The sequence below is a fragment of the Streptomyces litmocidini genome (assembly GCF_014649755.1).
Lineage (GTDB): Bacteria > Actinomycetota > Actinomycetes > Streptomycetales > Streptomycetaceae > Streptomyces > Streptomyces litmocidini.
On record NZ_BMTQ01000014.1, the window covers coordinates 1 to 57,671 of the forward strand.

Annotated in this window: 42 protein-coding genes and 1 pseudogene (1 of these 43 running past the window's edge); 29 read left to right on the plus strand and 14 right to left on the minus strand. The window is 75.2% G+C overall.

Going from position 1 to position 57,671, the window contains the following annotated elements; translation table 11 throughout:
- Positions 1 to 170 precede the first annotated feature (170 nt).
- Positions 171 to 1,175 carry a proline racemase family protein gene (locus IE180_RS26350; RefSeq protein WP_190159455.1) on the plus strand — a complete coding sequence of 335 codons (1,005 nt, stop codon included), beginning with the start codon at positions 171 to 173 and terminating at the stop codon, positions 1,173 to 1,175.
- Positions 1,176 to 1,253: 78 nt separating this feature from the next.
- Positions 1,254 to 1,955, plus strand: coding sequence for a GntR family transcriptional regulator (locus IE180_RS26355; protein ID WP_190159456.1), 702 nt, complete (start codon positions 1,254 to 1,256; stop codon positions 1,953 to 1,955).
- A gap of 13 nt (positions 1,956 to 1,968) precedes the next feature.
- Here IE180_RS26355 and IE180_RS26360 read toward each other — a convergent pair whose 3' ends face one another.
- From IE180_RS26360 to IE180_RS26400, 9 genes are all read right to left on the minus strand, one after another.
- Entirely contained in the window at positions 1,969 to 3,471 is a 1,503-nt protein-coding gene (locus IE180_RS26360; RefSeq protein WP_190159457.1) for a long-chain-fatty-acid--CoA ligase, read from the minus strand.
- A complete protein-coding gene (locus tag IE180_RS26365; RefSeq protein ID WP_229860898.1) occupies positions 3,471 to 4,412 on the minus strand; it encodes a 4'-phosphopantetheinyl transferase family protein in 942 nt (313 codons plus the stop codon). The genes IE180_RS26360 and IE180_RS26365 overlap by 1 nt, the downstream gene beginning before the upstream one ends.
- On the minus strand, positions 4,409 to 5,620 hold the full coding sequence (locus tag IE180_RS26370) for an alpha/beta hydrolase family protein (RefSeq protein ID WP_190159458.1): 1,212 nt from the start codon (positions 5,618 to 5,620) through the stop codon (positions 4,409 to 4,411). Before IE180_RS26370 ends, IE180_RS26365 begins: the two co-directional genes overlap by 4 nt.
- A complete protein-coding gene (locus tag IE180_RS26375; protein ID WP_190159459.1) occupies positions 5,617 to 6,624 on the minus strand; it encodes a beta-ketoacyl-ACP synthase 3 in 1,008 nt (335 codons plus the stop codon). Before IE180_RS26375 ends, IE180_RS26370 begins: the two co-directional genes overlap by 4 nt.
- The gene (fabI, locus tag IE180_RS26380; RefSeq protein WP_190159460.1) at positions 6,621 to 7,514 is read right to left on the minus strand and encodes an enoyl-ACP reductase FabI; all 894 of its coding nucleotides are present in this window, start codon (positions 7,512 to 7,514) and stop codon (positions 6,621 to 6,623) included. The genes IE180_RS26375 and fabI overlap by 4 nt, the downstream gene beginning before the upstream one ends.
- Positions 7,514 to 8,758, minus strand: a complete 1,245-nt coding sequence (locus IE180_RS26385) for a beta-ketoacyl-[acyl-carrier-protein] synthase family protein (RefSeq protein ID WP_190159461.1) — start codon at positions 8,756 to 8,758, stop codon at positions 7,514 to 7,516. Before IE180_RS26385 ends, fabI begins: the two co-directional genes overlap by 1 nt.
- A complete protein-coding gene (locus IE180_RS26390) occupies positions 8,751 to 9,023 on the minus strand; it encodes an acyl carrier protein (protein ID WP_190159462.1) in 273 nt (90 codons plus the stop codon). Before IE180_RS26390 ends, IE180_RS26385 begins: the two co-directional genes overlap by 8 nt.
- 134 nt (positions 9,024 to 9,157) lie before the next feature.
- A complete protein-coding gene (locus tag IE180_RS26395) occupies positions 9,158 to 10,285 on the minus strand; it encodes a radical SAM protein (protein ID WP_190159463.1) in 1,128 nt (375 codons plus the stop codon).
- Positions 10,286 to 10,596: 311 nt separating this feature from the next.
- The gene (locus IE180_RS26400) at positions 10,597 to 11,316 is read right to left on the minus strand and encodes a Phenylacetic acid catabolic protein (RefSeq protein ID WP_177181612.1); all 720 of its coding nucleotides are present in this window, start codon (positions 11,314 to 11,316) and stop codon (positions 10,597 to 10,599) included.
- Positions 11,317 to 11,770: 454 nt separating this feature from the next.
- On the opposite strand from IE180_RS26400, the gene IE180_RS26405 reads away from it, so the two are divergent.
- The 6 genes from IE180_RS26405 to IE180_RS26430 all read left to right on the plus strand — a co-directional run bounded on the left by IE180_RS26405 (position 11,771) and on the right by IE180_RS26430 (position 16,748).
- On the plus strand, positions 11,771 to 13,000 hold the full coding sequence (locus tag IE180_RS26405) for an aminotransferase-like domain-containing protein (RefSeq protein ID WP_190159464.1): 1,230 nt from the start codon (positions 11,771 to 11,773) through the stop codon (positions 12,998 to 13,000).
- Positions 12,997 to 13,479 carry a PaaI family thioesterase gene (locus IE180_RS26410; RefSeq protein WP_190159465.1) on the plus strand — a complete coding sequence of 161 codons (483 nt, stop codon included), beginning with the start codon at positions 12,997 to 12,999 and terminating at the stop codon, positions 13,477 to 13,479. The genes IE180_RS26405 and IE180_RS26410 overlap by 4 nt, the downstream gene beginning before the upstream one ends.
- Before the next feature lie 84 nt (positions 13,480 to 13,563).
- Entirely contained in the window at positions 13,564 to 13,995 is a 432-nt protein-coding gene (locus IE180_RS26415) for a cell division protein SepF (protein WP_190159466.1), read from the plus strand.
- Between the two features lie 508 nt (positions 13,996 to 14,503).
- Positions 14,504 to 15,742 carry an AAA family ATPase gene (locus IE180_RS26420; RefSeq protein ID WP_373302825.1) on the plus strand — a complete coding sequence of 413 codons (1,239 nt, stop codon included), beginning with the start codon at positions 14,504 to 14,506 and terminating at the stop codon, positions 15,740 to 15,742.
- Positions 15,739 to 16,134, plus strand: a complete 396-nt coding sequence (locus tag IE180_RS26425) for a nucleotide pyrophosphohydrolase (RefSeq protein WP_190159467.1) — start codon at positions 15,739 to 15,741, stop codon at positions 16,132 to 16,134. Before IE180_RS26420 ends, IE180_RS26425 begins: the two co-directional genes overlap by 4 nt.
- 125 nt (positions 16,135 to 16,259) lie before the next feature.
- Positions 16,260 to 16,748: a DUF6099 family protein gene (locus IE180_RS26430; RefSeq protein WP_190159468.1), complete on the plus strand. Its 489-nt coding sequence runs from the start codon at positions 16,260 to 16,262 to the stop codon at positions 16,746 to 16,748.
- Positions 16,749 to 16,894: 146 nt separating this feature from the next.
- Here the strand turns inward: IE180_RS26430 and IE180_RS26435 are convergent, their stop codons facing one another.
- On the minus strand, positions 16,895 to 17,164 hold the full coding sequence (locus IE180_RS26435; protein WP_190159469.1) for a hypothetical protein: 270 nt from the start codon (positions 17,162 to 17,164) through the stop codon (positions 16,895 to 16,897).
- 375 nt (positions 17,165 to 17,539) lie between these two features.
- On the opposite strand from IE180_RS26435, the gene mmuM reads away from it, so the two are divergent.
- The 15 genes from mmuM (at position 17,540) to argF (ending at position 45,816) form a co-directional block, all read left to right on the plus strand.
- The gene (mmuM, locus tag IE180_RS26440) at positions 17,540 to 18,469 is read left to right on the plus strand and encodes a homocysteine S-methyltransferase (protein WP_190159470.1); all 930 of its coding nucleotides are present in this window, start codon (positions 17,540 to 17,542) and stop codon (positions 18,467 to 18,469) included.
- 147 nt (positions 18,470 to 18,616) lie between these two features.
- Positions 18,617 to 20,155 carry a 3' terminal RNA ribose 2'-O-methyltransferase Hen1 gene (locus tag IE180_RS26445; RefSeq protein ID WP_190159471.1) on the plus strand — a complete coding sequence of 513 codons (1,539 nt, stop codon included), beginning with the start codon at positions 18,617 to 18,619 and terminating at the stop codon, positions 20,153 to 20,155.
- Positions 20,152 to 22,680 carry a polynucleotide kinase-phosphatase gene (locus tag IE180_RS26450; protein ID WP_190159472.1) on the plus strand — a complete coding sequence of 843 codons (2,529 nt, stop codon included), beginning with the start codon at positions 20,152 to 20,154 and terminating at the stop codon, positions 22,678 to 22,680. The genes IE180_RS26445 and IE180_RS26450 overlap by 4 nt, the downstream gene beginning before the upstream one ends.
- A gap of 391 nt (positions 22,681 to 23,071) precedes the next feature.
- Positions 23,072 to 23,797, plus strand: coding sequence for a Crp/Fnr family transcriptional regulator (locus tag IE180_RS26455; protein ID WP_190159473.1), 726 nt, complete (start codon positions 23,072 to 23,074; stop codon positions 23,795 to 23,797).
- An 86-nt stretch (positions 23,798 to 23,883) separates the two neighbouring features.
- Positions 23,884 to 24,684: a nucleotidyl cyclase domain-containing protein gene (locus IE180_RS26460; protein WP_229860899.1), complete on the plus strand. Its 801-nt coding sequence runs from the start codon at positions 23,884 to 23,886 to the stop codon at positions 24,682 to 24,684.
- Positions 24,681 to 27,122 carry a hypothetical protein gene (locus tag IE180_RS26465; protein WP_268255490.1) on the plus strand — a complete coding sequence of 814 codons (2,442 nt, stop codon included), beginning with the start codon at positions 24,681 to 24,683 and terminating at the stop codon, positions 27,120 to 27,122. Before IE180_RS26460 ends, IE180_RS26465 begins: the two co-directional genes overlap by 4 nt.
- Positions 27,119 to 28,837, plus strand: a complete 1,719-nt coding sequence (locus IE180_RS26470; RefSeq protein WP_190159474.1) for a hypothetical protein — start codon at positions 27,119 to 27,121, stop codon at positions 28,835 to 28,837. The genes IE180_RS26465 and IE180_RS26470 overlap by 4 nt, the downstream gene beginning before the upstream one ends.
- Positions 28,834 to 29,424 (plus strand): Pycsar system effector family protein, encoded by a 591-nt coding sequence (locus tag IE180_RS26475; RefSeq protein WP_229860901.1) that lies wholly within the window; start codon positions 28,834 to 28,836, stop codon positions 29,422 to 29,424. The genes IE180_RS26470 and IE180_RS26475 overlap by 4 nt, the downstream gene beginning before the upstream one ends.
- Positions 29,421 to 31,859: a vWA domain-containing protein gene (locus tag IE180_RS26480; RefSeq protein ID WP_190159475.1), complete on the plus strand. Its 2,439-nt coding sequence runs from the start codon at positions 29,421 to 29,423 to the stop codon at positions 31,857 to 31,859. The genes IE180_RS26475 and IE180_RS26480 overlap by 4 nt, the downstream gene beginning before the upstream one ends.
- A 22-nt stretch (positions 31,860 to 31,881) precedes the next feature.
- Positions 31,882 to 35,739: a tubulin-like doman-containing protein gene (locus IE180_RS26485; protein ID WP_229860904.1), complete on the plus strand. Its 3,858-nt coding sequence runs from the start codon at positions 31,882 to 31,884 to the stop codon at positions 35,737 to 35,739.
- Positions 35,736 to 38,297: a hypothetical protein gene (locus IE180_RS26490; RefSeq protein WP_190159476.1), complete on the plus strand. Its 2,562-nt coding sequence runs from the start codon at positions 35,736 to 35,738 to the stop codon at positions 38,295 to 38,297. The genes IE180_RS26485 and IE180_RS26490 overlap by 4 nt, the downstream gene beginning before the upstream one ends.
- On the plus strand, positions 38,294 to 40,570 hold the full coding sequence (locus IE180_RS26495) for a hypothetical protein (RefSeq protein WP_229860905.1): 2,277 nt from the start codon (positions 38,294 to 38,296) through the stop codon (positions 40,568 to 40,570). Before IE180_RS26490 ends, IE180_RS26495 begins: the two co-directional genes overlap by 4 nt.
- Positions 40,567 to 43,275: a hypothetical protein gene (locus IE180_RS26500; protein WP_190159477.1), complete on the plus strand. Its 2,709-nt coding sequence runs from the start codon at positions 40,567 to 40,569 to the stop codon at positions 43,273 to 43,275. Before IE180_RS26495 ends, IE180_RS26500 begins: the two co-directional genes overlap by 4 nt.
- Positions 43,276 to 43,345: 70 nt before the next feature.
- Complete coding sequence (locus tag IE180_RS26505) at positions 43,346 to 44,578, plus strand: arginine deiminase (RefSeq protein ID WP_190159478.1); 1,233 nt, start codon at positions 43,346 to 43,348, stop codon at positions 44,576 to 44,578.
- 224 nt (positions 44,579 to 44,802) lie between these two features.
- Complete coding sequence (argF, locus tag IE180_RS26510) at positions 44,803 to 45,816, plus strand: ornithine carbamoyltransferase (RefSeq protein WP_190159479.1); 1,014 nt, start codon at positions 44,803 to 44,805, stop codon at positions 45,814 to 45,816.
- Positions 45,817 to 46,096: 280 nt separating this feature from the next.
- Here argF and IE180_RS26515 read toward each other — a convergent pair whose 3' ends face one another.
- The gene (locus IE180_RS26515; RefSeq protein WP_190159480.1) at positions 46,097 to 46,630 is read right to left on the minus strand and encodes an ATP-binding protein; all 534 of its coding nucleotides are present in this window, start codon (positions 46,628 to 46,630) and stop codon (positions 46,097 to 46,099) included.
- A gap of 256 nt (positions 46,631 to 46,886) precedes the next feature.
- Between IE180_RS26515 and IE180_RS26520 the strand changes: the two genes are divergently transcribed.
- The 3 genes and pseudogenes from IE180_RS26520 to IE180_RS37405 all read left to right on the plus strand — a co-directional run.
- Positions 46,887 to 47,714: an enoyl-CoA hydratase family protein gene (locus tag IE180_RS26520; protein WP_123455901.1), complete on the plus strand. Its 828-nt coding sequence runs from the start codon at positions 46,887 to 46,889 to the stop codon at positions 47,712 to 47,714.
- A 155-nt stretch (positions 47,715 to 47,869) separates the two neighbouring features.
- Complete coding sequence (locus IE180_RS26525; protein WP_229860923.1) at positions 47,870 to 50,053, plus strand: bifunctional salicylyl-CoA 5-hydroxylase/oxidoreductase; 2,184 nt, start codon at positions 47,870 to 47,872, stop codon at positions 50,051 to 50,053.
- Positions 50,054 to 50,282: 229 nt separating this feature from the next.
- A pseudogene (locus IE180_RS37405) lies at positions 50,283 to 50,519 on the plus strand (anthrone oxygenase family protein); the annotation flags it as partial.
- 105 nt (positions 50,520 to 50,624) lie between these two features.
- Here the strand turns inward: IE180_RS37405 and IE180_RS26535 are convergent.
- The 3 genes from IE180_RS26535 to IE180_RS26545 form a co-directional block, all read right to left on the minus strand.
- The gene (locus IE180_RS26535) at positions 50,625 to 51,830 is read right to left on the minus strand and encodes a low temperature requirement protein A (RefSeq protein ID WP_190159482.1); all 1,206 of its coding nucleotides are present in this window, start codon (positions 51,828 to 51,830) and stop codon (positions 50,625 to 50,627) included.
- 172 nt (positions 51,831 to 52,002) lie between these two features.
- Entirely contained in the window at positions 52,003 to 52,827 is an 825-nt protein-coding gene (locus tag IE180_RS26540; protein WP_190159483.1) for a PaaX family transcriptional regulator, read from the minus strand.
- A 37-nt stretch (positions 52,828 to 52,864) separates the two neighbouring features.
- Positions 52,865 to 54,487 carry an AMP-binding protein gene (locus IE180_RS26545; protein WP_190159598.1) on the minus strand — a complete coding sequence of 541 codons (1,623 nt, stop codon included), beginning with the start codon at positions 54,485 to 54,487 and terminating at the stop codon, positions 52,865 to 52,867.
- Positions 54,488 to 54,817: 330 nt separating this feature from the next.
- Between IE180_RS26545 and IE180_RS26550 the strand changes: the two genes are divergently transcribed.
- From IE180_RS26550 to IE180_RS26560, 3 genes are all read left to right on the plus strand, one after another.
- The gene (locus tag IE180_RS26550) at positions 54,818 to 56,029 is read left to right on the plus strand and encodes an acyl-CoA dehydrogenase family protein (RefSeq protein WP_229860907.1); all 1,212 of its coding nucleotides are present in this window, start codon (positions 54,818 to 54,820) and stop codon (positions 56,027 to 56,029) included.
- Positions 56,026 to 56,439 (plus strand): RidA family protein, encoded by a 414-nt coding sequence (locus tag IE180_RS26555; protein ID WP_190159484.1) that lies wholly within the window; start codon positions 56,026 to 56,028, stop codon positions 56,437 to 56,439. Before IE180_RS26550 ends, IE180_RS26555 begins: the two co-directional genes overlap by 4 nt.
- A 91-nt stretch (positions 56,440 to 56,530) precedes the next feature.
- On the plus strand, positions 56,531 to 57,671 hold the 5' portion of the coding sequence (locus IE180_RS26560) for an MFS transporter (RefSeq protein ID WP_190159485.1). The gene runs 413 nt beyond the window's last position; the window shows 1,141 of its 1,554 coding nt (coding positions 1–1,141); it begins with the start codon at positions 56,531 to 56,533; the stop codon falls past the right edge of the window.

Below are 57,671 nucleotides of genomic sequence, written 5' to 3' on the forward strand. Positions count from 1 at the left end.
CAGGCGATCAAACTCTCCATGGACCTCGCCGGCCGCCCCGGCGGCCCCACCCGGCCGCCGCGCCACCCGCTCGCGCCCGGACAGGAGGCCGTCGTCCGCGCCGCCACGGAGAAGGCCCTCGCCGAGGGCCACGCGTAGAGCCACCCACCCACCCACCGGAAGAGGACCCCATGCGCACCCGCCACGTCTACCACGCGGTGGACTCCCACACCGAAGGCATGCCCACCCGCGTCGTCACCGGCGGCTTCGGCATCGTCCCCGGCGCCACCATGGCCGAGAAGAGGCTCCACTTCGCCGAGCACCTCGACCACGTCCGCACCCTCCTCATGTACGAACCGCGCGGCCACGCGGCGATGAGCGGCGCCGTCCTCCAACCGCCCACCCGCCCCGACGCCGACTACGGCGTCCTCTACATCGAGGTGTCCGGTCTGCTGCCGATGTGCGGCCACGGCACCATCGGCGTCGCCACCGTCCTCGTCGAGACGGGCATGGTGCCGGTCGTCGAACCCGTCACCACCGTCCGACTCGACACCCCCGCCGGGCTCGTGAGCGTCGACGTCCGCGTCGAGGACGGCCGGGCCCGCTCCGTGACCCTCACCAACGTCCCCGCCTTCTCCGTCGGCCTCGACCTCAAGGCGGACGTGCCCGGACACGGGACGGTCACCTACGACCTCGCGTACGGAGGCAACTTCTACGCCTTCGTCGACCTCGACTCGCTGGGCCTGCCGTTCGACCGCGCCCACAAGGACGAACTGCTCGCCGCCGGACTCGCGATCATGGACGCCGTCAACGCCGGTCCCGACCGTCCCGTCCACCCCGAGAACCCGGCCTTCGCCGGAGTGAAGCACGTCTACCTGACCGCGCCCGGCTCCGACGCGACCCGCTCGCGCCACGCCATGGCCATCCACCCCGGCTGGTTCGACCGCTCCCCGTGCGGCACGGGCACCAGCGCCCGCATGGCCCAGCTCCACGCGCGCGGACTCCTCGCCCCGCACACCGACTTCGTCAACGAGTCCTTCATCGGCACCGAGTTCACCGGACGCATCGTCGGCGAGACCGTCGTGGGCGGGCTGCCCGCAGTCGTCCCCACCGTCACCGGCCGCGCCTGGATCACCGGCACGGCCCAGTACTTCCTCGACCCCGACGACCCGTTCCCCGCCGGATTCCTGCTCTGAGCCGCCCGCGGTCGCCCGGGACGGCGGGGAAACGTGACATTGTACGATGCTCCTCCGTGACTTCTCGGAGGACGCACGATGGGTGACCTGAAACAGTACGGCCTCGTCAGAGCCCAGGAACGGCTCCGCGACCAGGTCGGCCACGCCCTCCGCGCAGCCCTGATCGCCGGGGAACTGCGTCCCGGCCAGGTCTACTCGGCCCCCGGCCTCGCGAGCGACCTCGGCGTCTCCGCGACCCCGGTCCGCGAGGCCATGCTCGACCTGGCCCGCGAGGGCCTGGTCGAGCCCGTCCGCAACAAGGGCTTCCGCATCACCGAGGTCAGCGAGCGTGACCTCGACCAGTACACGGAGCTGCGGACCCTCATCGAGGTCCCCACCATCGGCCGGGTCACCCGCACCGCCCCCCGGGAACGGCTGGAGGAACTGCGCCCGGTCGCCGAGGAGATCGTCTCGCGCGCCCGCGAGCACGACCTCATCGGCTACCTGGAGGCGGACCGCCGCTTCCACCTCGCCCTGCTCGCCCTCTCCGGGAACGAGCGGCTCGTCGAGACCGTCGGCGACCTGCGCAAGCGCTCCCGGCTCTACGGACTGACCGGCCTCGACGAGGCCGGCAAGCTCGTCTCCTCCGCCGAGGAGCACCTCGAACTCCTCGACCTGATGATCGCCGGGGACGCGCCCGGCGCCGAGGCCTGCGCCCGTCGCCACCTCGGCCATGTGCGTTCCTTGTGGGCCGACCCCGAGGCGGGCGACGAACCGGAGGCCGGAGACGGCCCGTCCTGACCGGCAGGCCCCCTCACGCACCCTCCGGCGGGACGATCGCCCGCTTGAGGACCTTTCCCGTCGGCCCCTTCGGAAGGGCGTCCGCGAGCCAGATCCGGCGCGGGTACTTGTACGGGGCGAGCCGCTCCCGCACATGGGCGCGCAGCTCGGCGGGGGAGACCCGGCCGCCGGGCCGCAGGACGACCGCGGCGGCGACCTCCTGCCCGTGCACCGGGTGCGGGACGCCGAGGACGGCGGCCTCCGCCACGCACGGGTGGAGGTGGAGGACCTCCTCCACCTCCCTCGGATACACGTTGAACCCGCCCCGGATCACGACGTCCTTGAGGCGGTCGACCACCCGGAAGTCGCCGGTCGCGTCCCGGGTGCCGAGGTCACCGGTGTGCAGCCAGCCGTCCCGTACCGTCTCGGCGGTGGCCTCCGGACGGCGCCAGTAGCCCTTCATGACGTTGTGCCCCCGGACGACGAGCTCGCCGACCTCGCCGTCCGGGACCTCCTTGCCGTCCCGGTCCACCACCCGCATCTCCACCCCCTCGATCGGGATGCCGATCGTGCCGGGGGAGCGCGGCCGGTCGATCCGGTTCACGCAGGCCAGCGGAGACGACTCGGACAACCCGTACCCCTCCAGCACGGCACAGCCGAAGTCCGACTCGAACCCGGTCAGCACCGCCACCGGGAGGGGCGAGCCGCCGCACAGGCAGACCCGCAGCGAGGAGACGTCGTGGGCCGCGCGGTCCGGGTGCCGCAGCAGCAGCCCGTACATGGTGGGGACGCCGAGGAAGACCGTGACCCGGTCCCGGGCGACGAGCGCGAGCGCGCCCGCCGGGTCGAAGCGGGCCATGAGCGTCAGACAGGCACCCACCGACACCGCGCAGTTGAGTCCCATCACCTGCCCGAAGGAGTGGAAGAGGGGCAGACCGCCGAAGACCGTGTCCGAGGGGCCGAGCGCCAGGACCCGCACGCCTTCGTCGACGTTGCGCCGGATGTTGCGGTGGGTGAGCTCGGCGCCCTTCGGCGCCCCGGTCGTGCCGGAGGTGTAGAGCACGACCGCCGTGTCCTCCGGGGCACGGCAAGCGGGTGCCACGCGCGCGTGGCCGGCCAGCAGCGCCGTGAACGCGGCCGGTTCGACCGCCAGGTGCGGGGTGCCCGCCAGCCGGGCGCCCTCGGCCGCCTCCTCGCCGTCCCGGTGCCAGGACAGGAGCAGCGCGGCCTCGGCGTCCGCCAGACAGTGGCGGACCTCGCCCGCCCGCAGCAGCGGATTGAGCGGGACGACGATCGCGCCCGCCCGCAGGATGCCGTAGTAGAGCACGGCGAACAGCGTGCTGTTCGGCAGCATGAGGGCCACCCGGTCCCCGGGACCGACCCCGCGCGCGTGGAGCAGCGCGGCGGCGCGGTGGGCGAGGTCGTCGAGCGCGCCGTACGTCAGCGTCTCGGCGCCGAGACGCAGCGCGGCCCTGTCGGGGTGCACGGCCGCGCTCCGGGCGAGCAGCGCGGGAACGGTGCCGTCGTCGACGCTCATCAGCGGTACTCCTTCGGGGCCGTGCGGTGCGGAGGAAGCGGTACGGGGCGGGGGACGGCCACAGCGGTCAGCAGCAGGCCCCCGCGGACGAGCCAGCGCCCGGGCAGCACGCGCGGCAAGGGACACGGCCCCGCGGGCACCGGCACCAGAAGCCGCGCCCAGAAGCGACCGGAGGCCCGGGGAAGCCCCGCACGCACGCGTGCGGGGGGAGGCGGAGGGGCGCCGTGCGGGGGTGCGGGGAGACGCGGACGGTCGCCGTGCGCGGGTGCGGACGGACACGAGTGGCCGCCACGCGCGCGTGCGGGAGGCAGCGAGTGGTCGTCCCGCGCGCGTGCGGGAGGCCGCGGGCCCTCGGACGGGTCGAGCCGCCATGACACCTCGGCTTCCTCGAAGCCGAGCCAGGCGCCCCCGTATCCGCTCCAGGCCTTGTAGACGGACTCCTTCGCGCTGAACAGCAGCCGGTCCCAGGCGATGTCCGGCCGCCGGGCGGCCAGTTCGCGCAGCCGCGCCCGCTCCGGGCCGAAGACCACCTCCTCGCGGACCCCGGACGGCAGCGGCGCGTGCGGCTCGGCGTCGATGCCGAGGCCGAGGAAACCGGCGGCCGACGCCACCGCCGCGCCCCGGTACCCCGCGCAGTGCGTGATGCTGCCGACGGTGCCCGCGGGCCACGCCGGCGCTCCGCGCCGCCCCCGCAGGAGCGGGGCCGCCGCGACCCCGAGACCCGCGAGCGCCCGGTGGGCACAGAGCCGGGCCGTCGCGAACTCGCGCCGCCTGCCGGGCGCGGCACGCGCCATCAGGGCCTCCTCCTCGGCGAAGAGCCACGGGGGGCGGGGCCCGTCGTCCGTCCCGGGCCCGTCCACCGGCCCGGTTTCCTCGGCCCAGTGCACCCGCTCGGGCAGCAGCGCGCCGAGCAGGAGGAACTCCTCGCTCCGTACGCTCACGCCCGGGCACCCGACGGCGTGCTGCCACGGTCCGCGGCCGGTACCGGAGGCACGACGCGGGGCTCGGGCGTGTTCGGCGAGGCGGCGCCCTGCCGCCTGGCCGTGCCTGCCGTGCCTGCCGTGGCGGTGTCGGGTCCGGCCGTGTGCGGCGAGGCGGCGCCGGGTCCGGCCGTGCCTGCCGTGGCGGTGTCGGGTCCGGCCGTGTGCGGCGAGGCGGCGCCCTGCCGGCCGACCGTGCCCGCCCTGACGGTGCCGGGCCCTGCCGTGCGCGGCGAGGCGGCGCCGGATCCGGCCGCCCCCGCCGAGGCGACGCCGGAGCCGGCCGCGGTCACCGTCGGGAAATCCGCCCACGCCGCGATCCGGTCGACGAGTCCCGCGTTGTGCCGGATCCAGCGGAAGTGGTCGAGCCGCCGGCCGCCCGCGTCCGAGGCCCGGTAGCTCCAGCGCCGGACCCGGGCCGAGGCGAGCTTCCCGCACAGGTGGTCCACGGCCCGCGGCGGCGCCAGCGCGTCGCCCTCGACGTCGACGGCGAGCACGGGCAGGTCGACGCGCCCCAGCGCCGCCTCGTAGTCGGCGGCGGCGCCCCCGGCCCCGTACCGCCCGGTCCGCATCTGCCGCGCCCAGTCCCGCATCACGCCCACGGACTCGCGCCCGCCGAACCCGAACCGGTGCCCCGGCCAGTACCCGAGCAGCTCCGCTCCTGCCACGCACAGCAGGCTCCGCACGAGCCACCGCGCACCCGCCCGGAGGTCCGCCCCCGTGCCGAGCGCGCGCCACCACGCCGAACCGCTGGCCACCAGCACGACCCCCGCGAGGCGGGGCCGGAGCAGCCCGCAGTGCACCAGGCCGAGCTGGCCGCCGAGACTGTGGCCGAGCAGCAGCCTCGGCGCGTCGGGGAAGGCGCGCTCGACGGCGTCGAGGACCGCGCCGACGTCGTGCTCGACGAGCTCGCGGTAGCCGAAGCGGATCCCGCGCGCCGGGACCGGGGTGCTCTCGCCGTGGCCGCGCAGGTCCGTCGTCACCACGGTCGCACCCCGCCGGTGCAGCGCCCGCGCCAGCGGGGTGTAGTGGCGTGCCGCGGTGCCCATCGCGGGGAGGACGACCACGACCGGAGCGGTCGGATCGGGCCGCGCGTGGACCCGGACCACGAGCGTGGCGCCGTCCGGGGCGGTGAGCTCGGCGAGTACGGGGAAGGGGGAGGACCTCATCCCGCCTCCACGGGATCGGCCTCCGGTTCCGGCAGGCGCCAGCCGATCACCCCGGCGCCCCAGGTCACGCCCGCGCCGAACGCCGCCACCCCGAGCAGGCCCGTCGGGCCGAGGCGGCCCTCCCGCCAGGCCTGGTGGAGGGCGAGGGGGATGGAGGCGGAGGAGGTGTTGGCGACCCGGTCGACGTTCAGGTAGAGCCGTTCCGGCGCGACGCCGAGCTCCTTGCCCACCGCGCGCACGATGCGCGCGTTGGCCTGGTGGGCGACGAACAGGTCGACGTCGTCGGCGGTCAGCTCCCGCCGCGCGAGGACGTCCCGGGCCGCCTCGCTCATCCGCTCCACGGCCTGGACGAAGATCTCGGGCCCGTCCATCCGCAGCTTCCGGTCGTACCGGTCGGCGTAGAGCAGCGGAACCAGCTCCCCGTCCGAGCCGAGCCGGAACGCGGGCTCGACGAAGGGGCCCGTGCGCGTCCCGGCGGAGGAACCCGGGGCCGCGTCCGCCACGTCCGCCACGACCACCGCCCCGGCGCCGTCGCCGAGCAGCACCGCCGTCGAGCGGTCCTCGTGGTCGGTGATCCGGGTGAGCGCCTCGGCGCCGCAGACCAGCACGGTGGTCGCCCGGCCCGACTCGATCAGGGCGACGGCGTGGTCCAGGGCGTACACGAACCCGGCGCAGGCGGCGTGCAGATCGAACGCGGCGGCCCGGTCCGCGCTGAGCCGGGCGGCCACCTCCACGGCGAGTCCCGGCGTCGTCCGGTCGGGCGTCGTGGTCGCCACGACGACGTGTCCCACCTCGCGCGCGGTGCGACCCGACGAGGCGAGGGCCGTCCGGGAGGCGGCCAGGGCGAGGTCGGCCAGGTGCCCGTCCTCCGGCAGGAAGTGGCGCTGCCGGATCCCGGTCCGCTTGACGATCCACTCGTCGGACGAGCCGATGGCCTCGAAGTGACTGTTGGGCACGACCCGTTCGGGCAGCGCCGAGCCGACGCCGACGATCGCCGCGGTCATGAGCGGTCCTCCTTGCCGGCGCGGGGCGGGGCGCCGAGGCCCGGGGGCTCGCCGACGGCGCCGGCCCCCATGCGGACGGCGTGCATCCCGCCGTCCGCATGCACGATCTCCCCGGTGACGCTGGCCGCCAGATCCGAGAGGAGGAACAGGACGGGGCCGACGAGCCGGGCCGGATCGGCGCGGCTCCAGCCGAGCGGCGCCTCCTGCTCCCAGCGGTCGGCGATCCGGTCGAAGGTGCTGACGGCCCGCCCGGCCACGGTCTCGACCGGGCCGGCGGCGACGAGGTTGACGCGGATGCCGGAGTGCCCCAGGTAGAGCGCGAGGTAGCGGCAGACCGCACCGAGCGTGGCCTTGCCGACCCCCATCCAGTCGTATCCCGGCCAGGCCCCGGACGAGTCGAAGTCGAGCCCGACGACGCTGCCCCTGGCCGCGCCCGCGCCGCCGCCCTCGCGCAGCAGCGGGGCGAGCGCGGTGGTCAGCGAGTGCAGCGAGAACGCCGCCGTGCGCAGGGCGAGCGTCGCGTCCTCCACGGACGTGGTGAGGAAGTTGCCGCTGAGCGCGGACTGCGGGGCGGCGGCGATCGCGTGCAGGACGCCGTCGACCGCGCCCCAGCGGCGCTCCAGTTCCTTCGTGAGTGCGTCCAGGTCCTCGGGACGCGTCACGTCCAGTTCCAGGACGTCGGCCGGGTACGGCAGGCCCGAGGCCGCGGCCTCCGTGATCCGCCGGGTCCGCCCGAAGCCCGTGAGGAGGACCTCCGCGCCGGCCTCCTGGAGCGCCCGCGCGGTGTGCCAGGCGATCGAGTCGTCGTTGAGGACCCCGGTCACCAGATAGCGGCGCCCCGAGAAGCCGAGCGGGTCGGGGGTGCCGTGGGGGTCGCGGGACGCGCGCATCAGGACCGCCCTTCCACGGCCAGGACGAGGGCCGCGTTGTGTCCGCCGAAGCCGAAGGAGGTGGAGAGGCCGTACAGCACGCCCGTACGCGCGCGGGTGGTGAGCTTCCGCGCCGCCCGGACGAGGTCGAGCGGGCCGAGCGCCGGGTCGGGGTGGCGCAGCCCCGCCGTCGGGGGCGCCACGCCGTGCCGCAGCGCCTGGAGGGTGGCGACGGCCTCGACCGCGCCCGCCGCCCCGAAGAGGTGCCCGAGGGCGCCCTTGCCGGAGGAGAGCGGCAGCTCCGCGAGGACGTCGGCTCCGAGGGCCTGCCGCAGCGCCTCGCACTCCAGACGGTCGTTGAGGGCGGTGCCGGTCCCGTGGGCGTTGACGTACGCCAGCTCCCCGGGCGCCACCGAGGCCTCCCGCAGCGCGAGCGTGACCGCCCGGGCCGCGGGCCCGCCGTCGGGGGCGGGCGCGGTGACGTGATGGGCGTCGGAGGTCGCCGCGTACCCCCGTACGGCTCCGAGGGCCTCGGCCCCGCGCCGGGCGGCGCCCGCCGCGGTCTCCAGGACGAGGATCCCGGCGCCCTCGCCGATCACGAAGCCGTCGCGGTCCCGGTCGAAGGGGCGGGAGGAACCGCTCGGCGAGAGGGCGCCGGCGTTCGCGAAGGAGGCCGCCACCAGGTCCGAGGAGGAGGCCTCCGCCCCGCCGACCACGACGGCGTCGGCCGCTCCCGAGGCCAGGAGCCGCATCCCCGTGCCGACGGCCTGCGCGCCGCTGCTGCACGCGGACGCGACGCACAGGCTCTCGCCGCGGAAACCGTGCCGCATGGAGAGGTGGGCGGCGGCCGCGTTGGCCATCATCTGCGGGATCATCAGCGGCGAGACGAACCCGGCGCCCTCCTTCTCGTACACCTCCCGCTGCGCCTCGAAGGAGGCCGTGCCGCCGAGCCCGCAGCCGATGACGCAGGCGACGCGCTCGGGGAGCCAGGGGGAGGGGGCGCCCGCCCGGTGTCCGGCCCGGGTCAGGGCCTCCTCGGCCGCCACCAGGGCCAGCTGGGTGAACCGGTCGGTGCGGCGCACCAGGTTCCGCGGCAGGTGGTCACCGGCGGTGAAGTCCGCGTGCCGGACGGCCGGGTGGGAGCCCGCCGGCGCCGTGTCCCCGGCCACGGCGCGCTCGTGGAGCACGCCGGCGCCGACGCCGAGCGGGGTGACCGCGCCGAAGCCGGTGACGACGACCTCCCGCCCCCGCTGCGGATCACTCAACTCCGGCCTTCCGGTAGCACAGTTCGAGGATCTGGCCGACGGTCTCGATGCCGTCGAAGTCCTTCGTGCGGACCGGTACGCCGAGGTCCCGCTTGACGGACTGGGCGAGCTCGACCATGTCCAGCGAGTCGATCTCCAGGTCGTCGAGCGCGGCCCCCGGCAGGACGTCGCCCTCGTCGACGCCCAGTTCGACGAGGGCGTCGGTGATGAACTGCTCGATGGCGGCGCGGTCCGGCGTCGTGGACGTCGCGGATGTCTCGGACATGACTCTCCCGTGCGATGAGGGGGATCGAGGCTGTGCTCAGGGCTGGCATCGAGGCCGTGTTCGAGCCCGCGATCAGGGGCTGGGACCAGGGCTGTGACCAGGCCCGCGATCAGGGGCTGGGACCAGGGCCGCGATCAGGGCTGTGATCGGGGGGTGGCGAGCTTCGAGGCGTGGTACGGGGACCAGTGCCACTGGCGCCAGTAGCTCTCCGCGATGTCCACCCACTCCTCCAGGCGCGCGGCGCTGTCCAGGAAGCGGGAGGCGCTGACCACCAGCCAGCTGTAGACGGCCTGGCTGTCGCGGCAGCCGCCGCAGTCCCCGGACGTGCAGCAGAACTGCAGCGACTCGTAGTCGGCGCCCCAGGCGGCGAAGCCCGGGATGACCGGGTTGCCGTTGGCGACCCGCTCCTCGTGGTCGGGATGGTCGACGCTGAGGCTCGGGCAGACGTCGTACCCGAAGCGCGCCCCCCAGTGCGAGGTGCCGGTGATGAGGGCGCGGATGAAGTACGGGTGGCTGACCACGGCCTCGGGGTACGCCTCCTTGACCCGCAGGGCCTCTTCGAGGACGCGCCGCTCGTTCTCGATCCGGATCGGGTTGTCCGAGCCGTGCTCGCTGTAGAAGTTGAAGGTGACGATGTTGCCGTTCTCGGCGATCCTGCGCACGGTCGGTTCGAGGTACGGCAGCCCGGCCTCGGAGAGCGCGAAGATGAACAGGACGCGCGGGTCGTCCTTGTAGTGCGAGAGCGCCGTGTCGAACAGGCCGGTGAACTTCGAGCCGTTGACCCGGATGGCCCGCAGGTCGTCGTCGAGCGGCCCGCCGCCGAAGATGCTGACGGCCACGGCGATGTGCTCGAAGCCCTGCACGGGCATCGGACGCAGACCGTTGGTCGAGATCGTGATGTACGGCAGCTCCTCGACGAAGGCCTCCACCCGGCGCAGCACCAGGGTCGGCTCGCCGCCGATCAGCGTGGCCTGGTTGACCCCCTCGTCCCGCAGCCGACGGGCGAAGGAACGGATCCTGTCGACGTCGGAGAGCTCGCGCACGGCCGTGTCGAAGCCGCCCTCGAAGTACCAGCAGCCCTTGCAGCGGATGTTGCAGGTGTTGGTGAGGTGGACCTCGCACGAGCGCACCTCCCGGCCCAGCCGGCGCAGTCTGTGCAGGCGTTCGGCGAGGTCGGGGCGTTCGGCCAGGAGGGCGGCGGTGCGCTCCTTCGCCTCACGGCGGCCGAGCGGGCGCGGGGTGATGGTCAGGGGGGTGGCCATGGGCTGCGGACTCCTCGGTCGGACTGCTGCTCGATGTCTCTCGCGCTCGCGCTCTCTGGCCGTACGGGGGCTGGGCGGTGTACGGGGTACGGAATACGGGACAGGGGGTACGGGGTCCTGGTCGTACGGGAACCGGACGGCGTACGGGGAACGGGGTGGCGTACGGGGAGCCGGGCTCCGCCGGTACGGGGAGAGCCGGGCTCCGCCGGTACGGGGAGAGCCGGGCTCCGCCGGTACGGGGAGCCGGGCTCCGCCGGTACGGGGAGCCGGGCTCCGTGCGGGCGCCTCGTGCGGGCGCCTCGCCGTGCCGGCTACTCGGGGACCTTCAGGCCGAGGTTCTCGATCCGCGGGGTGACCTTCGCCCGCCAGATGTCGCGCGCCTCCCCGTTGGTGGTCTGCCGGAGACCGAAACGGACCGCGAGCTTCGACCTCTCCGAACGCGCGCTGCCGAAGATCCGGTTGAATCCCGGCCACAATCGGTCGAGACCCTGCTGGAGTTCCTCGCGGCCCTCCTCGGTGCGGGCGAGATTCCGGCAGACCCGCGCGCCGTGCGCGATGTGCACCTTCTCGTCGAGGATGATCGTGCGCACCGCCTCGGCCCACGGCTTGTAACTGCTCTGCGCGAATTCGGAGATCATCACCATCGCGGTCTCCTCGCCGATGTACGAGAAGATTCCGCGCTCCGCCCAGGTGGTGCAGGTGTGGAACTCGTGGCCGGCGAAGAGATCACGGTCCGCGAGTCGCTGCTGCTCCATGTACCCGGTGTCCACGCCGATGTCGGCCAGGATCCTCTTGCCGATCTTGTAATGGTCGTACTCCTCGACGGCGCGTTCGGCGCACACCTGCCGTTCCTCGGCGTTCGGCGCCAGCGGCAGGAACACCTGGATGTAGTCGTCGGCGCCGGACAGTTCACCCTCGGTGTTGACGATCATTCCCCGCACGGCGATCTCGCGGTAGTCCTCGGGCATGGCGAGGAATTCCTCGGGGGTGCGGACGACGACTGCCTCGTCGACGGGAACGGAAGATGCCATGGTGATCCACTCGCCTCGCTCGTTCGACTTCGACCCGAAAGACCGCTGACATCGCGGTGGTGGAGCGGTCGAACGCTATCCACGGCACAGCGGTCCATCAATGAGACCGGGTACCGGAATGGCCGATTTCCCCGAGTCGCCCCCGGCGTGCGGAGAACCCGATCAAGAACCGCGTGCGGCGCGTCGGACAGCCCGGAGGAAGATCGCCCCGCCCACCCTTTCCGGTGCCGACCAGGGAGAAAGGAAGGGGGAGCCCGATCTTCCGAATTCACTGCACGCGGCCGGATTTCCACGGCCCGCAGAGTGGCCGAATCGGACCCGGCACAAGCCCGGACCAAGCCCCTGGCAGGGCGGGAATTCGCTCCGTACGGGACCCGGAAGAGTGTCAACTCGGCCACGCCCGGCAGCAATCGAACGACCTGGACACCGCCTTGAATCTCTATATGCTGGCGCCATGCTTTCTGCCGCCTCCGCGCCCACGAACGCCACCCCCTCCGCCTCCTCGGCGCCCGCGCCGGCCACCGCCTCACGGCTGGCCGGCGTCGGCTCGTCGCCGGTACGGGAGATCCTGGCGCTCACGGCACGGCCCGAGGTGATCTCGTTCGCCGGCGGCCTGCCCGCCCCCGAGCTGTTCGACATCGACGGGATCCGCGCGGCGTACGACCGGGTCCTCACGGAGAACCCGCGGCACGTCCTCCAGTACTCGACCACCGAGGGCGACCCGGACCTCCGCGCCGCCGTCGCCGACCGGCTCACCGCGCGCGGACTGCCCACGGACGCCGACGACCTGCTCGTCACCACCGGCTCGCAGCAGGCCCTCACGCTCCTCACCACCGCCCTCGTCGAACCGGGCGGCGTCGTCCTCGTCGAGAACCCCTGCTACCTGGCCGCCCTGCAGACCTTCGGCTTCGCGGGCGCCCGCGTCGTCCCCGTCCCCACCGACGACCAGGGGATCATCCCCGAGGCGCTGGAGGAGATCGCGGCCCGCGAGAAGGCCACCCTCCTCTACGTCGTCCCCACCTTCCAGAACCCCACCGGCCGCACCCTCCCCGCCGAGCGCCGCCACGCCGTCGCCGAGGCCGCCGCGCGGCACGGGTTCTGGATCATCGAGGACGACCCGTACGGCGAACTGCGCTACGACGGCGAGCGCGTCCCCCCCATCGCCGCCGACCCCGTCGCGGCCGACCGCACCGTCCTGCTCGGCTCCTTCTCCAAGGTGATGGCCCCCGGCCTCCGGCTCGGCCACCTGCGCGCCCCCGCCGGGCTGCGGCGCGCCTGCGTGATCGCCAAGCAGGCCGCCGACCTGCACACCTCCACCATCGACCAGGCCGCGGCCGCGCGCTACCTGCGCGACAGCGACCTCGACGCGCACGTCGCGGTGATGCGCGCCGCCTACCAGGAGCGCCGGGACGCGATGCTCGACGGCCTGCCGGGCGCCCTGCCCGAGGGCAGCCGGTGGAACAGGCCGGAGGGCGGCATGTTCATCTGGGCGACCCTCCCCGCGGGCTTCGACGCCACCGCCCTCCTGAAGACGGCCGTCGGGCACGAGGTGGCGTACGTGCCGGGGGCGCCGTTCTTCTGCGGCGAGCCGGACCCGGGCGCGATGAGGCTGTCGTTCACGACGCACTCGGCCGACGAGATCGGGGAAGGGCTCCGCCGGCTGGCGAAGAGCTTCGTCCGATGACGAACGCCGGGAACCCCACGACCCGCGCGCAGGCGTCGTCTCCTGACGCCGGGACGCTGTCGCCGGACGAGCTGAACGCGCTCGTCCAGCGGCAGTTCCCGGACTACGCCGCCTGCCGCGTCACCGACGCGAGCGGGACGCACCTGCTCATGGAGGCGGACGGGGCCAGGCTCCGCACCCGGCCCGGCGGCACGATCTCCGGTCCCGAACAGGCCGGACTCGTCGACCTCGCCGCCTTCCTCCTCGTCAACGCCCGGCTCGGACGCCCCACGCCGATGGCGCTCACCACCTCGCTCCAGATCAGCTACCTCAACCGTCCCCGCCCCGGACTGCTCCGGACGCACGCGCGCATGGCCAAGTTCGGCCGGCGCCTCTGCGTGGTCCTCGCCGAACTCAGGGACGAGGCGGGCGACCTGGCGGCCTCCGCCACCGTCACGTACTCCGTCCCGCCGACGGTCGCAGGTCAGGGGACCGGCTGACCCGGAGCCGGCCGCCGGCCGGTCCCGGGGCATCACCTCGTGTCGTTGTTGGGCCGAACGGGTGAGGAGCGGGAGGATGGACCCATGAGTAGGTACGAGAGGTACGACGTCACCGACGAGCAGTGGGAGGGCCTCGCCCAGGTCGTGCCCCTGCGCGGCCGTGACGAATGGCCGTCCAGGGTCGACCACCGCACGATCCCCGAGCAGTACGAATCCGCCGAGCAGCGCCGCATGGTCGTGCTCCGCGTGCAGGTCTTCGCCGACGCCCGCGAGGTCGCCGAGTACCTCATCGCCCAGATCCCTGTGCTCCTCGATCTGACGAGCGCCGACACCGAGGTCGCCAAGCGGATCCTCGACTTCAGCAGCGGTGTCGTCTTCGGCCTCGGCAGCGGGATGCACCGCGTCGACCGGAACGTCTTCCTGCTGGCCCCGGCCGGTACGGAGGTCGAGGGCGCGGAGGGCGAGGACGAGGAGGACCTCGTGGGCGGCCGGACCGCCGGAGTCCCCCGATCGTAGGAAGGCCGTCTCGCCGTAACGGTTCGTCAGGGAATGATCTGCGTACGGTCCGGACATGGACCTCACCGGCGGCTCCACGCTCGCCAGCACGTCAGACGCCCGCCCCTCCGACGTCGTTCCCTCCCCGGTTCGTCCGCCCGCGGTCGACCCCGCCCCGGCCGGCCCCGTGCCGGACGGCCCCGCCCCGGCCGGCTTCGCCCCGGTCGGCCCGCCCGTGGTCGGCCCCGCGCCGGACGGCCCGTCCGTGACCGGCCCTCCACCGGCCGGGCTTCTCGCGGCCGGGCCTCCCGCGGGTGGCCTTTCACCGGTCTGCCCTCCGTCGGGCGGCCTTCTCCCGGGAGGCCTTCCGCGGGTCGGCGTTCCCGTGGTGCGTGCCTCCGCGGCAGGCGTTCCCGTGGTCGGCTCACCGGTCGGCTCGTCTTCCGCCGCGACGGCTTCCGCCGCCCGCGCCCCGGGGCCCGACGTCTCGGAACCCGGCGTCTCGGATCCCGGGTTCCCGGAACCCCGCGTGTCGGGTCCCCGCGCTCCGGGACAGCGCGCCCCGGGTCCTCGGGTCTCCGTCCCCGGGGCGCGGGGCCCGGTCCCGGCGGAAGGCCCGGTCGCGGCGGCGGGCCGGGGCGGGCCGCTCGTCGCCCGGCCCGCCGTCACCGAGCTGCGGCTGTCCGCGTTCGCCGGCCACCGCTCCGCCGCGCACGCGCTCGGACCGGTCACCCTCTTCACCGGGCCCAGCGGCAGCGGCAAGTCCACCGCCCTGCGGGCGTACGAGGCCCTGGCCAGGCTCGGCGCGGGCGACCCGCTCGACGAGGTGTTCCCCGACCCCGCCGGCTGCGTCCCCGAGCGCGCCCGGCCCGACGCCCAGGGCCGGCGCGGCTTCCGGATCGGCTGCACGGTGGACGGCCCCGAAGGACCCGTCCACCTGGACCTCGCCGTGCAGGCCGAGCCCCGGCTCCGGATCGTCGGCGAACGGCTCACCGGCCGGGGCCGCACCCTGCTCGCCACCGCGCTCCGCGATCCCGGCCGCAGCACCGTGCAGGCCGAGTGGCACACGGCCGGCGCCACCCCCGTCACCCGCGCCCCGTTCCCCGACGACCTGCTCGGCACGGCGCTGCTGCCGCTGCGGGTCGCGGGCAAGACCCGGGGGCAGCTGGAGGTCCTGGCCGCCGCCGAGCAGGTGGTCATCGGTCTGCGGTCCGCCTTCGCCTGCGACCCCCGGCCCGAGCGGATGCGGGCCCCCGTGCCGCCGGGCGAGGGGCGCCTGCGGCGTGACTGCGGCAACCTCGCCGAGGTCCTGCACCGCACCCACACGGACTGCCCGCGCCGGCACCACCGCCTGGCCGCCGTCGCCGGAGCGGGCTGCGCGGGACCGGTCACCGGGGTCGGCGTGCAGGAGCTTCCGGAGGGCACCGTCCGCGCCGTCCTCGAACGCGGCGGCCGGCCCGCGACCCCGCTCGGCCGCCTCGGCGACGGCGAACTCCGCTACCTGGCCCTCGCCCTCACGCTGCTCACCGGCCCCGGAGTCCTGGAGATGGACCGGATCGCCGAGGTGCCGGACGCCATGCAGAGCCTGACGCTGCTCGCCGACGGCCTGGACCGGGGGCTCGACGGTCGCCAGGCGGGCGAACTGCTCCGGCTGGCGACGGACATCGCCGCCGACGGACACATCCGGGTGGCGGGCGCCGTCGGGGAGCGGACGGCGGGGGAGGCCCGGCGGACGCCCGGCGTGACGGTGGTAGACCTGGGCGGATGACGGATGACAACGACGTGGCGGGGCTGCAGCGCAGGCTGGCCGAGTTCGCGGCGGCCCGCGACTGGCAGCCCTACCACACACCCAAGAACCTGGCCGCGGCCCTCAGCGTGGAGGCGGCCGAACTCCTGGAGATCTTCCAGTGGTTGACGCCGGAGCAGGCGGAACGGGTGATGGACGACCCGGACGACGCGCACCGGGTCGCGGACGAGGTGGCGGACGTGCTCGCCTACCTCCTGCAGTTCTGCCAGGTGCTCGGGGTCGACCCGCTGGCGGCGCTCGCGGCCAAGATCGACCGGAACGAGGTCCGATTTCCCGCCCGGAGACGGGTCGGAGGGGGTGAGAAAGGAGCCGCGGACGTCGATCCGGAGAAAGATCGTCACTCTTCGGAGTGATCGACTTGTCCCCATCCAGCTTCCTGTCCCCAGATTTCCGTTTTCCTCTGGCGTCGAGGCTCAGGCGGCCTCACTCTGGGTAGTGAGTGAGTGGGCAGTAAGTCGTACGAACGGGGGCGGCGTTGATGGAAGCGGAGCGGCTCGTCGCGCTCGGCCGACAGGCGTTGGCGGAGAGCGGCACGGCACAGGACATCGTGGCGGAGGCCTGGCAGGCCCAGGCGCTCGCCCAGGCGATAGGGAGTCACCTCGCGCTCTGCGGACCGCTGGAGCTGCGCGGCGAGGCGCGGGGGCTGAGCGAGGCCGGGGAGTACCCCACCTGGGGATCCGACGGTCCGCGCGCGGGCAGGCTGACCGAAGTCGCGGACCCGTGGGGGGCGTTGACCGCGCTGGGAGAGCTTCTCGGGGAGGTGGGGATCGCGCTCGTGGGGGTGGCCTGCGCCACCGACGAGGAAGGGCTCTACTGGCAGTGCATCGAGGCGATCGACGCCGCCGACGAGTCGAGCGACCGGGTGCGCGGGATGCTGCGGCGCCTCGCCGTGCGCGATGGGGAGCGCGCCCGCCCGCCCGACCCCGCCCGAGGCCGAGCGGGCCCGGGGCGGGGCCCGTCATGGTGAGGGTGCGCGGGGAACCGCTGTTCCTCGTGGTGCCGCTGCTCGGATCAGTACCGGCCGGTGCCGGGGCGCTCGTACCGGGTCTGGGCCCGGGGCTGGTTCCGCAGGTCCGGCGGCCCCCGGCTCTGGTTCTGGCCCCGGCTCTGGTTCTAGCCCTGGCTCTGGCTCTGGCCCTGGCCGTGGCCGTGGTCGTGGTCGTGGCCCTCGGCCTGCGGCTGAGGGCGCGACTCGGGGGCGAGGCGGTCGGACGTGGACTGGAGGTCGGCGTCCAGCTGGGAGAGGTCGGCGGAGAGCGCGGCCATCAGCTCCTCCATCTGCTGGAGCAGGCCCTTGGGGGCGCCGGCACCCTTCTGCTCGGGCACGGACTGCGACACCGGCTGTTCGGGCACGGCCCGCTCCGGCGCGGCTTCCTGGGACATGGCGGCCTCCTCGGCCCGGGCCCCGCCGTCGAGGGCGGGACCGTGAGGGAGACGCACCGGCAGCGGCCGCCGGCACGCGGGCCGGGCGGTCCGGCTCCGCCGAGCCAACGACGGGTGTCGCGCCCCGGTCACTGGCCAGGGCGGACGCGGCCCGCCGGGGGACCCGATATTCACCCGACCGAGCCGGTGCGGCCGGGAAGCTGACGGCGAGGTTGACACGCACCCGACGGTGCAGGATGGAGGCATGGCTCTTCGCGTCTTCACCGAACCCGGATCTGGACCCGGCCCTGGACCTGGACCTGGTCCCGGATCTGGACCGTCCGGAGCCGATCTCCGCCGGGGCCCCGCCGGGGCCGGGACGAGCGGGGTGGTCCGATGAGACCGGTCCGTGCGCTCGCAGAAGCCTTCGGGGAGGGAGCACTCGTCCTCGACGGCGGGCTGTCGAACCAGCTGGAGGCGCAGGGCTGCGACCTCTCGGACGCGCTCTGGTCCGCGCGGCTCCTCGCCGACGGGCCCGAGCAGATCGAGACGGCCCACACGGCGTACGTGCGGGCCGGCGCGCGGGTGCTGATCACCTCCAGCTACCAGGCCACGTTCGAGGGCTTCGCCCGGCGGGGCACCGGCCGGGAGGAGGCGGCACGGCTGCTCGGCCGGAGCGTGGAGCTCGCCCGGACGGCGGCGGAGACGGCGGAGGAGGAGGTGTGGGTGGCCGCGTCCGTCGGGCCGTACGGGGCGATGCTGGCGGACGGCAGCGAGTACCGGGGACGGTACGGGTTGTCCGTGGGGGCGCTGGAGGGGTTCCACCGGCCGCGGATCGACGTGCTCGCCGGGGCCGCGCCGGACGTCCTGGCCCTGGAGACGGTGCCGGACGTGGAGGAGGCCGAGGCGCTGTTGCGGGCGGCAGAGGGGTGCGGGGTGCCGGTCTGGCTGTCGTACACGGTCGCGGGCGGGCGGACCCGGGCCGGGCAGGACCTGGCGGAGGCCTTCGCGGTCGCCGCGGGGAACGACCAGGTCGTGGCGGTCGGGGTGAACTGCTGCGACCCGGCCGGGACGGAGGCCGCCGTGGAGCTCGCCGTGGCCGTGACCGGGAAGCCGGCCGTCGTCTACCCCAACAGCGGGGAGCGATGGGACGCCCGGGCGCGGGGGTGGCGCGGGGACACGGCCTTCGACCCGGCCCGGGCCGCCGCCTGGACCGGAGCGGGGGCCCGCCTCGTCGGGGGCTGCTGCCGCGTCGGCCCGAAGACGATCGCCGCACTCGCCGAGACCCTGTCGGCGGGGGACGACGCCGAGACCGGCACCGGCTGAGCCGAGCCCCGGGGGACGGGCCTCGCACGTCGGCGCGTCGCGGCCCGGACCCGGTCGCCCGGACCCGGTCGCCCGGCGGGCCTCCCCGGCGGTGGCGGTGGGAAAATGCCTGGTCGGTGGTGCGAGGGGGCGCCCATACTCGAGCGTGTGTTCCTGACGATCAGCACCTACGGCCATCCGGAGCGACCCGCGACCGATCTCGGTTTTCTGCTGCACAAGCATCCCGAGCGGGCGCAGGCGTTCTCGACCTCGCACGGCACGGCGCACGTCCTCTACCCCGAGGCGAGTGCCGAGCGGTGCACGGCGGCACTCCTCCTGGAGGTGGACCCCGTGGCGCTCGTGCGCCGCGGCAAGGGCAAGGGCCGGGGCGGCGCTCCGGACTCCGCGCTCGCGCAGTACGTCAACGACCGGCCCTACGCGGCGTCCTCGCTTCTGGCCGTCGCGCTCGCCAAGGTCTTCAAGACGGCGCTGCACGGCGAGTGCAGGGCGATGCCCGAGCGGGCCGCCGCGCCGTTGCCGCTGCGCGTCGAGGTCCCCGTGCTCCCCGCCCGGGGCGGCGCGGAGCTGGTGCGGGCGCTGTTCGGTCCGCTGGGCTGGGACACGGTGGACGCCGAGCCGGTGGCGCTGGACGCGGAGTTCCCCGAGTGGGGCGACTCGCGGTACGTGCGGCTGGTCCTGGAGGGCGAACTGCGGCTCGCGGACGCCCTCAACCAGCTGTACGTCCTGCTGCCGGTCCTCGACGACGCCAAGCACTACTGGGTCGCGCCCGACGAGGTCGACAAGCTGCTGCGCGCCGGTGACGGCTGGCTGGCCGGTCACCCCGAGCGGAAGCTGATCACCGCCCGTTACCTCTCGCGTCGCTGGGGTCTGGCCCGGGAGGCGACGGAGCGGCTCGAACTGGTGCGGCTCGCCGAGGCCGAGGGCCTGGACGTCGAGGACGTCGACAACGCCGTCGACGAGACCACCGACACGGAGGAGCGTCCGGTGCCGCTCGCCGAGCGGCGGCGGGAGGCGATCGTCGCCGTGCTGAGGGGCGCCGGCGCGACGCGCGTGCTCGACCTCGGCTGTGGGCAGGGGCAGTTGGTGCAGGCCCTGCTCAAGGACCCGCGCTTCACCGAGATCGTCGGTGTGGACGTGTCCGCGCGTGCCCTGGGCGTCGCCGCGCGCCGGCTCCGGCTCGACCGGCTGGGGGAGCGGCAGGCCGCCCGGGTGAAGCTGACGCAGGGCTCCCTCGCGTACACCGACAAGCGGCTCGCGGGCTATGACGCGGCCGTGCTCAGCGAGGTGATCGAGCACCTGGACCTGCCGAGGCTGCCGGCCCTGGAGTACGCGGTGTTCGGCTCGGCCCGGCCCCGTACGGTCGTCGTGACCACGCCGAACGTCGAGCACAACGTGCGCTGGGAGTCCCTCCCGGCCGGGCACGTCCGGCACGGCGACCACCGCTTCGAGTGGACCCGCGCGGAGTTCCGCGCCTGGGCGGCCGGTGTCGCGGGGCGGTACGGCTACGGGGTGGAGTTCGCCCCCGTGGGACCGGACGACCCGGAGGTCGGGCCGCCGACCCAGATGGCCGTCTTCAGCCGTACGGAAGCCCGTACCGAGAGCGGTGACGGAAGCCGTACCGAGAACGGTGACGGAAGCCGTACCGAAACCCGTACCGACGAGACCTCGAAGGGGGTCACGGCATGACCCGCGCCCTGCCCGTCACTGATCTGTCCCTCGTGGTGCTCGTCGGCGCCACCGGTTCCGGCAAGTCCACCTTCGCCCGGCGCCACTTCAAGCCGACCGAGATCATCTCCTCCGACTTCTGCCGCGGGCTCGTCGCCGACGACGAGAACGACCAGTCCGCGAGCAAGGACGCCTTCGACGTCCTCCACCACATCGCGGGCAAGCGCCTGGCGGCGGGGCGGCTGACCGTCGTCGACGCCACCAACGTGCAGCAGGAGGCCCGTCGCCGGCTCGTCCGGCTGGCCAGGGAGCACGACGTGCTGCCGATCGCGATCGTCCTCGACCTCCCCGAGGAGGTGTGCCGCAGCCGGAACGCCGCCCGGCCCGACCGGGCGGACATGCCGGCGCACGTCATCCAGCGCCACCGGCGGGAGCTGCGCCGTTCGCTGCGCGGCCTGGAGCGCGAGGGCTTCCGCAAGGTGCACGTCCTGCGTTCCGTGGAGGAGGCCGAGGAGGCCGAGGTCGTCCTGGAGCGCCGCTTCAACGACCTGCGGCACCTCACCGGGCCGTTCGACATCGTCGGTGACGTCCACGGCTGCCGCTCCGAGCTGGAGACCCTGCTCGCGAAGCTCGGATACGTCGACGGGCGCCACCCCGAGGGGCGGACGGCCGTCTTCGTCGGCGACCTCGTCGACCGGGGTCCCGACTCGCCGGGCGTCCTGCGCCGGGTCATGGGGATGGTCGCCGCGGGCGACGCGCTGTGCGTCCCCGGCAACCACGAGAACAAGCTCGGCCGGTGGCTCAAGGGACGGAAGGTGCAGGAGACGCACGGACTGGCCGAGACGATCGAGCAGTTGGGGCGCGAGAGCGAGGAGTTCCGCGCGGAGGTGGCGGCGTTCATCGACGGCCTCGTCAGCCACTACGTGCTCGACGGCGGGAACCTCGTCGTCTGCCACGCCGGTCTGCCGGAGAAGTACCACGGCCGGACCTCCGGGCGGGTGCGCTCGCACGCGCTGTACGGGGACACCACGGGCGAGACCGACGAGTTCGGGCTGCCGGTGCGCTACCCCTGGGCGGAGGAGTACCGGGGCCGGGCCGCCGTCGTGTACGGCCACACGCCCGTGCCCCGCACCTCCTGGGTCAACAACACCCTCTGCCTCGACACCGGGGCCGTCTTCGGCGGGAGGATGACCGCGCTGCGCTGGCCCGAGCGCGAGCTCGTCGACGTACCGGCCGAGAAGGTCTGGTACGAGCCGGCCCGTCCGCTCGTCACCGAGGCGCCCGGCGGACACCAGGGACGCCCCCTGGACCTGGCCGACGTGCACGGGCGGCGGATCGTGGAGACCCGCCACCTCGGGAACGTCGCCGTGCGCGAGGAGAACGCCGCGGCGGCCCTGGAGGTCATGAGCCGGTTCGCGGTCGACCCGCGGCTGCTCGCCTACCTGCCGCCGACGATGGCGCCCACCACCACCTCGAAGGAGGAGGGCTACCTGGAGCACCCGGCCGAGGCCTTCGCCCAGTACCGGGCCGACGGCGTCGAGCGGGTCGTGTGCGAGGAGAAGCACATGGGCTCCCGGGCCGTGGCCCTCGTCTGCCGGGACGAGGAGGCGGCCCACGAGCGCTTCGGCGTCGCCGGGGTGACCGGCGCCCTGCACACCCGTACCGGACGGCCCTTCTTCGACGACCGGGACGTCACGGAGGAGGTCCTCGGCCGGCTGCGGACGGCGATCGGCGCCGCCGGACTCTGGGACGAACTCGACACGGACTTCCTGCTGCTCGACGGCGAGCTGATGCCGTGGTCGCTCAAGTCGGCCGGGCTGCTGCGCGCGCAGTACGCGGCGGTCGGCGCCGCTTCCGGCGCCGTCCTCCCCGGGGCGATCGACGCCCTGGAGCGGGCGGTGGGGCGCGGGGTCGAGGGGCTCGACGGGCTGCTCGCCCGGCAGCGGGAACGGGCCGTGGACGCGGCGGCCTTCACCGAGGCGTACCGCAGGTACTGCTGGCCGACCGAGGGCCTGGAGGGCGTGCGGTTCGCGCCCTTCCAGCTGCTCGCGACGCGCGGGCGCTCGCTCGCGGCGGTGCCGCACGACGAGCAGCTGGCCCGGCTCGACCGGCTCGTCGAGCACGATCCGACCGGGCTGCTCCAGGTGACCCGCCGACTCGTCGTCGACACCGGCGACGAGTCCTCGGTCCGCGCGGGCGTCGACTGGTGGCTGGAGCTGACCGGGGCGGGCGGCGAGGGCATGGTCGTCAAGCCGCTGGCGGCGCTCGTCCGGGACGCGAAGGGGCGGCTGGGGCAGCCGGGCGTGAAGGTGCGCGGCCGGGAGTACCTGCGGATCATCTACGGCCCGGAGTACACCCGACCGGAGAACCTGGAGAGGCTGCGGCAGCGCTTCCTCGGCCACAAGCGGTCGCTCGCGCTGCGTGAGTACGCGCTCGGCCTGGAGGCCCTCGACCGCCTCGCCGGGGGCGAACCGCTCTGGCGGATCCACGAGGCCGTCTTCGCGGTCCTGGCCCTGGAATCGGAACCGGTCGACCCGAGGCTCTGACCGGGCTTCCGAGAAGGGCGGGCGCCGGGCTTCCAGGAAGGGCGGGCACCGGGTTTTCGCGAAGGGCGGGCGCCGGGTTTTCGCGAAACGTGAATTCCGGGCTTTCGCGAAGCGCGGATGTCCGGGTGTGTTCGCGAAGGCTTCGCGAACACACCCGGGCCCTCCCACGGGGGCGCAGGGGAGTCGGCGGCGGCGCTCCCCTGCGCCCCCCGTGCTCGTTGACGCGTTTCTTCCGCACCCTCTAGCGTTCTTCACCCCATGACGTGACGCAACGTCAATAGTGTTGCGGGGCACGCCACATGAGGTGGGAACACACACGCGAAAGCGCCGGTCGGCCACCGGCGGACGGTCTTCCCCGGAGGACCCGCGGACGGTACGGGGGTGAGCGGCGATGAGTCTCTTCGGCCAGGACCGCTCCTTCCTCCACGCCCTCCCCGCGGCCGACCGGCGGTCGCTGCTCGCCGAGGGCGTCCGGCGCGTCTACGAGCCGGGGGAGGTGATGATCCGCGAACGCGACACCAGCGCCTACGTCCTCGCGCTCCTCTCCGGCTGGTCCGTCGTCTCCGTCGGCACCGAGCGCGGATCACGGCTCATCCTCGCCCTGCGCGGCGCCGGAGAGGTCGTCGGAGACCTCGCCGCCGTCGACCGGGGCCCGCGCAGTGCCAGCGTCACCGCCCTCGGCACGGTCGAGGCGGTGGCCGTCTCCGGCGACCGGTTCCGGCACTTCCTCGCCGCCCGGCCGCACGCGACCGCGCTGATCATGCGCCAGCTCGCCACCCGGCTGCGCAGCGCCGACGTCGAGCGGCGCGCACTCGCCTCCGAGACCGTCCTCCAGCGCCTCGCCGCCCGGCTCGTCGAACTGGCCGAGCGCGCCGGGCGCCGGGCCGACGGCGGCACCGTACTGGAGCTTCCGCTGCCCCAGCACGACCTGGCGGCGGCCATCGGAGCCACCCGGGAGGCGGTGGCCAAAGCACTGCGCCTGCTCCGGGAGCAGGACGTCGTCCGCACCGCGAACCGGACCGTCGTCGTCCTCGACATGCCGGTCCTGGTGCTGCTCGCGCAGGGGCGCGCACGCCCCGGCGGAAACCCGGCGGCCGCATCTCCGCCGGGTGTGTAAACGGCTACATCGCCGGCCGTCGCGGGCGGTCAGTCTGGACATGCGACACGCGCACCACCACGGCACCACACACAGGGAGTCCGAGAGTGAGCAGTGCGGAAGTGAACGGGGTAGCGGGCGGGATCCACCGGTTCGTCGTCTTCGGCGACATCTGCGGCTCCGGAACCCTGGGCATGGCCGAGAAGGAGCTGCACCGGGCCGCGATGTACGCCGCCTTCGACGAGGCGTACGGCTCCGTCGGCGTCGAACCGGGCACCTTCCACCAGGAGGACCGGGGGGACGGCATCCTCACCGCCCTGCGTCCCGACGTGCCCCCGAGGCTCATGGTCGGACGCTGGATCGACACCCTCTACGAGAGCCTGCGCGCCCACAACACGGGCCGCAGCCCGCGCCTGCGGCTGCGGATCGGCATGAACGCGGGGCTCGTCGCCCAGGACGCGCACGGGCTCGTCGGGCGGGCGGTGGACCTCGCCGCCCGGCTCTGCGACAGCGCCCCCGCGAAGCGGATCATGGCGGAGAGCCAGGAGGTCGACCTCCTGGTCGTCGTCTCCGACTGGCTGTACGGGAACGTGGTGGCCGAGGGCGGGCGGTACGTCGAGCCGACCCACTACCGGCCGGCCCGCGTCCGGTCCAAGGAGACCGACGAGACCGCCTGGTTCCACGTACCGCGCAGGACCGCCCCGCCGCTGACCGGGACCGAGCGGGAGCGGGAACCACGAACCGGCGTTGGGCCGTCGCGGGGGGACGGCCCAACGCCCCGGACCGGGGGCGGGAACCGTACGTACCACATCGGGGGAGACGTGGTCGACGTCCACGGCAACACCTTCCACGGCGACTTCACGGGCATCCGCAAGGGCACGGCGGCGGGGGTGGGTGAGCCGGAGTGAGCGACCAGGACGAGGCGGGGACGGGGGCCGGCGCCCCGGACCCCGGCCACGACCGGGGCGACCGGGGCGACGTCGGTGGCCGGGGCGACCGGGCGGACGCGCACGAGCGGGGCGATCGGGGAGAGCGAGGGGGCCGCGGCGGTCGCGGCGACCGGAGTGACCGGAGCGACCGGAGCGACCGGGGCGACCGGAGCGACCGGGACGGTGAGCGGGGCGACGGCGCCGGCGAGCAGCCGCGCGAGCCGAACGTCTTCGCCGCCGCCGACCGGGGCCCGCTCGCCGGCGGCGACACCGGAGGCGCCGCCACGGCGCGCCGCGCGCTGCGCACCTGGGCGAGCGGCGCGGGCGACCGCCACACCCACGTCCAGGGCGACGGCGCCTTCTTCGAGGGCAACCAGTTCTTCTCCGTGTACGGCTCCGGCGACTCCTCGCGCTTCGTCCGGGGACCCGTCCCGCCCGAGACGCTCGCCCAGCTCGCCCAGGTGTACTGCGAGATCGCCGGCTACCAGCGGATGAAGGAACGGCTCCGCGACAACCGGGTCCTCGTCCTCTGCGGAGAACCCGGCAGCGGCCGCAAGGCCACCGCGCTCGCCCTCCTCGACGAGGTCGCCGGCGGCAAGGTCTTCCGCCTCGACCCCCGCCACGGCGTCGACGAGATCACGGACGAGGCCCTCCGGGAGGGCGGCGGACACCTCATGGAACTGCTCACGGAGGACATCAGGACCGAGAGCGACCCACGGACCCGCTCCGGCCCGGGCGACGGCGCCGGCGGCACGCGGCGCCCCGCCGCCCGCCTCTCCGAACTGCACCTCGACCGCTTCGGGGAGCTCCTGCGCAGCCGTGACGCGTACGGGATCGTCCTCGTCGAGAGCGGCGAGCCCGCCGACCGGCTGCTGCGCGGACGGTACGGGATGTACTGCGCCCCGCCGCCCGCCGACGAGGTCCTCCACAGGCACCTGCGGGAACGGTTGCGCGGAGAGCCCGCCGAGGCCCTCGGCGCCGCGCGGGCGCTCGCCGCGCGCCCCGACGTCGTCCGGGCCCTCGGCCTGGAGGAGCTGCGGCCCCGCGAGGCCGCCCGGTTCGCCGACCACCTCGCCCGGCACTGGCGCGGCGAGATGACGGACGGGCAACTGCTCGCCGAGTGCGCCGGGTTCGTGGCGGCCCAGGCCCGCGAGTGGTTCGCGGGCGCCGACCGCCCCGGAGTGCTCCCCGAGGCGCTCCCCGCCCTGAACGCCGGAGCGTTCCGGATCGCCGTCGCCGTGTTCGACGGGTCCGCCTACAGCCTCGCCGCCGAGGCCGCCGAACTCCTCGCCTGGGAACTCGCCGTCACGCTCGACCCCGAACAGGCCCCCGGACGCCGCCTGTTCGGCGCGCATGCCGAGCACCGCCCGATGCGGGCGCGCGCCGTCCTGGAGGACGGAGAACTGGACCTCGGCCCGGCGAAGGTGCCGGTGCGGGCCGTGCGCTTCCGGGGCGAGGCCCTCGCCGCCGCCGTCCTCGGCGAGATCTGGCACGGCTACCACAACGTCCGCGGGCCGGTGGCCCGCTGGCTGCGCGCCCTCTGCGACGACCCGCGCGCGGAGGTCTGGGTACGGGCCTCCGTCGCCGCGGGCGTGCTCTGCTCCTGGGACTGGATCCACGGCTTCCGGGAGCTGGTCGTGCCCCTCGCCGTGACGGACGCGCCCGTCACCCGGCTGGCGGCCGCGACCGCGCTCGCCGAGTCCGCCCGCGATCCCCGGATCAGGCCCGCCGTCGCCTCCGTCCTCAAGGACTGGGCCGTCTCCGACGATCCCACCCTCGTCGGGACCGCCCTCCTCGCCCACGGCTTCGTCCTGGCCGCCGGGGACGTGCCCGGCTCGCTCGACGCCCTCGCCCGGGTGGTCAGGACGTGCGAGCCCGCCGACGGCGGCGTGCTCGTGCCCGCCTCCTTCAGCGTGACCCGACTGCTCGCCTCCGGAGAACCCGAGCCCGTCCTCCGACGGCTCCACCAGTGGCTCGAGGACGGCCGGACCAACCTCGCCAACCTGGTCCACCTCGCCGTCATCAACGCGCTCGGCACCCGGACCACCCACCTGTGGGGGCTGCGCGAGGTGCCCGAACTCGACGAGCACGCGGCCCGCCCCCTGCTCGTCGCCCTGCTCGCGACCCGGCCCGCCCTCGCGCCCGAACTCGCGCGGCTGCTGCGGCACACGCTCGCCACGGCCCGCTCCGGCGAGGCCGCCCTCGAAGCCCTCGGCGGTCTGCTCCGGCGCGCCGCGAAGGACCCCGAGGCGCTCGGGCCCGTCTGCGCCTTCCTGCCGCGCCTCGCGGTGGAGCGCCGTGACCGGGACCGGCTCAGGGGACTGCTGAACGAACTGGTCCGGGACCGTGACCGGCCCCTGGACAGGAGCGCGGCGCGCCGGATGTGGGACGCCGTGACGGAAGGAGCGAACCGATGACCGGGCCCGAGCAGAACAGGAACGCGCGGCCGGACGAGCGGGCGCGGCGGGACGAACGGGACCACGACGAGCGGCAGCGGCACCAGGGCCGGGACGGCCGGGAGCGGCAGGGGTACGAGGGCCGGGACGGCCGCGAACGGCAGCGGTACGAGGCACAGGACCGGCGGGAGCGGTACGACGGGCAGGACCGCCGGGAGCGGCAGAGGTACGAGGAGGACCGGTACGAGCGGCAGCGGTACGCGGGACGGAACGGCGGACAGCGCCCCGGCGGCCGCGACGCGGACGAGGACCCGGAGGACCTCGATCCCGACCCCGCGCGGGACGAGGAGGAGCAGCCGCGCGGCGCGGGGCGGCAGCGCTCGGCCACCGGCGGGGCCGCGGCCGCCGGACGGCCGCGCGGCCCCCTCATCGGCGAGTACGCGCCCCCGTACCGCCGCCGGAGCGGCCGGGTCGCCGCCGTCCTCCTCTACCGCAACGGCGGCCACCGGGTGGTCTGGCCGGACCGCGTCGAGGACGTCAACAAGCCCATGTTCGGCTCCCCGTACACCGTCTTCGAGGTACGGCTCGGCCGCAACGTCACCGAGTTCCGGCTCCAGCTGCCGGCCGCCGGGGACGGCGTCTTCTTCGACGCCGTCGCCAAGGTCCAGTGGGTGGTGACCGACCCGCACCTCGTCGTCCAGGAGCAGGTCGAGGACGTCGCCGAGCTGCTCCACGACGAACTGCTCGACGGCCTGCGCAGGCTCTCCCGGCGCTTCCGGATCACCGAGGCGCAGCGCGCCGACGAGGCCGTGCGCGAGGAACTCGCCACCGGGCGCCTCAGCTTCGGCCGGGACATCGGGCTGCGGACCCGGGTCCTCGTCTTCATCGACCTCGACGACTCCGTCAAGGCCGAGGTCTCCCGGCGCGACCGGACCGACGTGATCATCGAGGCCGACGCGCGCGTCGCCGAGGCCGAGCGGCGCAGGGAGGCGGCGGACCGCGTCCTGGTCGCCGAGCGCGCCCGCGAGATGGAGGCCCTCTTCCGGCGCGGGGACCTCGCCCAGATCGCCCACCACATGGCGATGCACCCCGACAAGCAGTGGGAGATACGGACCCAGCTCCAGCGGGAGCGGCGCGAGGGCCAGGAGGACTACCTGAGGGTCTTCAACCGGCTCCTGGACACCGGCGTCCTGGAACGGCACGACATCGGCGAGCAGATGTACCAGGTGCTCATGTACCTGCGGTCCCAGACCGGCAGCGTCCTCGGCGGCATCACCGACCGGGTCCTCAACCCCTCGGGCGACACCTCGCGGCGCCGGCGCGCCCTGGAGGAGGCCTCCCCCGAGCCGAGCGACCCGGACTGGGACGAGGACCACCGGGACGCCCCGGGCGGCCGCGGCGACGAGGACCACCGGGACGCCCCGGGCGGCCGCAGGGGCGAGGAGCACGGGGAGGCCCCGCGCGACGCCCGGGTCTACGAGCCGACCCGCGTCGAGTCGGGCTCCGAGCGGGAACGGGAGAGGGAGCGCGAGAGGGAAGGGGGGCGGGGGCGGACGCGGGGCCGTCACGACGACGGGTTCGACGACGGCCGCGACCGGTACGAGCCGGACTCCTACGACCGGTACGACCGGTACGACCGCGACGACCCGTACGACCGCGAGCGCCGCGACCCGCCGCGCCGGGGCGCGGGTCCCGCCCGGCCCAGCTCCGACTTCGACGACTGGGACGACGAATGAGCGCCCCGGACCGGTCCCCGGACCGCGCCTCCGCCCCGGCCGCCGACCGCGCCTCCGCCCCGGGTGCCGGCCATGCCCCCGCCCCCGCCTCCGGCCGGGCCCCGGCACCCGCCCCCGTACCGCCCGGGGAGATGCGGTTCATGGCCGAGCGGCTCCTCGGCACCGTGCGCGAGGACATCGGGCGGGCCGACACCAAGGCCGCCATCCTGCTCTCCGGCGCCCTCGCCTTCCTGGCGGTCGTGTTCTCCGGGGACCGCGCCCCGCTCCCCACGGCCGGCACCGGGCTCGCGCTGCTCCTCGCGGCGGGCGCGCTGTGGACGGCGGGGGTCCTGATGCTCGTCTCCGTGGTCCTGCCGCGCACCCGGATCGGCGCGGACCGCACGTTCCTGCGCGAGCTGACGGCCGGTCCGTCCGCGACCGAGTTGCGGGAACAGCTCGGCGCGTCCGGCGCGGACGCCACCGACTGGCTCCTCGAACAGGCCGGCGTGCACGGACTCGTGCTCGCGGCGAAGTACCGGTGGCTGCGCCTGGGCGTGTCCGCGCTCGCGCTCGGCGCCCTCCTGGCCCTCTTCAGCGAACTGTGGTGAGAGAGAAGATGCACTGGACCAGCAAGGGAAGCGCCCTGCTCCTCGCCGGGGCGCTCCTCGCGCTCCCCGGCCCGCTCACGGCGCCCCCCGCCACGGCCGCCGGAGCCCTCGGCGCGTCCCGTACCGCCGCCACCGCCGGGGCGCTCGGCCCCGCCCGTACCGCCGCCGAACCCGCCGAGGGCCCCGACCCGCTCGACTTCGCCGTCGTCGTCGACCAGTCGGCGAGCCTGGCCGAGAAGGACCTGGCACGCGAGACGGAGGCGGCCGCGCTGCTCAGCCAGGGCGAGATATCGGACCGCTCCCGGGCCGCCGTCATCGGCTTCGGCAGCTCCGAGGAGCCCGGCCAGACACCCGTGAACGAGGTCTGCCCGCTCACCGTCGCCGACGCGGCGGGCCGCGAACGGCTCAGCGCGTGCGTCCAGCAGCTGGGCCACCACGACGCCGCCCGCATGGGCCCCGGCACCGACTTCCCGGCCGCCATCCGGCAGGCCGTCACCCGCCTCACGGAGGCCCGGCCCGGCACCGCGAAGACCCCCGCCGTGCCGAAGGTCGTCTTCCTGCTCACCGACGGCAGGCTGGACGTCGCCGACAGCCCCGAGTACGGCACCGACCCGGACACCCGGCAGGCCAACGGGGCACGGCGGCTCACCGAGGAACTCGCCCGCGCCCGGGCGGCCGGCGTCCAGATCTGGCCGCTCGGCTTCGGCAGCGAGATCGACCGCTCCGCGCTGACCGCGATGGCCGGGGGCGGCTACCGGGGCGCCTGCTCCGACGTCCCCGGCTCCGTCCCCCACATGCGCGTCGTCGACACCTCCGCCGAGATCGACAAGGCGCTCCAGGAGACCTTCGCCGCCGCCCGCTGCGCCCGGATCGCCCAGGGCACCGTCGGGAAGCCGCCCGCCGACCTGACCGTGACCATCCCGCCGATCGCCACCGACGGCTCCCTCACGGTCGCCAAGCACGACCCGAAGGTCCGGGTCACCTACTACGACCCCGCGGGCCGCAAGGTGCCCGTACGGGGCGAGTTCGACGGCTCGACCTTCGAGGTGAGCGGCCAGGACGGGCCGGTCGAGGCGCTCCGCGTGAAGGACCCGCTGCCCGGCCGCTGGCGCGTGCACATCGAGGCGCCGGAGGGCCACGGCGGCCGGGAGGTCGCCGTCCGGGCCATCTGGCAGGGCCGCCTGCGCTCCGATGTCACCCTCGACCCGGCGTCCCCCCGCGCGGGGGAGAAGGTCACCGTGCAGGTGCGGATGCAGACCCGGCGCGGGGTCGTCATCACCGACCCGCGGCAGCTGGCCGGTCTCACGGCCTCGGCCGAGGTCGCCGGCGAGGGCTTCAAGCCCTTCTCCTTCCGGATCGCCGACGACGGCCGGGCCCCCGACGCGAAGGCCGGGGACGTCCGGTTCACCGGCACGTTCACCCTGCCCGCCGGGGCCACCGGCGACCTGGAGCTCGTCACGCGCATGGCGGCACCCGGCATCACCTCCGACCGGCGCCCGGTGCACGCCCAGCGCGGCCCGGACGTGCCGGAGCTGACCGCGGGACTCGTCGTCGACCGCGTCACCGCGCACCCGGGCGGCACCGTCCGGGGCACCCTCGACGTCACCAACAACGCCTCCGCCCCGCACACCCTGCGGCTCGTCCTCCAGGACCAGACGCCCGGCGCCGAGCTCACCGTCGCCCCGACCTCGGTGACCGCGACCGCGGGCAAGAGCACCCGCGTCCCCTTCACGGTGACCCTCGCCGCCGGCACGGTCCTCGGCGAACTGGGCGGCCGGATCGCGGTCGTGGACACCGGCGACGGCGGCACCGTCCTCGACACCGCCTTCCTGGACGTCCTCGTGGTCGCGCCGCCCACCTGGTGGGACCGCTGGTGGAAGGCCGTCACCGGCGGCGCCGCCGCCCTCCTCGTCCTGGCCGTCCTCGCCGGCATCCGGATCGCCGCCGGGCGCCGCCGCCGCGACCTCACCGGGACCACCCTGGAACTGCGCGACGACGGCCGCTCCCTGCACTCGCTGACCATCCGCAGGGGGCAGAGCGAGAGGGGGACCTTCGCCTTCACCGTCGACGGGCCGTACGGGGAGGCGCCGATGCTCCGCGGCGTCCACGGCGCCGCCGCCTCCACCGCCCACGTGCTGCGCCGCACCGCCTCCGGCGAACTGCTGCTGCGCCCCGGGGGCGGCGGCCAGGTGCCGGTGAGGGTCGGGGAGCCGGTCGGCCTCGGCGCACACGAACTCGTCGTACGGGGCGCGCGGACGTCCTCCCCGCGGACCCGCGACCTCCCGTGGTCCCGGCGCCCCCGCACCCCCCGGCCCACCGGATCCGGCACGGGCACCGGACGCGGCACCGGTACGGGCGCGGGAGCCGCCCCGGGGACCGCCCCCGGGACGACCGGGGCCACCGACGGGTCCGACACCTACGACGTGAACTTCTGAACGGGCACCGAGGAGAGACGACATGAAGATCTACCAGCCCATGCTCTTCGTCGGACTCGGCGGCACCGGCGGAAAGATCGGCAGCGAACTCGAACGGCAGCTGCGCCGGGAGCTGTGCGGACCCGACGGCACCGACCTCGTCGACGGCGGCCGCCGACTGCCCTTCCAACTGCCCGACTGCCTCCAGTTCGTCTACGCCGACTTCAGCGAGGGCGAGCTGCTGAGCCAGCCCCAGTTCCGGGCCAAGGGAGCCGAGGGCGCCGCCTTCGCCCGCACCTCCCGCATGGTCCGCGACCTGCTGCCCACCGACTTCGACTCCTCGCCCGAGGTGACCCGCATGCTGCGCGTCTCCGTCCCCGAGGAGACCCGGCACTGGCTGCCGCCCCAGGCCCGCCAGCCGCGCGTCGCCCCCCTCAACAGCGGCGCCGGGCAGCTGCCGACCGTCGGCCGCGCCGCGCTCTTCGCGACCGTGCGCTCCGGCCTCGAACCCGTCCTGCGGCAGCTCCGCGAGGCGATCGGCGCCATCGGACAGGCGGCCGGCGACCTCAAGCGGGTCGGCGGCGGCCGCATCCGGGGCTGCGACGTCTTCGTCGCCTTCTCCGTCGCCGGCGGCACCGGCGCCGGCATCTTCTACGACTTCATCCACCTCATCGGTCACGAGTTCCGCAACGCCAAGGTCCCCGGCGTCAAGATCTACCCCCTCGTCGTCATGCCCTCCGCCTTCCCCCCCGAGGCCGGCGGCGGCCGCGAGGCCGAACTCAACGCCGCCCGCGCCCTCGTGGACCTCTCGCGGCTCGTCGACGACCAGAACGTGCCCAACGCCCTCGACGTCGTCGGCGACGTCGAGGAACGCGGCCGGCTCGGCGTCACCTACCCGGGCGACGGCGTCGTCGCCCTGCGCCCCGCCACCATGCAGACCGCCTTCCTCTTCTCCAAGCCGGCCGTCATCGGCGCCGAGGACCTCCGCCGCTCCATCACCGCCATGGTGATGTCGCTCATCGGCACCGAGCTCGGCGAGGACAGCGGCTCGGTGAACCGCGCGGAGGACGACTACCAGTCCTTCGCCGCCAGCTTCATCAACAAGGCCGTGGAACGCTCCACCCCGGCCCGTACCGGCATCGGCTACCGGGGCATGTCCACCAGCCTCGCCGCCTCCCTCACCGTCCCCGTCGACGACCTCGCCGAGATCGTCGCCGCCCGGCTCCTCGCCCAGGCCGTCCGCGGCATGTCCGAACGCGCCCGGCGACCCGCCCGGGACGGCCAGAACCTCGTCCGGGACCTCTTCACCCGCTCCGCCATCGGCCGCCTGTGGAGCCGCGAGGCACCCGACGTGCCCCTGCCCGAACCGCTGCCCCGCGGCAGCCGCGACATCACCCAGGAACTCCGGCGGCGACTGAGCGACATGGAGCACTCCCTCGAACGCCTCGACGTCCACCTCTCCCGAGAGGTCCCCCGCCTCACCGAGGACTTCAGGCCGGGCGCGGGAGCCCGCGAACTCCTCGGCACCGTCGACCCGTTCCAGCTCGAGACCGTCCTCGCCGGACTCCCCCACCACCCCGACCGGGTGGCCAGGGAGGGCTTCACCGGCATGCTCGACAACCGGCGCAACGACCCGGAACGGCCCCCGAACGTCCAGACCTCCGCCCCCAACATCCCCCACATCAAGCGCACCGTCGGCGGAGTCGTACCGGCCCGGTGGACCGACCCCGACGTCCAGGACACGCTCGCCGCACAGCAGGCCTGGTACCAGTGGCGCGCCCGCGTCCTCTGGCACCGCGGCTGGCAGGCCGGCGAGGCCCAGTGGCGGCCCTCCCTCAACCGCGTCACCAACGAGGTCGCCGAACTCACCAAGGTGCTCCGCTCCCACGAACAGAACGAGGCGAAGTCCTTCGCCGACAGCCGCCGCGAGCTCTACCGGGACGACCGCGCCGGCATCGCCTACCTGCTGCCCCCGCAGAACACCCTGCGCGCCTTCTACGACGACGTCGTCGACCGGCTCGCCCAGAGCGAGGGCCTCCCCGAGACCACCGACGCCGCGACCCTCCTCGACCGGCTCGTCGGGCCCGACGACTGGCGGCGCGCCCTCGACGCGGTCCGCCGCTCCTCCGGGGCGGCGGTGAAGGAGATCAAGCAGGTCGTCGAGCGGCGGGTCAAGCGCCTCTTCGGCGAGGCCAACGAGGACGTCTTCGCCCGCCCCCTGCTGCCCTCCATGGAACTGCTGCTGCGGGCCGCCGCGGGCGACGAGACCGCCGAGGCGAAGGTCGACCCGCGCTGGCTCGACCAGTTCCGCGCCCGGCTCGCCGGACTCCTCCCCGTCGGCTTCATCCCGGACGGCAGCGGCCCGCTCAAGATCCTCATCGTGCATCCGGCGAGCGAGTCGGACGGCCGGGCCGCCGACTTCCTCTCTCAGGAACTCAACCTGCCCGCCCGGGTGTTCCCCGAGTGCCGGGCCGTCGACACCGACTCCATCACCGTCGTCTTCTTCCGCAGCGGCATGAACCTCACCGACATCTCCGAGGTCCGCAGCGTCCTCAGCCTCTGGTCCGAGGCCCGCGACTCCGGCGGCGAGGACGACTTCCTGCACTGGCGCCAGCGGCTCGGCTACCGGGACGACTGGCTCGTCTCCACCGAACCGGACCGGCAGCGCATCCTCCACCGGCTGCTCTGCGCCATGTGGAACGGCCACATCGCCGTCGAGGGCCCCGCCCACTCGCCCCACCTCGTGCGGATCAGCCTCCAGGACGGCGAGTCGGCGACCATGTCGCTGCGCCTGGAGGGCTTCGACGGCTCGCTCTCCAGCTGGGCGGGGCTGCTGCGCGCGTACGAGCGCTCGGCGCTGCTCGACCAGGGCCAGATCATCGAGCAGTTCTGCGAACGGCTCATGCGCGCCCTGCCCAAGGGCCTCGCCCAGGTCCCGGCGCCCCCTTCACGGCTCTTCACCCACTTCGTCGAGGACATCGCCCCGCGCCAGCTCCGCCTGATCGACGAGATCGCCGTCGAGTACGGCCCGGAGGACAGCGAATGGCTGGCCCCGCTCCGCCACTTCTGGGGGGTCACCTACCCGGGCGCCCTCGACATGCGCTTCCCGAGCGCGGCCCGCGCGACCCGCGCGACCCTCCGCGCCCTGTACGAACGCCACGCCCCGCGCCAGGGCCGGGGGCAGAGCCGGGGGCCGACACCGGGCCGCCCGCAGGGCGGGCACCCCGGCCCCTTCCCGAGGGCCCGCCAGGAGCCCGATCCGCACACCGGGCCCGGCCCTCGGCCGGGGCACGGGCCGCGCCCCGCGCGCGAGGAGGGGACCGGGTACGGTCCTCGGCCCCCGCACGGGCCGCGCCCCGCGCACGAGGACGACGCCGGCCAGGAGCCCCGGCACGGGCACGGGCCCCGTCCCCGACACGGCGACGGCCACGAGCCCCGACCCCGGCGCGAGGACGGTGCCGGGTACGGGTCCCGGTCCCGGCGCGAGGAGGGCGCCGGGTACGGGGAAGGCGCCGGGTACGGGGACGATGCCGGGTACGGGGATGGTGCCCGGCGCGATCCGCGGGCCGGGCACGCGCACGGGCCCGCCTCCTCGGAACCGTCCGCCCACGAGGGGGAGTGGCAACCGGAGCCCGAGGAGGACTACGGCCCCGCGCCCGAGGAGGACTACGGGCCTGCGCCCGAGGAGGACTACGGGCCTGCGTACGAGAGGGGTCACGGGCCCTCGTACGAGGAGGACTACGGGCCTGCGCACGAGGAGGGTTACGGCCCCGCGTACGAAGAGGACTACGGCCCCGCGTACGAAGAGGACTACGGGCCCGCGTACGAGGAGGACCGCGACCCGGACTTCGAGGCCGACGACGAGCCGTACGACCGCGGCCGGGCCGGTGAGGAGGAATGAGCCCACGAGTCCCTCCCGTCCTCCCCGAACGACCGCTGCCGGGCCACGCCGTCTGCCTCGACCTGCGCACGCCGCCCGCCGGGGCGGACGACCCCGAGGCCGCCGTCCGCGCGGCCCTGGAGGTCCCTCAGCCCGGCGGCGAGCGGCGCTTCCTCGTCGTCGACGAGGCCGATCGGCTCGTCGCCCACCAGCTGCTCCACGAGCGCCTCTCCTCCTACGGGCCGGCGCACGTCGTCTGCCTGGCGGTCGGCGCCCGGGGCGAACGGACCCTGAGCCGCTCCCTCACCCTCCGCCCGCCCGCCGCGGGCGTCCTGTGGGTCTTCGACTCCACGGAGGACGGCGTGCCGGGCGAGGCCGTGCTGCGCCCGCTCGTCGACGTCCTGTCCACGCCGGAGGTCTTCGACGCCGTCCTGCGCGCACTGGGCGAGGTGGTGCACGGCGTCGCCGTGCCCGCCGTGCGGGTCCTGGAGCACGACCTCACCGACGAGGCCAGGGCACGGGCCTGGCGGCAGGCCGTGGAGGGCCTCGCCGGGCCGGACGTCCCGGCCGGGAGCATCTCCGCCGAGCAGGTGCCCGGCGCGCTCGCGCTCCTCCTCGACGAGGGCGTGCCGCGCTCGCTGTCCGGGCACCGGTGGCTGCCGCCCCAGGGCCGGGCGGGAGCCGGGCTCGCCGCCTGCGACGCGGCGGTCGGGGAGGCGGTCGAGGGCTACCACCGGGTCCGCGGCCCGGCCGGTCTCCTCACCGGGGCCGGCCGGAGCGTCGACCTGCCGGCGGACCTGGAACGGGTGACGGAGGAACTGGAGCGGTTCCGCACCGCCGTCGCGGACGCGTTCGGCGCGGCGGGCGGCACCCGGCTCACCGCCGAGCACCGGGGGATGCTGCGCGAGCGGGGCGTCGAACTGCCGGAGCTGCCGCGGGAGATCTCCCGGGCCGGGATCGTCCCGGCGCTGCGCGACCTCACCCACGACCTGATCGGCAAGGGGCTGCCGCTGCGGTCCGTGGCGGCCCGGCTGTCCGCGCTGTCCGCGCGCACCGCGCCCGTGGGCAGCGCGGCCCGCCTCGCCCGGCTCGACGCGATCTGCGGCCCCGAGCGGCTGCGGCGGCTCGGCGCCCGGTACCCCTTCACGGCGGGCGGTCCGCGCCCCGCGGCCTTCGCCGTCACCGGGCTGCTCGCGCTGCTCGCCGGCGTCTGGCCGGTGCTCGGCTGGGCCCTCGGCCCGGCCGTCGGCGTCCTCGCCGCCGGGCTCGCGCACCTGATGCTGCGGCGCAGGCCCAACCGTTCGCCCGACGGGCGGAACGACGGCGGCGGGGCCACGGGCGCGGCGCCCCGGCTCTTCGGCGGGCTGCTCGGCGGCCTCGTCGGGGCGGGCCTCGGCTCGTTCCTGGACCTGCCCGGCTGGGTGCCGCCGGCGGCGGCGGTCGTGTCCGTGGCGGCCGTCGTGCTGCTCGCACTGCGCGACTGGACCCGGGGCGTGGACGAGTGGTGGGCGAGCGCGGACCCGGAGGAGGCCTGGCGGATCCTGCGGGAGATCCAGGACCTGGTGGTCACCACCGCCGTGCACGACTGGCTCTTCGCCGAGGTGCGGCACCACTGCTCGGCCGGGGCGGGTGCCGTCGCCGGGCTGCTCCGGGGGCTCGCGGAGACCGCCGACGCGCACGGGCAGCCGCACGCGGTGCCGAAGGCCGGCCGGCCGGAGGCCGAGCCGCCGCCGGCCCGGGAGGGCGGGGCGGCGTCCTGGACCTGGGAGGACTGGCGGGACGACGGGGACGACTGGGGGGAGGGGACGGAGGCCTGGGGGGACGGCGCGGAGGACCCCCTCTGGTCCGACCCGGCCGGGGAGGCGGCCGGGCCCGCCGCCCCCGAGCCCCCGCCCCCGGCTTCGTACGGCGTGCCCGACCGGGACCCCGGGAGCCCCGTCGGCGGCCCCCTGTCCGCCCCCGCGCCCAGCTGGCTGGAGCGTCGGTACGGGGACGGGGGACCCGCGCTCGTCGACACCCTGGTCGGCGACCTGGTCGCCGGGACCGTCCTGATCCTCGACCGGTGCTGGGCGGGCATCGAGCGAGACCCCGGAGCCCTCGCGCGCGCCGGGCACGAGCAGCGGCTCTCCGAGCTCCTGGACGAGACCCGGCTCCGTCTGGAGCGGGACGTGGCCGCCTCGCCGCCGCCCCGGTACGAGGGCCTCCGCGATCCCGAGGCGCTCGCCTCCCTCGCGGCGTTCACCGACCGTTCCGACCGGCCCGACGCGGCCCGTCTCACCGGCGTCGCCGCCGACGCGGTGGCCCGGCTGCTGCTGGCGGAGGACGACCCCGGCCGTACGGTCGCGCTGTGCGGCCCCGAGCACCTGCGGCTGCTCTCCCACGATCCGCTCACCACCCGTCAGGTCCGCTTCGTGCCCGAGGCGATGCGGCGCGGCGCCGCCGGGGACGACATCTGGCGGGGCACCGCCGAGGACGTGGTGTGGACCGGCGCGGGACGGCACGCCGGCATCCTCCGTCTCGTACCGCTGCGCACGGACGTCGTGCACACCGTCCGCGCCGAGGAGGCGGGAGAACCGTGACCGATCCGAACCACCCGAGCGACCCGAACCGCCCGCCGGACCCGGCCCGTCCGACGGACCCCGACCGTCCGCCGGGCCAGGACCCCCTGGGCGACCCGAACCAGCCGCTCGGTCCGGAGCACCCCGACCACCTGCGCGAGCCGACCCCGCCCACCCACCCCTACTACCAGGAGCTGGAGTTCCTCACCCCCCGCGAGGCGCCGGTGCGCTTCGCCGTGCGCTACGGCGAGGACCACCGGCCGCCCGGCCGCCCCGGCGTCCTCGCGCGCCGGGCGACCCTGGGCGCGGGCGCGCCCGTCCTCCAGTACCGGCTGCCGTCGTCCGCACAGGGCGATCCGCACGCCTACGCCCTCCTCGAACGGGAGACGGCGGCCGCCGTCGCCCTCGAACGCCGCTACGGCGGCGCGAAGTTCGGCGCGGTCTTCGCCAGGATCGTCGGCTTCGACCTGACCGCCGCCGAGCCCTTCGTGCTGTACCGGCCGCCGACCGGCCGTCCGCTGTCCGAGTGGGCCGGGCGGCTCGGCGCCGAGGACCAGGAACGCATCACCGGCCAGCTCGCCATGGCGGTGAGGCTCCTGGACGAGGCCGACCTCGTGCACCGGGCCATCGCGCCCGACACCGTACGGTGGGACGGCGCCCGGGTCCGGCTCTGCGAACCGTACGCCGCGCAGCGCGCCGGGGAGGCCCGCGAACCCTTCGGCGGCGCCCCCTGGGCCTCGCCCGAACAGCGCGCGGGCCAGGGCGTCGTCGACCCGCGCGACGACCTGTGGTCCGTCGCCGAACTCGCCTACTACCTCCTCGCCGGCCGCCCCGACCGCGGCGAGGGACCCCCGGCCGACCTCGCCGACTACCGCCGCCTCGCCGCCCTCGGCCAGAGCGGGCTCTTCGCCGCGCGCGCGGCGGACCGGCCCCGGCCGGCCGATCTCATGCGACTCCTTCACGTCCCCGACCCGCTCGCCACCGGCATCGGGGCGGCCGACCCGCTCGACCGGTGGCGCACCGAGTACGACCGCCAGACCGCCAGGAAACGCGCGGCCACCGGCGGCGCCCCGCCCGGCGGCGAGCCCCGCCGGGACGGGACGGAACCGCCCCCGCCGGACCCGCGGCCCGCACGCGCCTCGCTCCGCGACCGGCTCTTCGGCGGGGGCGACGCCTTCCGGCCCACCGCCCCCGTGCCCCCCGCACCGGCGCCGCCCCCGCCGCCGCGCGGCCGCATGTGCCCGCACTGCCTGCTCCCCGTCGAGTACGACGAACGGCTGCTCGTCACCATCGACGCCAAGGGCAACCGGATCCCGCTCGACCTCAGCGCCGAACGGCGCCCCGGCCACGTCGCGGACGCCCTGCGCAAGGCCTACCACCTGTGCCCGCACACCGTGGACGGCGACGAGGAGCACGAACTGCCCGTCCCCTACCTCACCAACGGCGAACCGCTCTCCGTCGCCCTCGTCGGCAGCTCCTCCGTCGGCAAGACCCACCTCCTCGCCGCCATGCTCGGCGAGGTCGAACTCGGCGGCCTCGAACCGTACGGACTCAAATGCCGGCCGCTCAACCCCGAAGCGCACAGGACCTTCGTGCGCGAACGGGTCCAGAGGCTCAAGGAGGGGCGGCAGCTCGGCCGTACCGGACAGCAGACCTTCGCCCGGTTCGCCGACGGCCTGCTCGTCTCGGCGGGCGGCGCCCGGCCCCGCCCCGTCGTCTTCTTCGACCTCGCCGGCGAGGACCTCGCCCAGGACGGGGAGGTCGGCCGCTTCCTCATGGGCGTCGACGCCTTCGTCTTCGTCCTCGACCCGCTGCGCGCCCTCCGGCTGCCCGGACTCGACCCGGTACGCGAACAGAGCGGGCTGCGGCGGCGCGACCTCGGCGACGAGGCCTTCACCACCGTGCTCAACCGCATCCCCCGGCAGCGCGGCGGACTCGTCGCCGCGCCCGCCGCGCTCGCCGTCAACAAGAGCGACCTCGTCCGCTTCGAACCGGTCGTCGACCGCTGGCTCGGCCGGGCGCTGCCCGGCCGCCACGACCCCGACGCCGTCCGCGAGGAGAGCCGGGACGCCTACGCCTTCCTCGCCCACCACGCGGGCGCCGCCTGGCTCAAGCCCTTCGACGACTGCGCCGACTGCACCCTGCACTTCGTCGCCGCGACCGGCGGGCAGGCGCGCGACGACCGATTCCCGCACGGGGCCCGGCCGCGCCGGGTCCTCGCGCCGCTGCTGTCGCTCTTCGCCCTGTGCGGGCTGCTGCCCGGGGCGGAACCCGGAGAGGGGATCGTCCGATGACGCGGACGGAGAACGAGGCCGACCAGATCGTCTTCCGCTGGGACAGCGAGAACCTCACCGGCAACACCGGCTTCGGGCCCGTCGCCTGGTCCGGGTCCCGCGACGAGACCGAGAACCTCTTCCAGCTCTCCGGCCCCGTGCTGCGGGCCAGCGGGGACGAGATCCGGCCGGCCCTGATCCGGCTCTGGCGGCGCGACCAGGTGATGCTCGTCCGGCGCGTGCCCTTCACGGACGCCGACGGCAGGACGTCCGCGCTCTGCCACGCCCTCGTCGGCGCGCCCGCCCTCCTCGGCCCCGCCGTCTGCCTCGGGCTCCACGGCTGGGACTGGGACGGCGCCGCGAACGCCGCCGGGGCCCGGGGCCCGCTGCCGGTGGTCCCGGCGGAGTCCCTCGTCCCCGCCGCGAGCCGCGGGGGACTGCCGGAGCTCGACCGGCTCCTGCCGCACGCGGCCGAGGAACTCGTCGGTACGGTCGCGGAGTTCCTGCGCCACCCCGACGACCTGTTCACCGTCCTCGACGAACGGGGCGACACCGCCTGCCCCGTGCTGTGGGGGCTGCGCAGCATGCTCGGCTCGCTCACCAGACGACCGTGGACCTTCGCCACCCACGACACGGCCGAACTGCCCTCGCTCCGCTTCGTGTTCGTCGGCCGCTGGTCCGGCGCGGCGAGCCGCAACGCCGAGCGGCGCCGCGTCGACCCGCGCGAGCGGTGCGGCGACCGGGCGGAGGAGGTCGCGGCCCGGCTCGTCCGCCACCACCTGTGGGAGGTCGAGGAGGGCAAGAGCCGCGACCGGGTGGTCGGCAGGGCCCTCCGCACGGCCGCCGCGACCTACCGGGGCCCGCTCCTGGAGTCGGCGTCCCGGGTCGCCGACCGCCTGGACGCCGTCGACCCCCGCGCCAAAGCCTCCCGCCGGAGGAGCCCGCTCCCGCCGGAGCCCGGGGACCGGGACCGGGAGGCACCGCCCCCCTGGGACCGGACCGCACCGGACCCCCGCCCCGGAACCGGGCCGGCGCCCGGGGCGCGGCGGGACCGGACCGCGCCGCACCCCGGGCACGAGGACGCGCCGGCCCCTCGGGACGAGGACGCGGCGGGTGCCGGGTACGGGGGGTGGTGGGAGCAGCCCCCGCCCGGCTTCGGGGAGGAGGACGCCCGGGGCGCCGGGACCCGGGGGGAGCAGGGGCCGCCGGACTCTCCGGAGGAGGACGCCCGGGACGCCGCGAGCCGGGGGGAGCAGAAGCCGCCGGCCCGTCGGGAGGAGGACGCCCGGGGCGCCGGGTACGGGGGTGCCGGGGGCCGCCGGGACCTGAACGCGCCGGGTGCCCAGGAGCGGGGCGGCCGGGATCCCCGGGAACGGGGCACCCCGGGCCTCCGGGGTCGGGGTCTCCCGGACCCCGGGGACGAGGTCGCGCCCGGCCGCCGGTACGAGGGCATCGGCGGTCGTCGGGACCGAGCGGCGCCCGATCCCTGGCGTCAGGACACCCCGGCCCCCTACGAGCAGGGCGCCCCGGGCGACCGGGAACCGGATTCCCCAGGCCCCCGGCACCCGGATCCCCGACACCCGGATCCCCGACACCCGGATCCCCGGCATGCAGACCCCCGGCATGCGGACCCCCGGCACCCGGCCGCCCTGCACCCGGGCTCGTCGGCTCCCCGGCGTCCCGACCCGGCGAGTGACGGGTACTCCGGCCCGTCGGACCCGCAGCACCCGGCCGTCCCGGAGCCCTGGTCCGGGGGCTCCGGGCCGGGTTCGGCCGTCCGGCCCGACGGGACGCCCGACACGCCGGGCCGGGCGGAGCGTCCCGCCCCGTCCGAGGAGCGTCCGGACTCCGACGACGCGCGGGGAGCTTCGTGGGCCCCGGACGGCCGCGTGCCCGAACCGCCGGCCGGCCCGGGGCGGGCGCCCGCGTACGCCCCCGGGCCCCCGCTGCCGCCCGCACCCCCCTCCGCCCCCCGCCCCGCCGCCCACCCCCGGCCCGGGCTGCCGGTCGTCGCGCCGGAGTGGACCGGGCCCGGCAAGGGCGGGGGCGTGCGGCGGCGGGAGCGGGAGGCCGAGACCTCGCTCGTGCACAAGCTGCCGACCGTGCGGAGCGAGGAGGAGGCGCGGGAGCTCGTCGTGAGGGCCGGCAGCCAGGAGCTCCTGGAAGCGCTGCGCCGGCCCCAGGCGTACGGCGTCGTCACCGTCCTGCTCCGGGAGGTCGCCCGGCGGCTGCCGTCCTGGGGGCATCCGATGCGCCGAAAGCTCTGCGAGGTGGTGATCGCCCGGGAGCTGTGGGCCGTCCCGCCGCCCGCCGCGCGGGAGGATTCCTCCGAGCCGTCGGAGGCGCTGCGCGCGGCCAACGCCGCCGAACTGCACCGCTGGGCGGTCCGCCCCCTGCTCGGCGGCGGCGACGCCCCGGCCGGTACGGTCGCCGAGCTGCTGTCGCGGCTCCGTACGAGCCCCGAGCCGTCCGCCCGGGAGGCGTTCTGGCTGATCGTCGACGGGGAGCGCCCGGGCCTGCCGGACGCGGTCTGGCTGACGCTCCTGAAGGAGGCGTACGGCCTGCCGCGCACCGCGCACCGCCCGGGCCCCCCGTCCCCCGCGCCCGCCCGCCCGGACGACCCCGGCAACGGCTACACCCGCCGTTTCCTGCGCCGGGCCGCGTTCCTGATCGGGGGGCTGGTGATCGCGATCGTGCTGGTCGGCGTGGCCCAGTGGATCACGTGACCGCGAGGGCCGCCGGGGTGAGCACGTCGAAAGGCGGGCCAGGGTCGCCCGGCTCCGTCAGGATGGGCGCATGGGATTCCATGTCGATTCCGAGACCGGGCGGCTGCGCCGCGTCATCCTGCACCGGCCCGATCTGGAGCTGAAGCGGCTCACCCCGTCCAACAAGGACGCCCTCCTCTTCGACGACGTGCTGTGGGTGCGCCGGGCCCGGCAGGAGCACGACGGCTTCGCCGACGTGCTGCGCGACCGGGGAGTGGAGGTGCACCTCTTCGGGGACCTGCTGCGCGGGGCCCTGGAGGTGCCGGCGGCCCGCGCGCTGGTCCTCGACCGGGTCTTCGACGAGAAGGAGTACGGGCCGCTGGCCGCCGATCACCTCCGCGCGGCCTTCGACTCGTTGGACGCCGCCGCGCTCGGCGAGGCGCTGGTCGGCGGCATGACGAAGCGGGAGTTCCTGGCGGCGCACCGGGAGCCGACCTCGGTCCGCTTCCACGCCATGGACCTGGACGACTTCCTCCTCGGACCGCTGCCGAACCACCTCTTCACCCGGGACACCTCGGCCTGGATCTACGACGGCGTCTCCATCAACGCCATGCGCTGGCCGGCCCGGCAGCGCGAGACGGTGCACTTCGAGGCGATCTACAAGCACCACCCGCTGTTCACGGGCCCGGAGGCGGGATCCTTCCACCACTGGTCGGAGGGGCAGGCGGACTATCCGTCGACGATCGAGGGCGGGGACGTCCTGGTCATCGGCAACGGCGCCGTGCTGATCGGGATGAGCGAGCGGACGACGCCGCAGGCGGTGGAGATGCTGGCCCGGGGGATGTTCGCGGCGGGGTCGGCGCGCACGATCATCGCGCTGGACATGCCGAAGCGGCGGGCGTTCATGCACCTGGACACGGTGATGACGATGGTCGACCAGGACACCTTCACGCAGTACGCGGGTCTGGGGATGCTCCGCTCGTACACGATCGAGCCGGGGGACGCGGGGCAGCCCCTGCGGGTGACCGACCATCCGCCGGAGCAGATGCACGGCGCCATCGCGGCGGCCCTCGGCCTCCGGGACATCCGGGTGCTGACGGCGACCCAGGACGTGCACGCGGCCGAGCGGGAGCAGTGGGACGACGGGTGCAACGTGCTGGCCGTGGAACCGGGAGTGGTCGTCGCGTACGAGCGGAACGTCACGACGAACACGCACCTGCGCAAGCAGGGCATCGAGGTGATCGAGATCCCGGGCAGCGAGCTGGGGCGGGGGAGGGGCGGTCCGCGCTGCATGAGCTGTCCGGTGGAGCGGGACGCCGCCTGAGGGTCGGCACCGCCTGAGGGTCGGCGCCGCCTGAGGGTCGGCGCCGCCTCCCGAGGATCCTGGATCCGACCCCTTGGGTCCGGACCGCCGGAACCAGGATCCTGGCTCCTGGAACCAGGGGCGAGGGTCGCGGGAGAGGGGGCTGTATAGAAATGTTGAAGTGCGTATACACTTCCAGGGTCTCGATCGCCGTCCTCCCGACCCGTACCCCAGGAGCGCGTCCCATGGCCATAGACCTCATCGGCCGCCACTTCCTCAAGGAGCTGGACTTCACCGCCGAGGAGTTCCGCGGCCTGATCGCGCTCGCCGCCGAGCTCAAGGCCGCCAAGAAGGCGGGCACCGAAGTGCAGCGGCTGCGCGGCAGGAACATCGCCCTGATCTTCGAGAAGACCTCGACCCGCACCCGCTGCGCCTTCGAGGTCGCCGCCGCCGACCAGGGCGCCTCCACCACCTACCTCGACCCCTCGGGCTCCCAGATCGGCCACAAGGAGTCGGTCAAGGACACCGCCCGCGTGCTCGGCCGGATGTTCGACGGCATCGAGTACCGCGGGGACAGCCAGGCCGCGGTCGAGGAGCTCGCCGCCTTCGCGGGCGTGCCCGTCTTCAACGGCCTCACCGACGACTGGCACCCCACCCAGATGCTGGCCGACGTGCTCACCATGACCGAGCACACGGACAAGCCGCTCGAAGAGATCGCCTTCGCCTACCTGGGTGACGCCCGCTTCAACATGGGCAACTCCTACCTCGTCACCGGCGCCCTGCTCGGCATGGACGTCCGGATCGTCGCCCCGGAGGCGTACTGGCCGGCCGAGGACGTCGTCGCCGCGGCCCGCAAGCTCGCCGAGGTCAGCGGCGCCAGGATCACGCTCACCGAGGACGTGTCCGAGGGCGTCGTGGGCGCCGACTTCGTCGTCACCGACGTCTGGGTCTCCATGGGCGAGCCCAAGGAGGTCTGGGACGAGCGGATCGCCGCCCTCGCCCCGTACTCCGTGACGATGGACGTGCTGCGCGCCACGGGGAACCCGGACGTCAAGTTCCTGCACTGCCTCCCCGCCTTCCACGACCTGGGCACGGCGGTCGGCCGGGACATCCACGCCCGGCACGGCCTGACCGAGCTGGAGGTCTCCGACGAGGTCTTCGAGTCGGAGCACTCGGTCGTCTTCGACGAGGCCGAGAACCGGATGCACACCATCAAGGCGGTCATGGTCGCGACGCTGGGCCGCCCGACGGGTGAGTGACGCCCCACTCCCGGCCTGTCTGGTGGGTGAGTGACGCCCCGCGCCCCGGTCTGTCCGGTGGGTGAGTGACGCCCCCACCCCCGGCCCGCCCGGCGGGTGACTGACGCCCCGCGCCCCGGCCCGCCCGGCGGGCCGGGGGGTACCCCCCACGTCCGCCGGCTCGCCCTGCGCTGACCGGCGGGCGGGCGGGCCCCGCGCGCCCCGTTCGCCCGCCGCCCGCGCCCTCCCCGTTCACCCCCCTGCCCCCGCGCCCCCGCCGGCCCGCCGCCCCCGCGGCCCGTCAGCTCGCCCGGCGCCGCCGTTGGGCCGGTATCCCCGGGAGCGTGAACCAGACCGCCTTGCCGTGCGCGGTGGGGCGGTGTCCGCAGTCGCTGCTGAGCGCCCGGAGCAGCAGGAGGCCGCGGCCGTGCTCCTGCCAGGGGTCGACCCCGACCGCCGGGTCGGGGCAGACGAGGTCGCCGGGACGGGCGGGGCGGGAGTCGTGGACCTCGATCTGGCAGCCGCCCGGCGTCGGGAGCAGTGCGACGACCAGTTCGATGGGGCCGGTGCCGGCGGTGTGCTCGACGGCGTTGGCGACGAGCTCGGCGGTGAGGAGCTCCGCCGTGTCGGTGTCGGGCTGGTCGTCGGTCCCGGGGGCGGTGTCGGTGAGCGCGGTGCGGATCAGGGCGCGGGCGATCGGCACGGCGGCGGTGGTGTGGGGGAGCCGGACGCGCCAGGAGGTGGCCGCTCCGGCCGGAGCGGCCGTCCCGGGCCCGGTGGCCGGGGGCCCGGGTGCCGCGCGTCCGGTGGCCGTGGGGCGGGTGGCTTCGGGCATGGGGGGCGGGCTCCCTTCGCCGGGTGGCGGGTGGGCGAGTGGGACGGGGGCGTCCCGAGACGTCCTGGTTTCAACCTTACGAGGTGCAAAATCCGCTTCCCGGGGCACCCCCGCCCCTCGCGGCGAGGACCTCGGTCATCGATCGTCCGGGACCTCAGGGGAGGGTGCCGGTACGCCCCCGGCGGCCCTATCGCGTGCTCGTGACGACAGTCACAGTACGGTGATACCCTCCCTGCGGAGGAAGGAGGCCCCTCGAATGAGCCCCTTTACCGGCTCCACGCCCCGCACGGCACGCTGGCAGCACCTGCGCCTCGACATCGACCAGGGCGTGGCCACCGTCACCCTGGCCCGCCCCGCCAAACTCAACGCCCTCACCTTCGGCGCCTACGCCGACCTGCGCGACCTCCTCGCCGAGCTCTCCCGCGAGCGCGCCGTCCGCGCCCTCGTCCTCGGCGGCGAAGGCCGCGGCTTCTGCTCGGGCGGCGACGTGGACGAGATCATCGGTGCCACCCTCGCCCTCGACACCGCCCGGCTCCTCGACTTCAACCGGATGACCGGCCAGGTCGTCCGCGCCCTCCGCGAATGCCCCTTCCCCGTCGTCGCCGCCCTCCACGGCGTCGCCGCCGGCGCCGGGGCCGTCCTCGCGCTCGCCGCCGACTTCCGGATCGCCGACCCCACCACCCGCTTCTCCTTCCTCTTCACCCGGGTCGGCCTCTCCGGCGGCGACATGGGCGCCGCCTATCTGCTGCCCCGGGTCGTCGGACTCGGCCACGCCACCCGTCTCCTCATGCTGGGCGAGCCCGTCCACGCCGCCGAGGCCGAGCGCATCGGGCTCCTCAGCGAGCTCACCGAGGAGGGCGCGGCGGGGGAGCGGGCCGCCGCCCTCGCCCGCCGCCTCGCGGACGGCCCCGCCCTCGCCCTCGCCCAGACCAAGGCCCTGCTCACCGCAGAGCTCGACATGCCGCTCGCCGCAGCCGTCGAACTGGACGCGGCCACCCAGGCGCTCCTGATGAACGGCGAGGACTACGCCGAGTTCCACGCCGCCTTCACCGAGAAACGCCCCCCGAAGTGGCGAGGATGCTGACGCTCCCGGGTCCGGAGCCCCGAAGCGCCCCCGCCCAGGCCCCCGACCCCCGTCCCGGCCCCGGACCCGACCCCCGTCCCGGCCCCGGGTCCGGCCCCGCGCGGATCGCCGTCGTCGGCGGCGGGCCCGGCGGCCTCTACGCCGCCGCGCTCCTCATGCGGCAGGACCCGGCCCGCGAGGTCACCGTCTGGGAGCGGAACGCCCCTTCCGACACCTTCGGCTTCGGCGTCGTCCTCTCCGACGAGACCCTCGGCGGCATCCGGGACGCCGACCCCGTCGTGTACGAGGCGCTCCGCGGCGAACTCGTCCGCTGGGACGACATCGACGTCGTCCACCGGGGCCACCGCACCACCTCCACCGGCCACGGCTTCGCCGCCCTCGGCCGCCGCCGGCTCCTGGAGATCCTGCACGCCCGCTGCGCCGAGCTCGGCGTACGGCTCCGCTTCCGCACCGAGGCCCCGCCCCCCGCCGTCCTCGCCGCCGGCCACGACCTGGTCGTCGCCGCCGACGGCGTCCACAGCCGCACCCGCGAGGCCCACGCCGCGCACTTCCGCCCCCGGATCACCCCCCACCGCTGCCGTTACATCTGGCTGGCCGTCGACTTCCCCTTCGAGGCGTTCCGCTTCGAGATCGCCGAGACCGAGTACGGCGTGATGCAGCTCCACGCCTATCCCTTCTCCAGCGGGTCCTCCACCGTCATCGTCGAGATGCGCGAGGAGGTCTGGCGGGCCGCCGGCTTCCACGAGCTCGACGAGGCCGAGTCCACCGCCCGCTGCGCCAAGGTCTTCGCCGAGGCGCTCGGCGGCCGGGAGCTCCGCTCGAACGCCTCCGCCTGGACCACCTTCCGCACCGTCTCCAACGCCCGCTGGTCGCACGGCAACACCGTGCTCATCGGCGACGCCGCCCACACCGCCCACTTCTCCATCGGCTCCGGCACCAAACTGGCCGTCGAGGACGCCGTCGCCCTCGCCGCCGCCGTCGACGCCCACCCGGACCTCGAGGAGGCCCTGGCCGCGTACGAGACGGAGCGCCGTCCCGTCGTCGAGTCCACCCAGCGCGCGGCCGGCGCCAGCCTCCGTTGGTTCGAGGAGCTCGCCGGGCACGTCGACCGCCCGCCCCGCCGCTTCGCCTTCGACCTGCTCACCCGCAGCCGCCGCGTCACCCACGCCAACCTGCGGCTGCGCGACCCCGCCTTCACCGCCGCCGTCGAGGAGGACTTCGGCTGCCCGCCCGGCACCCCGCCCATGTTCACCCCCTTCCGGCTGCGCGGACTGACCCTGCGGAACCGGGTCGTCGTCTCCCCCATGGACCTGTACGTCGCGGAGGACGGCGTCCCCGGCGACTTCCACCTCGTCCACCTCGGCTCCAGGGCCCTCGGCGGCGCCGGACTCGTCATGACCGAGATGGTCTGCGTGAGCCCCGAGGGCCGCATCACCCCCGGCTGCACCGGTCTCTGGACCGACGAACAGGCCGCCGCCTGGACCCGGATCGCCGACTTCGTCCACACCTCGGCGCCCGGCACCGCGCTCGGCGTCCAGCTCGGCCACTCGGGCCGCAAGGGCTCCACCCGCCGCATGTGGGAGGGCATCGACCAGCCCCTGCCCGAGGGCAACTGGCCGCTCGTCGCCGCCTCGCCCCTCCCGTACCGGCCCGGCGTCAACCAGACCCCGGCCGCCCTCGACCGCGCCGGACTCACCGCCGTGCGCGAGCAGTTCACCGCCGCCGCCCGCCGGGCCGCCCGCAGCGGCTTCGACCTCCTCGAACTGCACTGCGCCCACGGCTACCTGCTCTCCGGCTTCCTCTCCCCGCTCACCAACCATCGCACCGACGCCTACGGCGGCGACCTCACGGCCCGGCTCCGCTACCCCCTCGAAGTCTTCGACGCGGTACGGGAGGTCTGGCCGGCCGACCGGCCCGTGACCGTCCGCGTCTCGGCCACCGACTGGGCCGAGGGCGGCACGACCGCCGCGGACGCCGTCGAGATCGCCCGCGCCTTCGCGGACCACGGCGCCGACGCGATCGACGTCTCCACCGGGCAGGTCGTCCCCGACGAGGAGCCCGCCTACGGCCGCTCGTACCAGACGCCCTACGCCGACCGCATCCGCAACGAGCTCGGCGTCCCGGTGATCGCGGTCGGCGCGATCTCCTCCTGGGACGACGTCAACTCCCTGCTCCTCGCGGGTCGCGCCGACCTCTGCGCCCTCGCCCGTCCGCACCTCTACGACCCGCACTGGACCCTGCACGCGGCGGCCGAGCAGGAGTACGCGGGCCCGGCCGCCCCCTGGCCCGCCCCGTACCGCGCGGGCAGCCGCCGCCCGCCCACCGGCCGCCGGGACTGAGGACCCCGGACGCCCGCGCATGCGGATGCGACGCGGGGGCATGGTCCGCCCTCCGGCCCCGCCCTTGAATGGGGACATGACGGAGAACGACAGGGGCGGGAAGGGTGCCGGGGCGGTCCTCGGCGCGGCGACGGCGGCGACCGGACTGGTCGCCGGGGTGTGGTTCGCGTACGTCTGCTCGGTGATGCCGGCGCTGGCGCGCAGCGACGACCGGGTCTACGTCGAGGTGATGCGGAACGTCAACGACGTGATCCAGAACCCGGTGTTCTTCACCCCGTTCTTCGGGGCGCCGGCCCTCACGGCGGTGGCCGCCCGGCAGCACCGCGCCGGCCGGGCGCGGCCCTGGACGCTCGCCGCGCTCGTCCTCGGCCTCGCCGTCCTGGTGGTCACCTCGGCGGCGAACGTGCCGCTCAACGACGCCCTCGCGGCGACCCGGGACCCGGCGGCCGCCCGGGCCGCCTTCGAGACCCCGTGGGTGGCGTGGAACATCGTCCGCGCGGCCCTCGGCACGGCGGGCCTCGCCTGCCTGGTGCGGGCCCTGGCCGTACGGCACCAGGGGGCGTCCTGCCGGTCAGGCCGGCTCCTGCCCGGCGGCCGCCCGCGCCCGGCGGGCCGTCGCCGCCTTCGCGTACAGCAGGTGGGCGATGGCCTCGGCCGCCAGGAGCAGGACCACCAGCCACGGCGCCAGCGCGTCCGCGCCGAGGACGACCAGCAGGGGGACACCGACGCCCGGGACCGCCCAGGACGCCACCTCGCGCACGGGCCGACCGAAGCGCAGGCCGATCGCGGCGTGCGCCGCGTGGTAGAGCGCGAGGCCGCCCGCGAGCGCCCACACCGCGCCCCGGGGGAGGTGGTCGCGACCGGACTCGTCCACGGCCGTGGCGAGGCCCGCCGCCATGGAGATGACGGCGGCGGTGACGAAGAAGTGCAGGAAGCCGCCCACGTCACGGGCGAGGAGGTACGCCTCGCGGGTGCCCGCGGCGCCGATGACCCGCTCGGCCGTCGCCGAGGCGAAGTCGAAGTACGACCACCACAGCGCGGCCAGCAGGACGAACCCGAGCACCGCCACGACGCCTGCCTCCGCGGTCCAGGTGCGGTCCGTGGAGGTGATCAGGCCGAGGACCGACTCGCCGAGCACGATGATCACGAAGAGGCCGACCCGCTCGACCAGGTGCCCCGTGTGGACCCGCCCGGGAACGCCCCTGCCCCGCGCGGTCAGCAGTAGGACCATCTCCGCAAGCAGCAGCCCGGCCCAGACCGGGTAGCGCCAGGGCGCGGGAACGGCCGCCGAGCCCGCCCAGAGCAGTCCGGAGAGCAGGCAGTAGGTCAGCGGGCGCCAGCGCGGGATCCGGCCGGACGCCGGGAAACGGGTGGCGGGCCACCACAGGGCGAGCAGGACCAGGCGGGTTCCCGCGTAGCCGAGCGCGTAGGCCGGACCCCGGTCGCCGTCGGCCTCGGGGACGGCCGCGGCCATCACCGCGAGACACAGCATGGCGGCCAGCATGGCGAGCCGACGGCGGGCGCTGTCGTCGTGGAACAGGTTGGCGGAGACGGTGAGGTTGGCCCACATCCACCAGGGCGGGAAGTAGAGGCCGAGGAAGACGCCGAACTCGTGCGGGCCCGGGTCGCCGTGCAGTCCGTGCGAGAGCTGGGCGACGAACGCGACGAAGACCAGGTCGAAGAAGAGCTCCAGCCATCCGGCGTGCCGGGGCTCGGCCTCGGTCCCGGGCGGGCCCGCGGGCGGGGGCGGCGGGGCGGCGGGGTGCGAAGTGCTCATCAGGCCATCCGGGTGGGGATCCGACCGGACACGGACCGCTGCATCAGACCACGGATCCGCCCCCGCGCCCCGAGCGGCCCGCCGAACGCCGGCGGGTGTCGAGCCGGCCCGCCGGCACCGGCGACGTGCGGTGCCTGACGGTGCGGGTCGGGCGGGTTCCGGAAGAGCCGGCCTAGGGGGTGTCCGACAGGAACGGGCCCACGTACTCCGCCCCCCGGTCCCGCAGCAGTTCGTGCAGGGCCGCGAAGACCTCCGCCGAGCGGCGGCCCGGCCAGTCGTCCGGCAGGAGCTCCGCCGGGAGCACCGGGTCCGCGTAGGGCAGCCGGCGCCAGGAGTCCAGGGCGAGGAGGTAGTCCCGGTAGGCGTCCTCGGCGCCCGCAGGGGCCGCCCGCCAGGCCCGCAGGACCGGCTCGTGGGCCGCGAGGAACTCCTCGTGGAGTCCGGCGATCGCCGGCAGGTCCCACCAGCGGGCCACCGCCCCGGCCGTCGCCGCGTACCCCAGGTGGTCGCCGCGGAAGAGGTCGACGTACGGGGAGAGCTCCAGGCGCTCCAGGGCGTTCCGGGTCTCCTCGTACAGCCGGGCGGGCGCGATCCAGACGCCCGGCGCCGCCGTGCCGAAGCCCAGCCGGGCGAGCCGGGAGCGCAGCAGGTGCCGCTTGTGCCGCTCGGCCTCGGGCACCGAGAAGACGGCCAGGACCCAGCCCTCGGACAGCTTCGGCTCCGTGCGGGCGTAGATCCGGCGGTCGCCGTCGTCCAGGAGCCGCCGGGCGTCCTCCGAGAGGGCGTACCCGGCGGCGCCGCCCGCCGTCCGGCCCGGCAGCAGCAGCCCGCGCCGCTTGAGCCGCGACACCGAGGAGCGCACCGAGGGCGCGTCGACGCCGAGCACGCCGAGCAGCCGGATGAGCGCGGCCACCGGCACCGGCGACTCGTCGGGCGCACGGCCGTAGGCGCCGTAGAAGGAGACGATCAGGGATCGGGGAGTGTGCTGCTCGGCCACGTGATCACTGTAAGCGGTGGTGGACACGTCATGCCGGTCACGCCGGGGTCCGCAGCAGGAAGCGCTGGAGCTTCCCCGTCGCCGTGCGCGGCAGCGCGTCGAGGAAGACGATCTCCCGGGGCGATTTGTACGGGGCGATGCGGGCGCGGACGAAGGCCCGCAACGCGGCGGCGGTGCTCGCGTCGCGCGGCACCCCGTCCCGCACCACCGTGTACGCCACGACGACCTGGCCGCGCAGCTCGTCCGGGCGGCCGACCACCGCCGTCTCCACCACGTCGGGGTGGTCGAGGAGCACCTCCTCGACCTGGGGGCCGGCGATGTTGTAGCCGGCCGAGATGATCATGTCGTCGGCCCGTGAGACGTAGCGGAACCAGCCGTCGGGCTCCCGGACGTACGTGTCGCCCGTGATGTTCCAGCCGTCCCGTACGTACTCCTCCTGGCGGGGGTCGGCCAGATAGCGGCAGCCCACCGGGCCGCGCACCGCGAGCAGTCCCTCCTCGCCGTCCGGGACGCCCCCGCCGTCGCGGTCGACGATCCTGGCCTGCCAGCCGGGCACCGGACGCCCCGTGGTGCCGGGACGGATGTCGCCGTCGGCGGCGGAGATGAAGATGTGCAGCAGTTCGGTGGCGCCGATGCCGTTGATCAGGCGCAGTCCGGTCCGCGCGTACCAGGCCGTCCAGGTCGCCTCCGGCAGGTTCTCGCCGGCCGAGACGCAGCGGCGCAGCGAGGCCACCTCGGGGGCGGTGCCCTGGGCCAGCTCCTCCAGCATGACCCGGTAGGCCGTCGGGGCGGTGAAGAGCACCGAGACCCGGTGCCGCTCGATCGCCGCGAGCAGCTGTTTGGGCCCGGCCTGTTCGAGGAGGACCGCGCTCGCCCCGGCCCGCAGGGGGAAGACGACGAGCCCGCCGAGGCCGAAGGTGAAGGCGAGCGGCGGTGAGCCGGCGAAGACGTCGTCGGGCAGCGGGCGCAGGACGTGCGCGGAGAAGGTGTCGGCGACGGCCAGGACGTCCCGGTGGAAGTGGACGCAGCCCTTGGGCCGCCCGGTCGTTCCGGAGGTGAAGGCGATCAGGGCCACGTCGTCGGCGGCGGTCGCCACCGCCTCGTACGGGTCGGGCCGGCGGTCGGCGAGGGCCAGCAGGTCGTCCGGCCCGTCCCCGCCGAAGGGGGTGACGCGGAGCCCGGGTATCCGGGCCGCGAGGAGCTCGTCGAGCACTCGGGCGTCGCAGAGCGCGTGGGTGCAGCGGGCGGCCTCGGCCATCACGGCCAGCTCGGGGGCGCGCTGCTGGGCCAGGACGGTGACGGCGACGCCGCCGGCCTTCATCACGGCGAGCCAGCAGGCGGCGAGCCACGGGGTGGTGGGGCCGCGCAGGAGGACCCGGTTGCCGGGCACCACCCGCAGGTCGGTGGTGAGGACGTGGGCGATGCGGTCCACCCGGTCGCGCAGCTCCCCGTAGCTCCAGACCCCGCCCTCGCCGTCGTGGAAGGCGGGCCGGTCGGCGCCGAACCGTTCTACCGTGCGGTCGAGGAGTTCCGTGCCGCAGTTGAGCCGATCGGGGTAACGGAGCTCGGGGAGGTCGAAGACGAGGCGCGGCCAGCGGTCGGGAGGCGGCAGCCGGTCGCGGGCGAACGTGTCGAGGTGGGCCGAGGGCGTCAGCTCCATGAGTCCGTCCCCCTGTCGTGGTGGGGTCGTCCGTCGCTCCACGAGCGTATCGTGTTGGTGACGACAGTCAACGGTTCGCGACAAGGGTGCCGGAGGGCGCCGGGACGGAGGCGCCGCGAGGCGCTGGGCCCGGGGCGCCGCACGGCACCGGGACCGGGGCGCCGCACGGCGTCGGGAGGAGGGCGCCGCGAGGCGCCGGGACCCGGGCGCCGGAAGGCGCGAGGGCCGGGACGCCGCACGGCGTCGTGACCAGGGCGCCACGAGGCGCGGGGACGAAGGCGCCGGACGGCGCCGCGACGAGGGCGCCGGAGGGCGCCGGAGAGGGCCCACATGCCCGCATTCTCGCTCGATCCGGCACAGACCACCTGGTGTGCGGAGCTCAGCGCGCTCGCCGCCGAGCGCCTCAAGCCCCTCGCCGACCGGGGCGAACCCGGCAGGGTCAACCGCCCCCTCGTCGCCGCCCTCGGCGAGCTCGGCCTGCTCGCCCGCCTCTTCGAGGCCGGCGCCCTCGACCTCTGCCTCCTGCGCGAATCCCTCGCCCGCACCTGCACCGAGGCCGAGACCGCACTCGCCCTCCAGGGCCTCGGCGCCCATCCCGTCGCCGCCTTCGGCACCCCCGCCCAGCGCGCCCGCTGGCTCCCCGAGGTCACCGCCGGACGCGCCGTCGCCGCCTTCGCCCTCTCCGAACCGGACGCCGGCTCCGACGCCGCCGCCCTCGCCCTCGACGCCGTCCCCGACGGACGCGGCGGCTGGCGCCTGCACGGCGAGAAGCGCTGGATCTCCAACGCCCCCGAGGCCGACTTCGCCACCGTCTTCGCCCGCACCACCCGGGGCGCCGGAGCCCGCGGCGTCACCGCCTTCCTCGTCCCCGCCGACCGCCCGGGACTCGGCGGCGAACCGCTCGACATGCTCGCCCCGCACGCCCTGGGCACCCTCACCTTCGACGGCGTCCCCGTCGGCCCCGACGACCTCCTCGGCGCACCGGACCGGGGCTTCCGGGTCGCCATGAACACCCTGAACCTCTTCCGGCCCAGCGTCGGCGCCTTCGCCGTCGGCATGGCCCAGGCCGCCCTCGACGCGACCCTCGCCCACACCGCCGCCCGCCCCGCCTTCGGCGGCGTCCTCGCCGACCTCCAGGCCGTCTCGCACCGCGTCGCCGAGATGGCCACCCGCACCGAGGCCGCCCGCCTCCTCGTGTACGCGGCGGCCGTCGCGTACGACGAGGGGGACCCCGACGTCCCCCGCCGCTCCGCCATGGCCAAGCTCCTCGCCACCGAGACCGCCCAGTACGTCGTCGACGCCGCCGTCCAGCTGCACGGCGCCCTCGCCCTCCAGCGCGGCCACCTCCTGGAGCACCTCTACCGGGAGGTCCGCGCACCCCGGATCTACGAGGGCGCGACGGAGGTGCAGCGCACGATCATCGCGAAGGAGCTGTACGCGAAGGTGCCGTCCCCCGAGGCCCTGCCCACCGAGGCCCCGCCCGTCGGGCGGCGGCCCGCGGAGGACACGCACACCCCGGAGCCGAAGGAGGCGACCGCATGAGCCTGCACCGCCACAACCCCGCCGAACTCTCCCCGCCCACCGGCTTCTCCCACGCCGTCACCGCCACCGGGTCCCGGCTCGTCTTCCTCGCCGGACAGACCGCCCTCGACACCCGGGGCGAGGTCGTGGGGGAGGGGATCACCGAGCAGTTCACCACCGCCCTCGCCCATCTGCTCACCGCCCTGCGGCACGCCGGCGGCACCCCCGCGGACCTCGCCCGCGTCACCGTCTACACCACCGACGTCCCCGGCTACCGCGAGCACGCGCACGAACTGGGCCGGATCTGGCGCCGCTTGGCGGGCCGTGACTACCCGGCGATGGCCGTCATCGGAGTCGTACGCCTCTGGGACGAGCAGGCCCTGGTGGAGCTCGACGGCTTCGCGGTCCTCGACGAACCCGCGCCCGCTTGATCAACTGGTCACCCGCCCGGGCCGGGCTTAGTGTCGAAAGGTGGACTGACCGGCCCACGGCACACTCACCAGGCGAGGCCCGAGGCGCCACATGAGTACACCCAAGCCGACGACACCCGAGCAGACCGCCCCTCCGAAGAAGGGTGGGGACGGCAAGGGCATCGCCCTGTTCGTGATCGCGTCCTGTCAGCTGATGGTGGTCCTCGACATCACCATCGTGAACATCGCCCTCCCGCACATCCAGACGGCGCTGGACTTCTCGACCACCAGCCTGTCCTGGGTCGTCAACGCCTACACGCTCACCTTCGGCGGACTGCTGCTGCTCGGCGGGCGCACCGGCGACATCCTGGGACGGCGACGCGTCTTCATCTTCGGCGTGCTGCTCTTCGGACTGGCCTCCCTCTTCTGCGGGCTCGCGCAGAGCGAGTGGCAACTCCTCGCGGCCCGGGCCCTCCAGGGCGTCGGCGGCGCGATAGCCTCGCCGACCTCGCTCTCCCTCATCACCACGACGTTCGACGAAGGCCCGGAACGCAACCGGGCCTTCGGCGTCTTCGCGGGCGTCTCGGCCGGCGGCGGCGCGATCGGCCTGGTGGCCGGGGGCATGCTCGTCCAATGGCTCGACTGGCGCTGGATCTTCTTCGTCAACGTCCCGATCGCCGTGCTGATCGCGCTCCTCACACCGCGTCACGTCAAGGAGTCCGAGCGGCACCCCGGCCACTTCGACCTCGCCGGCGCGCTGACCTCGACGCTCGGCATGGTGGCGCTGGTGTACGGATTCATCCGGGCCGCGCAGGAGGGCTGGAGCGACCCCTACACGATCGGCTCGTTCGCCGCCGCGATCGTCCTCCTGGCCGCGTTCATCCTCATCGAGCGGCGCTCCCAGCAGCCCATCACGCCCCTGCACATGTTCGCCGACCGCAACCGCTCGGGCACCTACGTCATCATGCTCTGCCTGGCCGCGGCCATCTTCGGGATGTTCTTCTTCCTCACCCTCTTCGTGCAGCAGGTGCTGGGCTTCAGCCCCCTGACGACGGGCCTCGCGTTCCTGCCGGTCAGCGCCATCATCGCGGTCGGCGCCGGCTTCACGTCCAACCTGCTGCCCAAGTACGGTCCGAAGCCCTTCATGGTGACGGGCTCGGTGCTCGCCGCGGCCGGCCTGTCCTGGCTGACGCTCACCGACGTGAACTCCACCTACGCGGGCAGCATCCTCGGACCGATCCTCGTCTTCGGTC

What these genes read in the sequence shown, in the direction of transcription:
- IE180_RS26350 (WP_190159455.1), top strand. Translation starts at nt 171, where the DNA reads ATGCGCACCCGCCACGTCTACCACGCGGTGGACTCCCACACCGAAGGC.
- IE180_RS26355 (WP_190159456.1), top strand. Translation starts at nt 1,254, where the DNA reads ATGGGTGACCTGAAACAGTACGGCCTCGTCAGAGCCCAGGAACGGCTC.
- IE180_RS26360 (WP_190159457.1), bottom strand. Translation starts at nt 3,471, where the DNA reads ATGAGCGTCGACGACGGCACCGTTCCCGCGCTGCTCGCCCGGAGCGCG.
- IE180_RS26370 (WP_190159458.1), bottom strand. Translation starts at nt 5,620, where the DNA reads ATGAGGTCCTCCCCCTTCCCCGTACTCGCCGAGCTCACCGCCCCGGAC.
- IE180_RS26375 (WP_190159459.1), bottom strand. Translation starts at nt 6,624, where the DNA reads ATGACCGCGGCGATCGTCGGCGTCGGCTCGGCGCTGCCCGAACGGGTC.
- fabI (WP_190159460.1), bottom strand. Translation starts at nt 7,514, where the DNA reads ATGCGCGCGTCCCGCGACCCCCACGGCACCCCCGACCCGCTCGGCTTC.
- IE180_RS26390 (WP_190159462.1), bottom strand. Translation starts at nt 9,023, where the DNA reads ATGTCCGAGACATCCGCGACGTCCACGACGCCGGACCGCGCCGCCATC.
- IE180_RS26395 (WP_190159463.1), bottom strand. Translation starts at nt 10,285, where the DNA reads ATGGCCACCCCCCTGACCATCACCCCGCGCCCGCTCGGCCGCCGTGAG.
- IE180_RS26400 (WP_177181612.1), bottom strand. Translation starts at nt 11,316, where the DNA reads ATGGCATCTTCCGTTCCCGTCGACGAGGCAGTCGTCGTCCGCACCCCC.
- IE180_RS26405 (WP_190159464.1), top strand. Translation starts at nt 11,771, where the DNA reads ATGCTTTCTGCCGCCTCCGCGCCCACGAACGCCACCCCCTCCGCCTCC.
- IE180_RS26410 (WP_190159465.1), top strand. Translation starts at nt 12,997, where the DNA reads ATGACGAACGCCGGGAACCCCACGACCCGCGCGCAGGCGTCGTCTCCT.
- IE180_RS26415 (WP_190159466.1), top strand. Translation starts at nt 13,564, where the DNA reads ATGAGTAGGTACGAGAGGTACGACGTCACCGACGAGCAGTGGGAGGGC.
- IE180_RS26425 (WP_190159467.1), top strand. Translation starts at nt 15,739, where the DNA reads ATGACGGATGACAACGACGTGGCGGGGCTGCAGCGCAGGCTGGCCGAG.
- IE180_RS26430 (WP_190159468.1), top strand. Translation starts at nt 16,260, where the DNA reads ATGGAAGCGGAGCGGCTCGTCGCGCTCGGCCGACAGGCGTTGGCGGAG.
- IE180_RS26435 (WP_190159469.1), bottom strand. Translation starts at nt 17,164, where the DNA reads ATGTCCCAGGAAGCCGCGCCGGAGCGGGCCGTGCCCGAACAGCCGGTG.
- mmuM (WP_190159470.1), top strand. Translation starts at nt 17,540, where the DNA reads ATGAGACCGGTCCGTGCGCTCGCAGAAGCCTTCGGGGAGGGAGCACTC.
- IE180_RS26450 (WP_190159472.1), top strand. Translation starts at nt 20,152, where the DNA reads ATGACCCGCGCCCTGCCCGTCACTGATCTGTCCCTCGTGGTGCTCGTC.
- IE180_RS26455 (WP_190159473.1), top strand. Translation starts at nt 23,072, where the DNA reads ATGAGTCTCTTCGGCCAGGACCGCTCCTTCCTCCACGCCCTCCCCGCG.
- IE180_RS26470 (WP_190159474.1), top strand. Translation starts at nt 27,119, where the DNA reads ATGACCGGGCCCGAGCAGAACAGGAACGCGCGGCCGGACGAGCGGGCG.
- IE180_RS26475 (WP_229860901.1), top strand. Translation starts at nt 28,834, where the DNA reads ATGAGCGCCCCGGACCGGTCCCCGGACCGCGCCTCCGCCCCGGCCGCC.
- IE180_RS26485 (WP_229860904.1), top strand. Translation starts at nt 31,882, where the DNA reads ATGAAGATCTACCAGCCCATGCTCTTCGTCGGACTCGGCGGCACCGGC.
- IE180_RS26490 (WP_190159476.1), top strand. Translation starts at nt 35,736, where the DNA reads ATGAGCCCACGAGTCCCTCCCGTCCTCCCCGAACGACCGCTGCCGGGC.
- IE180_RS26500 (WP_190159477.1), top strand. Translation starts at nt 40,567, where the DNA reads ATGACGCGGACGGAGAACGAGGCCGACCAGATCGTCTTCCGCTGGGAC.
- IE180_RS26505 (WP_190159478.1), top strand. Translation starts at nt 43,346, where the DNA reads ATGGGATTCCATGTCGATTCCGAGACCGGGCGGCTGCGCCGCGTCATC.
- argF (WP_190159479.1), top strand. Translation starts at nt 44,803, where the DNA reads ATGGCCATAGACCTCATCGGCCGCCACTTCCTCAAGGAGCTGGACTTC.
- IE180_RS26515 (WP_190159480.1), bottom strand. Translation starts at nt 46,630, where the DNA reads ATGCCCGAAGCCACCCGCCCCACGGCCACCGGACGCGCGGCACCCGGG.
- IE180_RS26520 (WP_123455901.1), top strand. Translation starts at nt 46,887, where the DNA reads ATGAGCCCCTTTACCGGCTCCACGCCCCGCACGGCACGCTGGCAGCAC.
- IE180_RS26525 (WP_229860923.1), top strand. Translation starts at nt 47,870, where the DNA reads ATGCGGCAGGACCCGGCCCGCGAGGTCACCGTCTGGGAGCGGAACGCC.
- IE180_RS26535 (WP_190159482.1), bottom strand. Translation starts at nt 51,830, where the DNA reads ATGAGCACTTCGCACCCCGCCGCCCCGCCGCCCCCGCCCGCGGGCCCG.
- IE180_RS26545 (WP_190159598.1), bottom strand. Translation starts at nt 54,487, where the DNA reads ATGGAGCTGACGCCCTCGGCCCACCTCGACACGTTCGCCCGCGACCGG.
- IE180_RS26550 (WP_229860907.1), top strand. Translation starts at nt 54,818, where the DNA reads ATGCCCGCATTCTCGCTCGATCCGGCACAGACCACCTGGTGTGCGGAG.
- IE180_RS26555 (WP_190159484.1), top strand. Translation starts at nt 56,026, where the DNA reads ATGAGCCTGCACCGCCACAACCCCGCCGAACTCTCCCCGCCCACCGGC.